The organism is Acinetobacter sp. LT1 (genome assembly GCF_059800965.1).
In genome coordinates, this window is record NZ_JBBAXE010000008.1 from 57672 (window position 1) to 115342 (window position 57671).

Genomic DNA, 57671 nt, shown 5'->3' on the forward strand with positions numbered 1-57671 from the left:
TCGCTATTATCTCGAAGGGAAATTTAACCCATGATTGAATTGATCAGGGCCGATCAATATACAAAAATGCTTTGGAAAAATGGTGCAGGTTTTACTTTAGAAATTGCCAGAAGCCAAGGTGAGGCTGATTTCGATTGGCGCATTTCGATGGCGGATGTGACCACTTCTGGGCCATTTTCGCTATTTCCCAATAAGCAGCGCATTATTAGCGTACTCGATGGACAGGGTATGGTATTGCATGTCGATGATCTTCCTGCCAAAACGCTGAACCAAGGTGATATTTTTGCTTTCCATGGCGAGAGTCAGGTCCAAAGTGAACTGTTCGACGGTGCAATTCGAGATTTAAATTTAATTTATGATCCTGCAAAGTTTCGTGCTCGTTTTCAGTGGTTGAATGATGCAGCGGAGCAGGCATTTATCAGTTCGGCAGACCTGATTTTCATTTTTAATCAGGGTAGTGAAACGGAAGTGAACGTTGATGATCATTCCGTTCAGCTTGCTGCTCAAGAAACACTAAAAATTGAGAAAAACGCTGGCTTGACATCGATTAGTTTTCCCAAAAAACAACTCAAAAGCTGCTATGTCATGGAGCTAATTCAACGATAAAACAATATAATTTACTACTTAAAAAGCACATGTCTTGTTAGAAGATATGTGCTTTTTTTATACCTGATATAAAAATAAATTAATTTAATTCATAAGCTTACTCAATTTTATTAAAAAAATATCAGTCACCCTCTTCACGCCAAAAAATATTTGTGTAGTATATAGATGTATATACAAGTTAATACATTACTATACAAATGCAGAAACAAGTGATGTTCTGCTGATGTAAGCTCAAAGGAAGGAGTCCGCCTGTGACAACAATGACAACAAAATTTCGTGATGTAGAAATTCGTGCGCCACGCGGCACTGAATTAACGGCTAAAAGTTGGTTAACTGAAGCTCCATTACGTATGTTGATGAATAACCTTGATCCGGACGTTGCAGAAAACCCGAAAGAGTTGGTTGTATACGGTGGTATTGGCCGTGCAGCACGAAACTGGGAATGTTTCGACAAAATTGTAGATACTTTAAAAAATCTTGAAACTGATGAAACGTTATTAGTTCAATCAGGTAAGCCAGTAGGTGTATTTAAAACTCATAAAGATGCACCTCGCGTTTTAATTGCAAACTCAAACCTTGTACCGCACTGGGCAAACTGGGAACACTTCAACGAGTTAGACGCAAAAGCACTTGCAATGTACGGTCAAATGACAGCAGGTTCATGGATCTACATTGGTAGCCAAGGTATTGTACAAGGTACTTATGAAACTTTCGTTGAAGCAGGCCGCCAACACTACAACGGTGATTTAAAAGGCCGTTGGGTTCTTACCGCAGGTTTAGGTGGTATGGGTGGCGCTCAGCCTTTAGCTGCAACACTTGCAGGTGCGTGTTCTTTAAACATCGAATGCCAACAAGCAAGTATCGATTTCCGTTTACGTACCCGTTATGTAGACGAACAAGCGACTGATTTAGACGACGCTTTAGCGCGTATTGACCGTTATACAAAAGAAGGTAAAGCAATTTCAATTGCGCTTCATGGTAACGCTGCTGAAATTTTACCTGAGCTGGTACGTCGTGGTGTACGTCCAGACATGGTGACTGACCAAACAAGTGCACACGATCCACTTAATGGCTACTTACCAGTAGGCTGGACTTGGGATGAATACCGTGCACGTGCGAAAACTGAACCGGAAGCTGTTGTAAAAGCTGCAAAACAGTCGATGGCGAAGCACGTACAAGCGATGCTTGATTTCCAAAAAATGGGTGTTCCAACATTTGACTATGGTAATAACATCCGTCAAATGGCGAAAGAAGAAGGTGTAGCAAACGCTTTTGATTTCCCAGGCTTCGTACCTGCATACATCCGTCCATTGTTCTGCCGTGGTATTGGTCCATTCCGTTGGGCAGCGCTTTCTGGTGATCCAGAAGACATTTATAAAACAGATGCCAAAGTTAAAGAGTTAATTCCTGATGATGAACATTTACATCACTGGTTAGACATGGCACGTGAACGTATTAGCTTTCAAGGCTTACCAGCGCGTATTTGTTGGGTTGGTCTAGGCTTGCGTGCAAAACTTGGTTTGGCATTTAACGAAATGGTTCGTAGCGGTGAATTGTCTGCACCAGTTGTGATTGGTCGTGACCATTTAGATTCAGGTTCGGTTGCGAGTCCAAACCGTGAAACTGAAGCAATGCAAGACGGTTCAGACGCAGTATCAGACTGGCCTTTATTAAACGCGTTGCTTAATACAGCAGGCGGCGCAACTTGGGTGTCTTTACATCACGGTGGTGGTGTAGGTATGGGCTTCTCTCAACACTCAGGCGTTGTGATTGTGTGTGATGGTACAGATGAAGCTGCTGCACGTATTGCTCGTGTACTGACCAATGACCCTGCAACAGGTGTTATGCGTCATGCCGATGCAGGTTATGAAATTGCAATTAACTGTGCGAAAGAGCAAGGCCTACACTTGCCAATGATCACGCAATAAAAATACACGGAAGAACTGGCGGTGCTTTTTGCAATTGTGAAAAGCACCGTCTCAGCAGAATATAGTGCAAAAAATTAGGAAGCCAACATGGAATTATTAATCCAACCGGGAAAACTAACCTTAGCCGATTTACGTCAAGCGTACCTCAACCCGATCAAAGTTAAATTAGATGAAAGTGCTTCATCTGCAATTAATGCAAGCGTGGCTTGCGTTGAGAAAATTGTAAATGAAGGACGTACAGCTTACGGCATTAATACAGGCTTTGGCTTACTTGCTTCAACCAAAATTGCTCCTGAAGATTTAGAAAAATTACAGCGTTCATTGGTTCTTTCGCATGCAGCAGGTGTAGGTGAAGCACTTGATGATGCAATGGTTCGTTTAATTATTCTATTGAAAGCAAATAGCTTGGCGCGTGGTTTCTCTGGTATTCGCCGTAAAGTGATTGATGCTTTGTTGGCTTTAATTAATGCCGAAGTTTACCCACACATTCCACTGAAAGGTTCAGTAGGCGCTTCAGGTGACTTGGCACCACTTGCACACATGTCTTTAGTGTTACTTGGTGAAGGTAAGGCGCGTTATAAAGGTGAATGGTTACCAGCAGTTGAAGCTTTAAAAGTTGCAGGTTTAGAACCAATTTCTTTAGCAGCTAAAGAAGGTTTAGCACTTTTAAATGGTACACAAGTTTCAACGGCTTATGCTTTACGCGGCTTATTTGAAGCGGAAGATTTATTTGCCGCTGCAACTGTTTGTGGTGGCTTAAGCGTTGAAGCAATGCTGGGTTCACGTGCACCATTTGATGCGCGTATTCATGAAGTACGTGGTCAACGTGGCCAAATTGATGTGGCTGCGGCTTATCGTGATCTATTAACAGACTCGAGTGAAATTGCACATTCACACGAAGACTGTAGCAAAGTTCAAGACCCATACTCTTTACGTTGCCAACCACAGGTGATGGGCGCATGTTTAACCCAAATCCGTCAGGCTGCTGAAGTATTAGAAATTGAAGCAAATGCTGTATCTGATAATCCGCTTGTTTTTGCTGAACAAGGTGACGTGATTTCTGGTGGTAACTTCCATGCAGAACCTGTTGCAATGGCGGCTGATAATTTAGCATTAGCAATTGCAGAAATTGGTTCATTGTCTGAACGTCGTATTTCAATGATGATGGACCGTCACATGTCGCAACTTCCACCGTTCTTGGTGGCAAATGGTGGTGTTAACTCGGGCTTTATGATTGCTCAGGTAACCGCTGCTGCTCTTGCAAGTGACAACAAAGCGCTTGCTCATCCAGCAAGTGTTGATAGCTTACCGACTTCTGCCAACCAAGAAGACCATGTATCAATGGCTCCGAATGCGGGTAAACGTCTTTGGTATATGGCTGACAACGTCCGTGGCATTTTAGCTGTTGAATGGTTAGGCGCTTGTCAGGGTCTAGACTTCCGTGAAGGCCTAAAAAGCTCGCCTAAACTTGAACAAGCTCGTAAAATCTTGCGCGCTCAAGTGCCTTACTACAGTGAAGACCGTTTCTTTGCTCCTGATATTGAGCAAGCAAGTGAATTACTCTCAAGCGGCTGCTTAAACGAGTTAATTATTCCAAAACTGCTCCCTAGTTTATCTGAAGTGTGATTGATAAAACGGTCACATGGAGTGGCCGAATCTAACTAAATATCCTCAAGGATTGGAGATTATAATGTCACAAAACTCCACACTACAGCGGGGTTTAAACACCCGCCACATTCGTTTCTTGGCATTGGGCTCAGCAATTGGAACTGGGCTTTTCTATGGTTCGGCAACTGCAATTAAAATGGCAGGGCCTTCAGTATTACTGGCGTATATCGTTGCAGGGATTGCAATTTATATCGTTATGCGCGCATTGGGTGAAATGGCTGTCCAAAACCCTGTCTCTGGTTCATTTAGCCACTATGCATCACAGTACATTGGTCCATTGGCTGGCTTTACGACAGGCTGGACTTATGTTTTTGAGATGATCATTGTGGCGTTGGCTGATGTCACTGCTTTTGGTATTTACATGGGGTTCTGGTATCCCGATGTACCACGGTGGATCTGGATTTTATCCCTGATTATGTTCTTGGGTGCAATTAACCTCATTCACGTTAAAGTCTTTGGCGAACTCGAGTTTTGGCTTTCTATTGTCAAGGTGAGCGCTATTGTTGCCATGATTTTAGGTGGAATCGGTTTAATGTTCTACGGCTTCCATGCTGACCATAGCAGTGTGGTACCGGGTATTCAAAACTTATGGATTTATGATGGCTTTATGCCGCATGGGATTGCAGGCTTAGTTGCATGTTTATCTGTGGTTGTATTTGCTTTCGGTGGTATCGAAATTATTGGTATTACAGCAGGTGAATCACAAGATCCGAAAACCACTTTACCAAAAGCAATTAATGCAGTTCCGGTTCGTATTTTACTGTTTTACGTATTAACCATTTTTGTACTGATGTCGATTTTCCCATGGAATCAAATTGGTAGCCAAGGTAGTCCATTTGTACAGATTTTTGAGAATTTAGGCATTCAATCAGCAGCTACAATTTTAAATATTGTTGTTATTACGGCAGCAGTTTCAGCGATTAATAGTGATGTATTTGGTGCTGGTCGTATGCTTTATGGCATGGCAAACCGTGGTCAAGCGCCTCGAGTTTTTCAGAAATTATCACGTAATGGTGTGCCATGGATGACTGTAGTGGTTATGGCTGGCGTGCTATTAATTGGTGTAGTGCTGAACTACCTGATTCCTGAAAATGTATTCATGATCATTGCCTCAATTGCAACTTTCGCAACCGTTTGGGTGTGGCTCATGATCTTGCTTTCGCAAGTCGCGATGCGCCGTAAGTTGTCTACTGCTGAAATTAAGGCATTGGATTTCCCCGTTATTGGTTGGCCGTATGCTCCTGCGTTTGCAATTGGTTTTATGGTATTCATTTTAGTCATGATGGGGTATTTCCCAGATTCACGCCCTGCAATTTATGTGGGAATCACATGGCTTGTTCTGTTAATGATCGCTTATCGTATTTGGGTCAAACCTCAGCAAAATTCGGGAAAGCAAAATAATTCAATTCCGCAAAATATCGAGATAGAAAGCTAACAAGTCAACTGCCCAATGGTTTAACTATTGGGCAGTTTTGAGGAAAGGCGAATGAAAAAACTTTGGCAAAATTGCCACATTGCGACCATGCAAAATGGGCAATATTCCTACATTGAAGATGCTGCAATCGTCACAGAAGGGCATCTCATTCATTGGATTGGAAAACAACAACAACTTCCTGCCGACACTTATTCCGAAACAGTTAACTTAAATGGCGCTTGGGTAACCCCAGGATTCATCGACTGTCATACGCATAGTGTTTTTGGTGGCAACCGTAGTGTTGAGTTTGAAAAACGCTTGCAAGGTGTGAGCTATGCTGAAATTGCAGCAAGCGGTGGTGGCATTGCCAGTACAGTACGTGCAACACGTGAAGCAAACGAAGAACAATTACTAAGCTCAGCACTTAAACGTATTCGCTGTATGCAAAAAGACGGCGTTACAACTATCGAGATTAAGTCTGGTTACGGACTCAATTATGAAAATGAACGCAAGATGCTGCGTGTGATTCGTCAAATTGGTGAAGCTTTACCGATGACGGTCAAAAGCACTTGCTTGGCTGCACATGCTTTACCGCCAGAGTACAAAGACCAAAGCGATGCTTATATCGAGCATATCTGTACAGAAATGCTGCCTAAACTGCATGCCGAAGGTTTAGTCGATGCAGTTGATGCGTTCTGTGAGCATTTGGCATTTTCACCAGCTGAGGTTGAACGTGTTTTTAAAACAGCACAGTCTTTAAATTTACCCGTTAAGCTTCATGCTGAGCAGCTCTCATCGCTAGGTGGCTCAAGTTTGGCAGCACGTTATCATGCTTTGTCGGCTGACCATTTAGAGTACATGACCGAAGATGATGTTAAAGCCATGGCAGAGTCGGGCACGGTTGCAGTGTTATTGCCGGGTGCGTTTTATTTATTACGTGAAACACAATATCCACCGATTGAAAGCCTCATTAAACATGGTGTGCGTATTGCGCTGTCGAGTGATTTAAATCCGGGTACATCTCCAGCACTTTCTTTACGTTTAATGCTCAACATGGGCAGCACACTTTTCCGCTTAACGCCTGAGCAAGCATTAGCGGGTGTCACCATTCATGCTGCACAAGCGCTCGGTTTAGAGCACACACACGGCAGTTTAGAGCAGGGTAAAGTCGCTGACTTTGTGGCTTGGGATATTGAGCATCCATCTGAAATTGTTTACTGGCTGGGCGGCGATTTGCCTAAGCGAGTCGTTCAGCATGGACAAGAAGTTATTTTTTAGACGATGGCACATGAATCACACATTTAAATGGCAAGGCCGCCATGATGGCGAAGGTGAAGCACACCAACGTATTCACCATATTATGAATAAAACCCAACCTGCTGAATTTGCCCTGATTGGTTTTAGCTCTGATGAAGGTGTGAAGCGTAACAAAGGCCGAGTTGGCGCTGCCGAAGCACCAGATGCAATCCGTACTCAACTGGCTAATTTACCGATTCATCGCCCAGTCAGTATTGTCGATTTGGGTACAGTGACCTGCGAATATGACAATTTAGAGCAAGCACAAACCGAGTTGGCAGAACAAGTCGCAAACAGCTTGCAAAATGGTTTAAAGCCGATTGTATTGGGCGGTGGACACGAAGTTGCATTTGGCAGCTTTAGCGGTCTGTTCCAATATGTACAAGCCCACGCGCCAGATAAAAAAATAGGCATTATTAATTTTGATGCCCATTTTGATTTGCGTGAAGCTGAACATGCCACCTCTGGAACACCATTTTTACAGGCAGCTCGACTTTCAGAACAGCATCAAAAACAATTTAATTATTTATGTATTGGGGTTGCCAACCATGCCAATACTAAAGTTTTGTTTGATACAGCCGATGCTCTAAATTGTTCATATTTACGTGACAATGAGGTTAATATTTTTAACCTAAACAATGTGCTCGCGGCGGTTGATGCTTTTATTGAAAAAGTAGACTGTTTGTACGTTACGATTGATTTAGATGTCTTCGCAGCCGCGGTTGCACCGGGGGTCAGTGCGCCAGCTGTGAAAGGAATTGATTTAGCCACTTTTGAAGCAATTTTTAAGCATATTCAAGAGACTGGCAAAATTAAACTTTTAGATATTGCTGAATGCAATCCAAAATTTGATTTAGACAATAGAACTGCAAAGTTGGCTGCCTATATTGTTTATCAATATTTGTTTTCTTGAGAAACAATTTTTAATGTAGAAATTCAAAAGTGCACTGAGATCGTTCATGTGCACTTTTTTAAGTTCTTGGTCTATTAAAGTCAGATGTGGAATATAGATAGTAACTATAAATAATATAATTAAAAAGAAAATTAATTTATAAAATCATTTAGTTAAAAAAATACTCGATTTTTACACCATTTTATATGCTGCTTGGCACGTAATTTGTTTTGTCTTTATTTTAACCTTTGTTAAATATTTCTGGATAATTAAATGAAAAACAGAACCTTACATTTTGCTTGTATCAGTGTTTTATTTTGGATGTCTCATTCTTCTAATGCTGCAACCTCCGAAATAAATACAAATACTATCGAAAAATCACAATCTAAACCAAATAGTCATGTCTCTGTTCGGGTGAAAGCTTTAAATCAGCTTTTACAAGAACAGTGGGAATATACTTTGAAAAATAGTCCTGAAACTGCAACCGTTTTAGGAGATTTACGCTACAATGATCGATGGACTGAGCTTTCAAAAAATCAGATCGAGAAAGATAAAAAAAGTACGCAAAATTTTTTAAATCGTTTTGAAGCAATTGATAGCACAGGGTTTTCAGCAACTGATCAATTAAATAAAGATTTAATGATTTATCAGTTGAAAGAAACACTTAAAAATTATGATTTGAAATTGTATGAGATGCCTTTTAATCAAATGTGGGGGCTACATTTACAATTTCCGGGATTTATTAGTTCGATTCCCTTTGATAATGCTAAACAATATCAAGACTATATTGCTCGTTTAAAACAAATTCCTCTTATTCTTGAGCAAGGTATTCAGTTAGCGAAACAAGGACAAAAAGATGGCTTGATGCCACCCAAATATTTAATTGAAAAGGTGGCAAAGCAGATTAATAGTATTGCAGTTCCCGCAGGGAAGGACAGTGTTTTTGCCTCTCCATTAAAGCAATTTCCAAAAAACATTTCGAAAGCAGAACAAGAGCGTTTAAGCCGTGAAATACTACAGGTCATAGACCAGAATGTTCGGCCTGCATATCAAAAACTTGGGGCATTTATTCAGAAAGATTACTTACCCTATGGACGACAACACGAGGGTATATGGAGCTTGCCAAACGGTGACGAGCTCTATCGCTTTTATGTAGAAAACAATACGACAACCTCGGAAAGCCCTGAAACTATTCATCAGCTCGGATTAAAAGAAGTTGCTCGTATTGAAGCGGAAATGCTGAAAATTGCCAAAGCACAAGGTTTTAACGATTTAAAAAGTTTCCAACAATCCTTAAAAACAAATCCAGCCGTTTTCCCAAAATCTCGTGAAGAAATTCTAGAGATTTATCGGAGGTATATTGCTCAAATGCAACCAGAGTTGCCGAAGCTATTTGGTTTATTACCCAAAAATAAAGTCGAAGTTTTACCTGTAGAGCAATATCGAGAAAAAGAAGCGGCAGGTGCGGAGTATCACCAAGGCACGCCTGATGGTTCACGCCCCGGACAGGTATATGTGAATACTGGCGACTTCTCTGAACGTTCCAAAATATCAATGGAAGCGACTGCTTACCATGAGGCGATTCCTGGGCACCATATGCAGATTGATATTGCCCAAAACCTGCCAAATTTGCCGATGTTCCGAAAGCAACCCAACCATACCGCTTATATTGAAGGATGGGCACTTTATGCAGAGCAATTGGGTAAAGATGTTGGTTTCTATAAAGACCCGCTTTCAGACTATGGAAGACTATCGAGTGAGTTGTTCCGTGCTTGTCGTCTAGTGGTTGACACTGGGGTACATTATAAAAAATGGACCCGTCAGCAAATGATTGATTTTATGCGTGAACACTCAGCTTTAGATGAACCAGATATTCAGGCAGAGACTGATCGATATATTGCTATTCCTGCCCAAGCATTAGCATATAAGATGGGCCAATTAAAAATCTTAGAGCTACGGGAGCTAGCCAAACAGGAGCTTGGAGACCGTTTTGACATCAAAGCATTCCATGACATGATTTTAAATGCAGGAACATTGCCTTTAAATATTCTGGATGCACGTATTAAAAATTGGATTAAGGAACAAAAAGCAGCAGCTTAAAGCAAAATTCGAAATTTAGGTCAGGTCCTCATTGGGCCTGATTTAAAAACCAATAGAAAACAGAATATAATTATAAAAAATATATTTTATTTCAGAACTTTAAAATGGAAAAATCTTTAAAAGAATACCAAGCTATTATTTTTGATATGGACGGTACTTTAGTCGACTCCTTTAGCTTTTTTTTAGGTGCTTTAAATCAGCTTGCCAAGAAATATAAATTTAAATCTGTAGAGCTACATGAAGTAGAGCAGTACAAACACCTTTCACCAAAAGAAATTATGAAAGAGATGAATGTTTCTAAGTGGAAACTACCTTGGATTGCCAAAGATTTTATTCGTTTAATGAAAGAAAGAGACCAAGACGTTTACATGTTTGAAGGCATGCGGGATCACTTAATTGAACTACATAATCGGGGATATACGCTCGCAATTATTACTTCAAACTCTAAAGAAAACTGTCAAAGTATTCTTGGTACAGAACTATGTGAACTTTTTAGCCATATTGATGGTGGCTCGTCTATATTTGGCAAAGCTCAACGAATTAAGCGTGTTCTCAACATTTTGAATTTAAATAAAAACCAAGCCATTTATGTCGGCGACCAAACGACTGATGGCGAAGCTGCACATAAAGCAGGCATTGATTTTGCTGCGGTAGGTTGGGGTTATACATCGGCTGAAAAATTAAAAACCATTCAGCCCAAAGTCGTGCTCAACGACTTGGCAACCATGAAAGAATTTTTCTAAATATATGAAATGCAGGACAAACCATGAATAACAATAACAACCCGATTGGAATGATTGATTCTGGTTTAGGTGGGTTGTCTCTTTTTAAGCATATTCGGCAGGCCCTTCCGAATGAAGACATTATCTATTTCGCTGACTCGAAATATGTCCCGTATGGAGACAAAGAAAGCGACTGGATTGTTTCACGAACCACGCATTTAATTTCAAACCTAGTTACTCAGGGCAAATGCAAAGCGATCGTAATTGCTTGTAATACCATGACGGCTGTAGCGATTGAAACGATTAGAGCGCAAATTAATGTGCCACTTATTGCGATAGAACCAGCCGTAAAACCTGCTGTAGCAATCACACAAACTAAGCATATTGCTGTCTTGGCAACTGCCACCACGGTAAAGGGCAAAAACTTAAAAAGTTTAATTGAAACGTATGCGCAACATATTAAAGTGTCTTTAGTGCCGTGTATTGGTTTGGCCGAAAAAATTGAAACGGGTAAAGCACATACAGTAGAAGTTAAAGATTATTTAAAAAATATTTTGGCGCCGTTGGTCGAACAAAAAGTCGATACGATTATTTTAGGATGCACACACTATCCATTTGTCTCAGACACGATTCAGGAAATTGTAGGCCGTGATATTCAAATCATTGAGCCTTCGGAAGCTGTAACTGCGCAATTAATACGTCAACTCAATCAATATGATTTAAGTTCTGAAAGTCCAAATGAGGGAAATCATATTATTTGGACTAGTTCAGACCCGTTGGAAGTTGCGGACGTTACTTTTTCTTTGTTAGGTACGCGATTACCCGTAAAAGCTATAGAAAAGTAAACTCTAGAAAAGATGATAAGAGGTATATGCTTATCATCTTATATATTTATATAAACTATTAAATTAGAATTAACGATTAATCTATTTTATTAACTAAAAATATATAACTTAAGTTTATATTTTAAATTTAATTAAAAGATGTAAATATAAAAATAAGGATAATATTATTTAAACATTAATTAAATTATTATATTTAAACTTTTTCATTAAAATAAATTGACGTTCTTTATTATACCGATTATTATCTCGTTGCTGGCCTACATTGCCAGACGGTTTTGACAGACCGTAAGTCCCCATAGCGGATTATAGTTCTACTATAAGTCGTTAGACCCTTGCGTCCCCTTTCTTTGCGGTAGGACGGAAGGGGGACGCCCCGTGCGTGCTGGTCTCTATGGGCACCAGTCTGTCAACCCTCTTTCGTTCTGCCACCCTAATCAATTGACGGTGATTTGGTGGTAGGACTCCATTTTAAGGAGTTGGCCATGCCACAATTTAAACTCATTTTCTTTCTCATTTAACTATTTTATTTATTTAAAATTTGGATTTTCTATGTCCTGATTTTTTAAATATATAAATTATTTTTATTTTATAATCTTAATTATTTTGTTTTCCTATTCTGGTGGGAGGATTAATTATTATTTAAAAAAATTATTTTAATATTTAAACGAATAATATTTTTATTTTATTTAAAGATATAAATAATCATGAGAATAATATGAAACTTCATAAATTTATATTGTTTTTAAACCTTGTGGTCGGTGCTTACAGTATTACAAATGATGATGCGAACGCTCAGCAGGAATTTAAAAGAATTTGTTTGTCAGGTGAACACATGCAAGCCAGTTGCGATTGTGTTTGCCAACAGCTCGCGCAACTGTATTCACCTCAAATCGTGCAACGTTTAAAACACACCAGTTTGCAAAGTCCTGTTCTCCCACAGGGCTTTGCCCCTAATTTGTTTAGCAGCATTCAACGCTGCGACAAAAATGAAATGAGCTAAGTATTTCGCTTAGCTCCTTTATCTCTGTGTCGCAATGATCTCTCAAACTTTAAATCAGCGCAAAAGTAAAAGTCCATTGTGACATAGGGTCCTAGATGGGGGTGTTCTCTACTATTAAACTAGATTTTCTTTCGTGGAAAAGCTTCTGTATATCTGTATGAAGGCAATAAAAAAGCCCGATATGCATTGAATACATATCGGGCTTAATCAATCAGTTATTAAAGCAAGTGATGCCTTAATAATGATCTTTTTGAATTACTCTACAGTTACTGACTTCGCCAAGTTACGTGGCTGGTCAACGTCTGTACCACGTAATACAGCAACGTGATAAGACAATAACTGAACTGGTACGCTATAAACGATAGGAGCTAGCCATTCGTTTACTGCTGGAATATGCACAACGTGTTGACGGTCTTTTTCACTGATTCCGCTATTTTCATCCGCGAAAACAAATAATTCACCACCACGTGCCTGAACTTCTTCCATATTTGATTTTAGCTTATCAAGCATTTCATCATTTGGAGCAAGAATCACGATCGGCATTTCATTATCAACAAGTGCTAATGGGCCGTGTTTTAACTCACCGGCTGCATAGCCTTCTGCATGAATATATGAAATTTCTTTTAGCTTTAATGCGCCTTCTAATGCGATTGGATAATTCGTACCACGGCCTAAGAATAAGCAGTGATTTTTTTCAACGAATAATTCAGACAAACGCAAAATTTCTGGATCATGTTTAAGCGTATCAAGAATAACTTTCGGGCTGTGCCATAACTCACGCGTAATTTCTTCAAGCAGAGCAGGGCTAATACGTTGTTTCACTTGACCAATTTTCAAGATTAACAACATAAGCGCAGCAAGCTGAGTCGTAAACGCTTTAGTTGAAGCAACACCAATTTCAGGACCAGCAAGCGTCAATAAGTGATGATCAGTTTCACGAACCATTGAAGACGTTGCAACGTTACAGATAGTCAAAGTCTGAATGTCGATATTGTTTGCTTTGGCACGCTTTTGAGTTTCACGTAGTGCAGCTAAAGTATCAGCAGTTTCACCTGACTGTGAAATACAAATATAAAGTGTATTTTCAACAATTACAGGGGTGCGATAACGGAATTCACTCGCAATTTCAACTTGGCAAGGCACGCCAATCAGTTGTTCAAACCAATATTTTGCAATCATTCCTGAGTGGTAACTTGTGCCACAAGCAATGATTTGTACGCTTTGAATTTTGTTGAAATCTGCATCAGCATTTTTCAAGAAATCATCACGTAAGCTATTGCCATCAAGCGCTTGAGAAATCGTTTGCTTGATTGCTTCTGGTTGCTCATAAATTTCTTTGAGCATGTAGTGTTTGTATTCACCTTTTGATGCACTACTTACGGTTGCATCAAGCTCTCGTACTGGACGCTCAACGCGTTCGCCATTTGCAAATACTTCAATTGAAGTACGAGTAAGACGTGCAATATCACCTTCTTCTAGGTACATAAAGCGGTTAGTTACAGGCAAAAGTGCAAGTTGGTCTGAACTAATAAAGTTTTCACCAATACCTACACCAATCACGAGTGGTGAACCTTCACGTACAGTAATGAGTTCATCTGGATAATCGCTGTGGATAATACCTAGCGCGTAAGCACCTTTAAGCTGAGGTACAACAGTTTCAACAGCTTCTAAAAGGCTATCTGTACTTTTTAATGCTTCAGCAACTAAGTGTGCAACAACTTCAGTATCTGTTTGAGAAGTAAAAACGTAACCTAAAGTTTGAAGGTCGTCTTTTAATTCTTGATAGTTTTCAATAATACCATTATGGACTACAGCGACCTTACCTGACATATGAGGGTGAGCATTGTTTTCAGTTGGTTTACCATGTGTTGCCCAACGGGTATGCGCAATCCCGATAGCCCCCGCAATTTGGTGTTCAGCGACAGCTTCTGCAAGATTGATAACTTTACCTACACGACGCTCACGTAAAATTTGTTGGTTATTCAGTAAAGCAACACCCGCAGAATCATAACCGCGGTATTCAAGACGTTTTAAACCTTCAAGTAAAATCTCGGTTACACAACGTTGTGCAACGCCTCCGACGATACCACACATACTTCAATCCTCTTATTTTTTAACCTTTTGGGGACGTTGATAATTTGCTTTTGAAATTTGTTGTGCACGTTCAAAGGAGAGACTTTGCTCGGCTACATCTTTCGTAATCACAGAACCAGCACCAACTGTTGCGCCACTCCCAATGGTCACCGGAGCAACCAGCGAGCTATTAGAACCGATAAAAACGGCATCACCAATAGTGGTTTTGTGTTTATTTGCACCGTCGTAATTACAAGTAATCGTACCTGCCCCAATATTCGATTCAGCACCAATTTCTGCATCACCTAAATAGGTGAAATGGTTAGCTTTACTACCCAATCCAATCGTTGTATTTTTAACTTCAACAAAGTTGCCGATATGTACTTCATTTGCCAATTTCGCGCCTGGGCGTAAGCGTGCAAATGGTCCAATTTGAGCATTTTCGCCTACAACTGCGCCATCAAAAATGCTATAGGCTTGAACTTTAGTTCCGGCTGCAATTTTGGTGTTCTTTAAAATACAACCAGCCCCGATTTCTACAAAATCGCCAAGTTCACAGTCACCTTCAATAATCACATTGACGTCAATACGAACGTCATGTCCAACTTTTACAGAACCGCGTAAGTCAAAGCGTGCAGGGTCTGCAAAAGTTACGCCTTGTTGCATAAGCTCTTTTGCTTGCTGTTGCTGGAACTCACGTTCAAGTGCAGCAAGTTGTAAGCGGTCATTGACGCCTTCAACTTCAAAAGCGAGTTCTGGTTGAATAGATGCGATTTCTAGACCATCTGCAACAGCCATTGCTACGATATCAGTTAGATAATATTCGCCTTGCGCATTTTCGTTTGAAAGTTTAGGCAACCACTCATGAAGTTTTGCATTGCTAACACAGTAAATACCTGTGTTGATTTCTTGAATCTGACGCTGAGCTTCTGTTGCATCTTTATGTTCAACAATCGCTTGAATCTTACCTTCTTGACGAACGATACGACCATAACCTGTTGGGTTGTCGACATGTAAAGTAATCATGCCAATGCCCGTTTTACTTGAAACTTCAACAAGTTGCTCTAACGTTGTTTGACGTACTAAAGGTACATCACCATAAAGAATTAATGAAATACCGTCTTTAGGGAGTACGGGTAAAGTCATTTGTACCGCATGACCTGTACCTAGTTGTTCTGCTTGTTCAACCCATTGAATCTTTTCTTGTGCAAAAGTTTGTTTGACGTGGTCACCACCATGTCCATAAATCGTAATAATATTTTCTGCGTGTATTTTTTTTGCTGTTTGAATGACATGTCCTAGTAGCGGGCGACAAGCTAAAGGTTGCAATACTTTAGGTAGTTGTGAACGCATTCGCGTTCCTTTGCCTGCAGCAAGGATAATGACGGTAGTTGACATGAGTAAACCTACTTAAATGGCGTTACGCCCCAGAAAGTAATAAATATGATGATACAGAGTGCCGCCCAAAGCCCTGCAATGATGTCGTCTAGCATGATCCCGAAACCACCAGCAACTTTCTGGTCGGCAACACGGATTGGCCAAGGTTTCCAAACATCAAATAGGCGGAATAAGCAAAAACCAATTAGTGCCCATTGTAACGACATTATATTAAAAAAGATTAAAGGCAGAAGAGTAATTGATTGTCCTGCAAATTCATCCCAAACAATTCGCCCATCATCATGAACATCAAGGACTTTTGCAGTTTGACCACAAATATAAATTCCTACCAAGGACATGATAAGGATAGCGATCAAGCTTAAGTTAAAGCCAAGTGATAACCAGATTGGAACGAAAAGTAGGGCAAAGGCAGAGCCAAAAGTACCGGGAGCTTTAGGTGCGAGACCAGATCCGAAACCAACTCCACAGAAAACGATGCAGCGGTTGAACCAAGACATGTCCTTAAAATGAATCGGTGGCTTATGCAAAGTGTTGGTATCCATGAATTTGCAATGGGTAATCTGAACCCAAATGCTCAAAAGTTAGTTGTGTTTGCTCAACGATCTCTCCGATCATTGTAATCTTAATGTCTAGTTGTTTTTGCAAAAGTTTTTCATAATTTTGCGGTGTTATTGTAAAACATAATTCGTAGTCATCGCCACCAGCTAGCGCATATTGCCAGCGCTGTTGTTCTGGTAGTGCTTGTAGTGTTGAGTCAATCGGTAACTTTTCTAAAAGTAATCGGGCACCGACCTTTGAAGCTTTTAAAATATGGCCTAAATCTTGGGCTAATCCATCAGAAATATCAATCATACTTGAAGCTAATCCCTTCAACTGTTGTCCAAGCTGACAACGTGGCGTCGGGTAGTCCAGTCTTTTTTGTAATGGATGACCTAGGTGCTGTAAACCATACGCGGCATCACCCACTTGACCGCTCACACAAACATAGTCACCGACTTTGGCACCTGAACGTAACACGGCTTGTCCGGTTTCAATCCAGCCCATGGCCGTAACAGTAATAGTGAGATGAGGGCCTTGAGTCGTATCTCCGCCAATAAGAGCAACGCCAAATTGATTACAGCAGTCATAAATTCCCTGGCTGAATCCTTCAAGCCATTCATGATCAATTGTAGGTAGGCTGAGCGCCAGTAAAATACTATGCGGTTTTGTCCCCATTGCTGCAATATCTGAAAGATTAACAGCTACGCTTTTCCAGCCAATTGCATGGGCAGAAGTATCAAGAGGAAAATGACGTCCAGCAACCAGTGTATCTGCACAGATCACCAATTGTTGGTTTGCGGGAGGGGTAATTAAGGCTGAGTCATCTCCAATACCCAAGGTGACATCTGTGTAAGATTGTCTGTTAAAGTATTGGTCAATAATAGAAAACTCAGCCATAGCAACTTCAAACCTATTAGTTTGCTTGTTGTTTTTCAGCACTACGTAGTGTTGAACTTAAACGATCTAGAACGCCATTAATGTATTTATGGCTATCTGCTCCACCAAAGTGTTTAGCGAGTTCAATAGCTTCATCTAGAACGACACGATAAGGTACTTCTAAATGATCACGTAACTCGTAAGCACCCAAGCGTAATGTTGCTAGCTCTACACCATCAAGTGCACTAAGTTCACGGTCAAGAACCGGAATAAGTAATGCATCAAGATCTTCGTGCTGTGCAATCACTTGTGTTAACAGTTCGTGATAGTAGTTTAAGTCTACCTTGTGCATTGCATTTTCCGCACGGGTACGTGCTTCGATTTCATGTACAGGGTTGTGACTCATTTGCCACTCATAAATACCTTGTACAGCAAAACGACGTGCTTTACGTTTTGCTGCATAAGCGGCTTGCAGTGTTTGAGACATGCTTTAAATTGCCTTTAATAAATTAACCATTTCAATAGCAGTCAATGCAGCTTCGCTACCTTTGTTTCCTGCTTTTGTACCTGAACGTTCGATGGCTTGCTCGATGCTATCAGTAGTTAAGACACCATTGATGACAGGCAAGCTGCTTTCTAACGCGACTACACCTAAACCTTTTGCACATTCACCGGCAACGAAGTCAAAGTGTGGTGTGCTACCACGAATCACTGCGCCAAGTGCGATAATGGCATCAAACTGGTTTGATGTAGCTAATTTTTTAGCAACAATCGGGAGTTCCCATGCGCCAGGAGCGTGAATAACAGTAATGTTATCTTCATTTACACCATGACGTTTTAATGTGTCGATTGCACCATCCAATAAGTGTTCAACAACAAAGCTGTTGAAACGACCCACTAAAATCGCATAACGACCTTCGCTTGCGAGATGTAATAAACCTTCAATACGGCGAATTGCCATAGCAACCTCGATTATTTCGTTGTGATTTGATCAGCAGTGACATATTCCACTACTTCTAAATTAAAGCCAGATAAGGCATTGAAACGTAATGGTGAGCTAAGAAGCTTCATTTTTTCAACACCTAAATCACGCAAAATTTGAGCACCGACACCAATGGTTTGATATTGATGTGAAAGTGCTGCATTGGATTTCACCGGTTTTGGCTTATTTAAATCATCCAACGCTGGTCCCAAGTCTTGCAAATGATCTTGTCCGATCCAGACTAAAACACCGCGATCACTCGCTGCAATCGTCTGTAGGGCACGGTCTAAATTCCAAGCAGGTTCACCATCAGCTTTATTCAGCTTAAGCAAATCGCGAATTGGACTAAAACCATGCACACGTACTGTTGTAACACCTTCTTTTGGCTCGCCTTTAACTAAAGCCAAATGAATGTCCGGGTTACCAATCTCACGATAACGATAAAGTTCAAATGAACCATATTCTGTTTGAATGGTTTTTTGATCCAGACGTTCAACCGTTTGCTCATTGGTCATGCGGTAGTGAATCAAGTCCGCAATTGTACCAATTTTTAAGCCATGCTTCTCAGCAAAAATTTCTAAATCTGCACGGCGTGCCATTGTGCCATCTTCATTGATGATCTCACAAATGACAGAAGCTGGTTCAAGCCCTGCTAAACGTGCTAAATCACAACCTGCTTCGGTATGGCCTGCACGATGTAAAACACCGCCTGGTTGTGCCATTAACGGGAAAATATGGCCCGGCTGTACGATATCAGTTGGTTTTGCATGCGCTGCGACAGCAGCTTGAATAGTATGTGCACGCTCTGCTGCTGAAATACCCGTGGTAATACCTTCAGCGGCTTCAATTGATAAGGTAAAGTTTGTACTGTGCTGAGCACCGTTTTGGTCAACCATCAACGGAAGGTTTAACTGTTTACAGCGCTCACGGCTTAGCGTTAGGCAAACTAGACCACGTGCATGGGTAATCATGAAGTTAATATCTTCAGGACGAACATGCGTTGCTGCAATGACAAGATCACCTTCATTTTCGCGATCTTCGTCATCCATCAAGATAACCATTTTGCCTGCACGAATATCGGCGACAAGATCTTCAACACGACTCAGCGGCATTCGCTTTCACCTTTTTTTGTCGTAAGACAATTTCTATTTAATAAATTTTGCATAGTTTACGCTGTTTAGAGAATTTTGCCTATGATTCTGATTTATCCAAATTTGTGACACTTAAGAATAGATCGAGATTTATTTATACAAATAAATCATAAGAAAATGGAGTGGTTTTAAATAAAAGCCATGAATTTAAATAAAAAAAACCTAGCCAAAAGGCTAGGTTCTGATGCGCGTAGTAATTTTTTATGAAGCTGCACTACTTGGACTATCATTTTGTGGGATTGATTTTTTCCCCATTAAAATTTCAGTCCGGATATTTTGAGCAAGTTCAGCACATTCTGCATTCATACCATTGATCATAAATGCATGACGTGTCATCACATTGCTTGGGTTTGGCATAGCAACAAGTTGGTAGCTGTCTTGAATTGCTTTAAGCTGTTCATTCTCAAGATATAAAGCAGATTCTTTAGCGTGAAGATGCTGTGCTAAACGTTGAGCGGCTTCTTTTGCATCGATTTGCATAGCTTCTACAGCATTACACGTTGCACTACGAGTTTGTAGCGCAAAGCGTTTATCTTCACGGTAACGTTTATATAAAACATCTGAAAGTAATTGGAATACGGTTCCAATCATAAGCAGACATTCTACGGCATGCGTATGAGAAGTTGAAATCGCAAGTGTCGCGCCTTCGGCATTAAACTCATCTACTACTTCAATATCTGTGAGCTTCAATTGATAATGCTTAACGCATAACTCAATACTCTTGTTTAAAAAGAGCTGGCAGAGTTTGAAATAAGGAACAGATACCGATTGGTTAACACTGCTTAATAACTGTTTAGGGTCATAAAACTGAATATTGAGTGCCAACGTATGTTGGTCAGCTGAATCTGAAGTTTTCTCGGCTTGTTGGCGAGTTGCTGGTTTCGCTTTAGCTTGTTGCTGAGCTTGTGCAACCAAGGTTACCGTATTTTGTTTTTCTAGAGCCAATGCTTGAGTTAACTGCTGAATTTCATGCTTCAAGCGGTTTTCTTCATTAATGCGTGCCAAATATTCGCTTCGTGTTGGACGAGCAATCGCGCGATAGGCAAGCCACAATAAAACATGCAAAAACAGAGAAGCTAAAATTGCAAGCCATTGAGTACGAAGAATTTCTCCAATACTTGGCTGAATCAACGTAACTTCGATAGATCCCACTTTCTTTTCATTTTGAAGGGCATCACGAGCAAAAATTTCGCCTTGGCGGGTTTTTGAAATTCCGCTTGTTGCTAGAACCTGTTTGTTCGCATCAAGAATGCGAATAGACGCAACACTTGGATTGGTCGCATAGCGATTGGCAATCAGAGCTAAAGACACCGTATTAGCAGGTTCAAGCTCAGATAAGCTGTCTGCAACGAGCTGACTGGTCATGAGCTGACCTTGACTCGCACGGTTTTCATTAAGCTGGTGTGTCGTTGCAATGACCAATAAAAAGGTATGCAATGCAAAACTAACGATCAGTAGGCTAGCAAATAGCCCTTGTCTAGGCGCAATCAAGTTAAACTTCCAAGGCAATTATATTGAAATTCGATTATGATTCTTACAATAGTTGTCACTCAGACTAGAGTCAATTCATGCGAGAAATCATTCTTATATCCTTTTTAGGACCGGACCAACCAAACCAGTTTACCCGATTAATGCAAGTACTATCCGTACATTCATTGCAAATACTGGATGTAGGTCAGGCTGTTATTCATAATCAACTTACATTAGGCATTGTGGTCGCTTCTGATAATGAAACTGCGACCGCATTGGCAATGAAAGAGATTCTGATTTTAGCACATGATATTGGCTTAACAGTGCGCTTTAAACCAATCACGGGCGCAGAATACGATCAATGGGTAAGTGAAGGTGGTCGGACTCGTTATATCGTCACGGCTTTAGCTCCAGAACTCACTGCGGCACACTTACAAGCAGTTACAAAAATTGTGTCTAGCCAAGGCTTTAACATCGAAACAGTAACGCGTTTATCAGGTCGTGTAGACTTTGAAAAGGATAGTGCATTCCCACGTCGTGCCTGTGTACAGTTTGGTCTAAGTAGCGGCCCAACTTTAGATGCACAAGCCATGCGTGCTGCATGTTTACTTCTTTCAAGCGAATTAAATATCGATGTCGCTGTTCAAGAAGATAACGCTTATCGCCGTAACCGCCGTTTAGTGTGTTTTGATATGGACTCAACCCTAATTGAACAAGAAGTAATTGATGAGTTGGCGATTGAAGCAGGGGTAGGCGCACAAGTTGCTGAAATTACTGAAAGAGCAATGCAAGGTGAGCTTGATTTCCAGCAAAGCTTCCGTGCACGTGTTGCATTATTAAAAGGACTTGATGCTGCTGTTTTACCTAAAATTGCAGAGCGTTTAACCATTACCGAAGGTGCAGAGCGTCTTATCTCGACTTTAAAAGCACTTGGCTATAAAACGGCAATTTTATCTGGTGGATTCCAGTATTTTGCTGAATATTTACAAGGCAAACTCGGTATTGATGAAGTTCACGCTAACATTTTAGATGTGCAAGACGGCTTCGTAACAGGCGAAGTAAAAGGTGCAATTGTTGATGGTGCCCGTAAAGCTGAGTTATTACGCGAACTTGCAAATAAGATGGGAATTTCTTTAGAGCAAGCGATGGCCGTAGGCGATGGTGCAAACGATTTACCGATGCTTGCGATTGCAGGTTTAGGCGTTGCTTATCGTGCAAAACCATTAGTACGCCAAAATGCAAATCAAGCGATTTCAAGTGTTGGTTTAGATGGTGTGCTTTATTTACTCGGTATGCATGATAAAGATTTAAATCGTGCTTAACCTATATAGATAAGCTTTAAGCGCTACTTCAGAGTAGCGCTTTTTTTATGCAGAATAGTCATAAAAACAAGCAAGTTATGACAAAATTTTGCACAGAAAAAAGGCAATAAAAAAATCTGAAAAAAACTTATTTTGGTCCTTAAAAACAGCATATTTTTTTGTAATGACACGCCAGAATTGATGCCATATAGGGAATCGAACTTTTTGAATTTTGCAAAAATGTAATGACAAAAGAATGTTGCGACAAAGTATGTCGCATTAAGAAAAAACGGGTCTTTTTTTCTAAAAAAAAACATCCATAATGCATCGTAAGCTTCAACACAAATCATGAATTAAAGTTGTTTTTGGAATGAGGTCGGGTATTAAAGACCGAATGTTTTTAGACGTTTTCATTAAGACGGAGGTTTCTATGGTAACAGCGAATTTTGCCGCTATCGCCGGATTCAGCTTAATTGCTGTCGCGCTTGTTGCTGTTTTCTTTTCTCCTTACCGTCGTTGGCTTGGTTTTATGCTTGCAGGGATGTTCTTTTGGGGGCTATTGGAAGTGGTCCGTTTTGGAGTTCAAGTCACTTTTGAAATGCCAGTCACATATAGTTATTTAACTGCATTAAGTCTAGCGATGGTAATGGTTACATTTATTTTGTTACGTGAGGATAAACAAGCACAAAAGGCATTGGCAAATCGCCAATATATAGAACACACGCCAGTATATGAAGATGATCAGCAGCAATGTTCTAGCCGATAATTAAATTGTTATCTAACGGTAAAAAGGTATGCACAGCATGCCTTTTTCATTTACGAAACGTGATTTTTATTATACAAAGCATTTATTAAAAAATAGCCAGTTATGCTACGATAGATGGGTCTGTTGACGTTTCATCTAGATTGCGTTGCCAGCTAAAAAATATCAATTGATGCATAAAACATAGGCAATGGTATGTCCTTGCTAAGTTTTGCTCTAAAGTTTTCATAAAAATACAATAGGCGTGAATGTTCATGAAACTTTCTTCCATACCTGTAGTCAAGTTACCTCTTGTTGATGTCAGTACAGACCCATTAGATTTGTTGGTAGCAGGTTTAGTGCTGCGTATGAAGCAGTTGGCGCGTACTAGCCCTAAGTTTATTGAACTGATTCATGACCGCGCATTCCGTATTCAGATCGGTACAGATTTAGGTGTTGCACGTCAGATCATTATTAATAACGGTCAGATTGATACCGTTGCAGGCGCACCTGAAAAAGCTGATTTTATTTTGCAATTTGCAGACAGTGAGCAAGGTGTAAAAACTTTGATCAAAGGTGACCCAACAGCATTTATGACGGGTATGCAAGATGGCAGCATTAAAATGGAAGGTGACTTCAGCTTGTTGGTATGGTTCAACCAGGTTGCTAAGCTCATTCCACCTAAGTTACCAAAACCAGTAAAAGATAAAGTACGTCAGGCACGTGCTTTTATTAAAGAGAAAACTGGACGTTAATATCCAGCTATAAAAAAACTCCCATTTTGGGAGTTTTTTTATATCTATGCTTCGACTTCTAGATTGAATGTCACCGGACCATTATTAATCAAATGAACTTTCATATCAGCAGCAAAAATTCCGGTTTGAACGTTTTCAAATTGAGAATGTGTATATTCAACCAATTGTTCGTATAACGCTTTTGCGTCGCTAGGTGGCATTGCTGGGCCAAAGTCTGGACGCAGACCTTTTTGTGTTTGTGCCATCAAGGTAAATTGTGACACAAGCAAGATTCCACCATTTGCTTGAGACACGTTCCAGCCCATTTTGCCTTGTTCATCATCAAAAATTCGATATTTCAAAATTTTATCAATAAGCTTTTGGCCAATAGTCAAAGTATCATCTCGGCCAATGCCTAAAAACACCAGTAGGCCGTGTTGGATTTCGCCTGTAGTTTCACCGTCTACAACCACTTTGGCTTCAAGAACTCGTTGTATTAAAGCGCGCATAATTAAAGCAAATTTCTATAATTAATTGAATTAACGTAGTTTAGCAGAATTTAAATTAAATGATTTTTAAAAGGAAATTTCATGGAACTGCAACAATGGTATAAAACCTCGTAATTCATCCATAAAAATATGCTTTAATGCTAAGAAGCAAGCGAATAATCATTGACTATGTCTCCAATTATCCATTCTTTACTAGATACAGACTTGTACAAATTTACGATGCTACAAGTGGTTCTACATAAATTCCCGCAAACACATAGTGTCTATCATTTTCGTTGCAGAAACTTAGAAGATACAGTCTATCCATTAGTGGATATTTTGGATGACTTAAACGAGCAACTCGACCATTTATGTAATCTCAAATATAAAGAAGACGAGCTACAATATTTAAGAAAATTACGATTTATTAAAAGCGACTTTGTCGATTACTTAGAATTATTCCAACTCAAACGTCGTTTTATTCAGGCTAGTATTGATGCAGAAGGCCGATTAGATATTCATATTGAAGGACCGATGGTTCAGGCGATGATGTTCGAGATTTTTGTCCTAGCCATTGTAAACGAGTTGTATTTTAGCCGTATCAAAACAGACCAAGTTTGGGCCGAAGGCGAACGCCGTTTACAAGCCAAACTCGATTTGATTCAGCAATATGAAAAATCTCAACAGCCGAATGATCCCCCGTTTTTAGTTTCTGATTTTGGTACACGCCGTCGTTATAGCTTTGCATGGCAAAAGCATGTCGTAGCGGCATTTCATAAAACTGTACCAAATGTGTTCCGTGGTACAAGTAATGTGTTGCTGGCTAAAGAGCTTAACATTACACCAATCGGGACCATGGCACATGAGTTCCTACAAGCTTTTCAGGCACTTGATGTACGTTTGCGTGATTTCCAAAAAGCTGCTCTGGAAACGTGGGTACAAGAGTACCGTGGAGATTTAGGAATTGCCCTAACCGATGTGGTAGGGATGGATGCTTTCTTACGCGACTTTGACCTGTATTTTGCCAAACTCTTTGATGGTTTACGTCATGACAGTGGCGACCCGTATGAGTGGGGCGATAAGGCGTATGCACATTACCGTAAATTAAAAATTGATACCAAAACCAAAATGCTGACCTTTAGCGATGGCCTTAATTTGCCAAAGGCATGGGAATTGCATCAATACTTTAAAGATCGTTTCCAGGTGAGTTTTGGCATTGGAACTAACCTAACCAACGACATGGGGCAAAAGCCGCTGAATATTGTGTTGAAACTGGTTGAGTGTAATGGTCAGTCAGTTGCGAAAATCTCAGATAGTCCGGGTAAAACCATGACTGACAACGATACTTTCTTGGCCTATTTACGTCAGGTTTTTGAAATCGAAGAACTTGAAGAAGCGGTTTAAGTAAAAAGTAGTCTCGCTATTTTTTATTTTTAAAAGTGAGAATGCTGATATCTGATTTTTTGCTAAAGCGTAGCAGAAAATCAGAGTTTGTTAGATATATGCTTATGCTAAGATTGAAAATAAGCTGGTATAAAAAGAAACCATGACGATGACACTCCCTGATTTTAAACTCGATTTATTAATAGAAGCAGAAGAATTAGTGCCTTATTTAGGCAATGAATATATTCGCATTATAGATTTGAGCCGTGCATCGGTTTATGAACAACTCCATATTCCACATGCCATTCATTTACAGCCTAAATGGTTAGTGGCTCAGCATGAAGAAGCAACTGGTGTTTTGCCGGATGAAGCGGGTTTACAAGCACTTATTGAAAAATTGAATATTTCACCTAATCATCATGTCGTAGTGTATGACGATGAAGGCGGGGCATGGGCTGGACGTTTAATCTGGAATTTGCATTGCCTAGGATTTACCCGTACCAGTTTAATTAACGGCGGTATCCATGCATGGTTAGGTGCAGGCTTACCCACTACAGCAGAAGTCGAAAAAGTTTCTCCTGTTGCAGACTTAATTCAAATTGATTTATCACATGCTGCGCAGTTCCGTGTGAACTATGAAGAGCTACGCAAACAAGTTGAACAAGAAAGTGTGCAACTGTGGGATTGCCGAACGAGTGATGAATATAGTGGTGTCCGTTTAGCAGCGCGACGCGGCGGTCACATTCCAAATGCTCTCCATTTTGAATGGAGTACTGCACTTAATCGTCAAAATCATCTAAAATTGCATCCGCTTGAACGCACGCGGCAGCGCCTTGAACAACTTGGGTTCGATTTACAACAACCTGTAGTCGTGTACTGCCAGTCACATCATCGTTCCGGTTTGGCCTATATTCTGGCTAGACTCTTGGGCTGGGAAGCAAAAGCCTATGATGGTGCGTGGAGTGAATGGGGCAATCGCCTCGATAGTCCTATTATTACTGGAGAATCACCCTCGTGAGTTTCACATCTCGATTAAAAAAAGAATTATTTATTAAGGCACAAAATCTTGTACCACAGCATCAATTGAGCCGTGTGGTAGGTAAAGTTGCTGCGAGTGAAAATCCAGTTGTGAAAAACGCTGTTATTCATGCATTTAAAGCTAAGTATGGGATTGATTTATCGATTGCTGAACAAGGCAATGCACTGAAATATAAATCTTTTAATGACTTTTTTACCCGTGCATTAAAAGAAGGTGTACGTCTGATTGATGAAAATGCAGATAGCATTGTGTCACCAGCGGACGGCGCAATTTCCCAAATTGGTAAAATTACTGCGGGTGAAGTCTTTCAAGCAAAAGGTCAAAGTTTCTCTGTAGAGAAATTAATTGGCGATCCACAACTTGCTCAGCCATTCCAAGATGGTGAGTTCGCGACAGTTTATTTATCACCACGCGATTACCACCGTGTTCATATGCCGTTTGCAGGTACTTTAACAGAAACGTTATATGTGCCAGGCGAGCTATTTTCGGTAAATCAGGTCACTGCTGAAAATGTACCGGGATTATTTGCTCGTAATGAACGTATGGTGTGTTTGTTTGATACTGAACTTGGCCGTATGGCTGTTGTTCTAGTGGGGGCAATGATTGTTGCTGGTATTGAAACTGTGGCAACAGGCAAGGTAAAACCTTCAGGTCGTATCGAATTACAGCATCATCAGTTAAAGCTAGAGAAAGGTGCTGAGCTTGGACGTTTTTATTTGGGTTCTACAGCCGTTATTTTATTTGAAAAAGATAAGATCGAATGGGAACAACGTTTTAAAGCTGAGTCTGTAGTTGTAATGGGCGAGCGCATGGGACATACAGTTTAGTAAACGATATAACCACTATAAAATAAGTAAACCCTGACTTTAATTATTCAGGGTTTATTTTTTTGATTTGAGCTATATAAAATTAAAATATATAACTATGTTTGGATTTATATTATATAGAAAAATAATTATTATTAAGTGATCTAAATGAGTACGTTATATAAGCTAGTCTATAAATATGTATCTGAAGAGAGCAAAAATATTAATATGATTAAAAATTAATAAATAAAAATAGAATGAAATATTTAAGTTAGACTTAAGTCGAGGTTTTAATTTTATTTGAAGATAAGTTGTTAAATCTAAAAAATTATTTATTTTTTTATAAGCAAGAGGCGCTTTTTAGATATTACACAACTTTAGCCTTGGCACAATGCTTGCTGACTATTCAGGACCTTACTGTAATTTTCATATTTTTTTAGGTTCTGAAATCATGTTAAAAGTTAAACGCCTGACAGCTTCGGTTTTATCTGTACTTTGTATTTCACTCAGCCATGCCAATGATTTTAAAGTTTTAAATCAAATTTCAAAACAGCCTACTCAACTTCAAACTGGGGAATATAAAGGTAATTATTATGTTCCATCTACTTTAAATACCATTACATGGGGCTATTTACCAAATCGAGATGCTAAACCCGTGCTTACTGTTCCGTCGGGTAGTGTTGTGACATTTGATACGGTTTCTCATGAAGGTTTGCTTGAAGACCAAGGGCGTAATGCTGAAAAGTTCTTTCAATCGAAAGGTGTCAAATCTAATGAAATCTTGGAAGATGCAAAAATAATTACGCAATCAAATTTAAAGCATGATTTTCATAAAGATGGGCCGCATATTGTGACAGGCCCTGTTGCAATTGAAGGCGCACAGCCTGGTGATATTCTGAAAGTTGAAGTACTTAAAGTTGAGCCACGTGTTCCTTACGGTGTGATTTCAAATCGACATGGTAAAGGTGCTTTAGTGGGGGAGTTTCCAAAAAAAGCAAAGCAAGAAAATGCATCGGCTGAGCATCCTGAACGCTATGGAAATGTCTCAATTTTCACACCAATTGAAAAAAATGCACAAGGTGAATACGAAGGTGTATTAAAAACAGAATCTGGTAAATCAATACGTTTTCCGCTGTATCCTTTTATGGGAATTATGGGAGTAGCAGCCAATACGTCTGAGCCTGTTCACTCTGTACCACCTGCAATGTATGGCGGAAATATTGATATTAATGAACTAGGTGCAGGTTCAACTGCGTATTATCCTGTTCAGGTTAAAGGTGCATTATTCTATACGGGTGATAGTCATTTCGCGCAAGGCGATGGAGAGGTGGCATTAACGGCACTAGAAGCTTCAGCCCGCGCCACGCTGAAATTTACCTTACTCAAAGCAGGTAAGGACAAAACACCGGGCAAAGATTTAAAACAACCTTTAGCTGAAAATGCTGAGTTTTGGATTACACCGGGACTTGATGAAGATCTTGATGAAGCGATGAAGAAATCTACACGTGAAGCCATTCGTTTCTTAAACCAAGAATACGGTATTGATGAAGCGACAGCGTATGCCTATTTAAGCGCAGCAACTGATTTTGAAGTTTCACAAGTAGTAGATAAAACTAAAGGGATCCATGCAAAAATCAGAAAAGCTGATTTTAAAGAGTTTGAGAGTAAATAATTGAGATGACCCGAGCTTGGTATTTAAAATATTAAATACCAAGTTAATTTTATTTTAACTATTTATAAGTTTTATATATTTTATAATTAAGTATAATAAATCTCACATATATTGATTAGTATAAAATCTAATGCAATCACTTCCTAACGTTCTACTATATCTTGCTGCACTATTAACATTCTGTGCTGCATTACTTCATTTTGTTTGTGTGTTCTGGGGAGCAAATGGTTTTCGGTTTTTAGGGGCTGGTAAAAGTATTGTCCAGATGGCCGAAAGAGGGCATTGGTATCCGAATTTTATGGCAATTTCGGTTGGTTTTATTCTTTGTATTTTTTCTTTTTATGCTTTTTGTGCAGCAAGTAGCTTTATCAGTTTGCCAGTTGAAAAAATTATTATTTCTCTCGTTGCCATCATATTTATTTTGCGTGGTTTGGCATTTCCGTGGTTAAAGGCTAGATTTAGTGGGAATAGTGATCTATTTTGGTATATAAGTTCTTTCATTTGCCTCTTGTTGGGTTCGTTATATGCAATAGGGGCATATTTTTTATAAGTTCAATTTGAAATGATTAGAAAGTAGAGGAGTAATCCCTTGATTAAAAAAAGTAATTCTTTTTTAAAAATTTTATTTAGCAGTATTTGTTTGGCATCTGGTTCTGCTATGGCTGCTCCAATTACAGATTTGGGTAAGCAAATTGTGAGCGAAAAACCGGGTTCAATATTGTCGCTAGAACAGCAAACTGTGACGGATTTGTTTCCTCATGCAGATCAGCGTTTGTTGGTCAATTATCGTAGTCGAGGTATTCAGGGCGAACCTATTGTTGCATCGGCTTTTATTTTATTACCAAAAGGAACACCGCCAAAAAATGGCTGGCCGATACTGGCTTGGGCACATGGTACGACTGGAGTTGCTGATACTTGTGCACCTTCGGGCGACTATGTGGGTGGGCCAGTTCATTCATATCAAGAAGTTGCTTCCAAAGCTTTAGATGGTTGGCTTGCACGTGGCTATGCAGTTGTCGCGCCTGACTATCAAGGCTTAGGCACATTAGGCGCACATCCCTATATGAATGCAAAGAGCCAACTGCATACGGTGGTCGATGCAGTGCGGGCATTACATTTGCTTAAGCCCAAGAGCTTTAATAAACAGTGGTTGGTGATGGGACATAGTCAAGGCGGGGCTGCAGCAATTGCAGTGTCTGCCTATGGTCAAAAAGATGCTCCCGAATTAGATTTAAAAGGGGCAATCGCTCTTGCGCCAGGCGGCTATCAATATGAAGGCATCGCAGAATATGTGCAGAGTAATCCAAACCCAGAACCAAGTGTGGCAGCTTTCTTCCCGATTGTATTATTGGGTGCGCAAGCAGCAGATCCAAGCATCATTCCTGAAAAGCTGGTAAGTCCTGAAATGAACACTGTGCTGACTCAAGCACGTAGTCGCTGTTTATCTGAACTTCAATCTGATTTGAAGAAGTCTCCTTCTAGCATATTTCGCCCTAACGCAGACTTAAAACCTCTTTTGGCTTATCTTAAAAAGCAGTCCATTGAAAATATGGTGCCGACTGTGCCGTTAATGATTGTTCAAGGCTCTAAAGATCATTTAGTCGACCCTAGAGGGACATCTGCTTATTACCAACAGCTATGTAAATTAAAAAAACCAACTATTTATCAAACGATTGATGGTGGCGATCACCGTGATGCACTGCGTCAAAGTAATACTTTTGCCACTCACTTTTTAAATGTCATAGAGAAAAATCAGACAAAATCGTATTGCTCGAATTCTAAGTAAATTGGTTTAAATAATACAAAAAAGCCGACTTTTCATGAGTCGGCTTTTTAAATGTGAGAGGGCAACTTTAGGTCATGTTATATAGTCTTTCTTTTGGAAAAACTGCGGTAAATGTTGATCCTTCGTTTTCTTTAGACTGCACATCTAAATAAGCGCCGTGTTGCATCAGCACATGTTTTACAATCGCTAAGCCTAAACCTGTACCACCTGTTTGACGACTACGGTCGCTATCAACACGATAGAAGCGTTCAGTCAGTCGTGGCAAATGTTTAGGGTTAATTCCGATGCCTGTGTCTTGCACACTAAAGTATGCATGTTCGCCATCATCATGCCAGCCAATGGTAATGGTTCCACCTTTTGGCGTGTACTTGATAGCATTCGTAATTAAATTACTAAATGCGCTGGCAATTTCCATGTCAGAACCAATTAGGTCACAGTGGCTATCAATATGTAAATTGAGCGTGTGTCCATAATCAGCATTGTAGGCCTGAGCATCATCAAACAATTGATTCATTAAGCTCGGCATTTCAATAATCTGGTTTTTTGCGATTTTCTTATTATTTTCTAAATTTGATAACAGTAGTAAATCATTGACCAACGCATTCATACGTTTGGTTTGTGATTGCATCTGGTCAAATGCACGTTTCCAGCGTGGGCTAATATCTTCCTGATCGGTAAAGGTTTCGATATAACCACTGAGCACGGTTAATGGGGTACGAAGTTCATGCGAAATATTGTCGACAAAGTCTTTACGCATTTGCTCAAGGTTGTGCATACGCGTCACATCGTAAGCCACCAATAAACGACTTTCTCCACCAAATCGAGTGAGCTTAACCTGTACATAACGGTCATCATCAAAATTGGAATGCAGCTTAATCCCATCAGGTGCCTGATCAATATTGTTAAAATATTCAATAAAAGTAGGCTGACGTAAAATGGTTAATAAGTTGCGGCCACGGTCGAGAGGACTGATTCCTAACAAACGTTCGGCAGCAGGGTTCCACCACTCGATTTGATGTTGGTCATCAATGAGTACAACCGCTTCAGCAAGAGCAACTAATGAAGACTGAGCCCGGTCAATTAAACCGACCATTTCGGCCTGAACAATTCGTTCCTGACGCTGAGCACGGTAAACATTAAATAACAATGCCCCCCAAATCCCGTTAAGGTTTGGAGGAACGTCATAAGGTTTATTCGCAATCCAGTCATTGACCAGATATAAAGAACGCAACTGGAGTGTAAAAAACACCACGAAGGCGATAAAAATACAGCTCCAGAAATACCCAATACCGAAACCGACTAAACCGGCAATAATTAGAAAAAATAATAAAAGCCGTAAATCTTGTTTGGCAAACGTCCATAAACTACTGTAGCGAGAAAGCTTTTGTTCACGTACCTGTTCAGGGACGGGGTAGGGTTCATACATAAATCTTGGTTAACCTGCGGCTAAATCTGCACGTGTTGAGAAACGGTAGCCAGTTCCACGTACAGTCTGAACAAATCGGTCAACACCAAAAGGTTCTAACACTTTACGTAAACGACGGATATGCACATCGATAGTGCGGTCTTCAATATATACATTACCGCCCCATACCTGATCGAGCAACTGGGCACGCGTATAGGCACGTTCTGGATGGGTCATAAAAAACGCAAGTAAGCGATATTCAGTTGGGCCCATATCTAAAATACTGTTACCAAAGCTAACACGCTGGCTTACAGGATCAAGAATTAAACCATTGGCATCAATTGTTTTTTCACCACTTAATGCATTCGCGCGGCGCAGAACTGCCTTAATACGTGAAACCAGTTCACGTGTTGAGAAAGGCTTCGTCATGTAATCATCTGCACCCGCATCAAGACCTTGTACTTTATGGTCTTCTTCTCCGCGAGCGGTCAGCATAATCACTGGAATTTCTGCTAAATTCTCATCGCGTTTTAAGCGGCGACATAAATCGACACCACTTACACCTCCAGGTAACATCCAATCAAGCAAGATAAGCGCCGGACGTTGGTCGACGATAATTTGATGAGCCTGTTTGGCATCTTCTGCCTGTAAACACTGAAAACCTGCCATGTCCAAAGAAGTATGGATCATTTCACGAATAGGAAGCTCATCATCGACAATTAAAATATAGTCATCTTTCACAACGCAATATCCTATAGATTTAACGGTGAACCGTTTTGTAGTTATGACAGGCTTATTACAAAGATTAATTATGACAATTTCATTGCAGAAAAGTCTATAAAAATGAATTTAGCAATAATTTGTGACAAAACTAAGGCAAAGGTATGACCAAATTATGACATCTAAGCCTCAAACTTTCTAAAATCATTCAATAGGTTATCACCTTAATTGCTTAGCTATTTTTTCACATTTTGGCTGTCAAAAAACTTTAATATTATTTTGAAACTTGAGCTAATAAAGATAAGAAAACGATACGGCACGCAGTTAAAACCTGCTCAAGAGACTGCTCAAACCCTCCCATCACCCATCGAATTGCAATTTGAGTGACATATCCATTTAAACCCGTTGCGATTAAAGAGAGCTCATTTTCATGGTGTTGAATTTGGGGCATGGTCAGCATAACGAAGGCTTGAATCATGCGATCAAATTGCGCAAGTGTTTCTTGAATGGTGGCCTGATTATGTAATTCTTGCACCAGAACTGCATCGACATAGACAATACGAGCTAATCTCGGGTCATCTTTTAATGTTGTCAGCAGCGCTCTCAAACCCGCATCGACCATTTTTTCTGGATCGGGTGCAGCTTTAATCACGGCTTGCATCAGATTTTGCTGTAATTCTTCAATCATTTTTAAAAAGATGGTTTGGAATAAATCTTCACTCTTTTTAAATGATTCATAAAAATAACGTTCGGTGAGTTTAGCTTCTTGGCAGACATCTTTTACCGTCACTGAAAAAAAACCAAGGGTTCCGTAGGTTGCAATACCCGCTTCAATCAGTTTTTCGCGGCGTGCTTCTTTACGTTCAGATAGAGATAACCCTTTGAACTGACGTTCTTTACTCACACTTTTTGTTTTCTTTTTACTGGTTGAGTCGTTAGTCGCCATAAATAAATTTTTTCCTAAAGAATGGTTTCCTAATTTATAGGTTTTGGCCAAATATGCTCACTATGATAAAGCCCTCAGCAGAATTGTGCCATTCTATCTGAAATTACAGTGTACTATATTGACAATGTGTATTGTCAAAATTATATTGAAGGTGTCTAAAGTGCACATGCAATGAACCGATTGTGCAAATCGAAAAACAAAGGATGGACAATGAAAAATTTTAAAAACAAAGTCGCTGCAATTACGGGCGCGGGTTCTGGCATTGGGCAACAGTTAGCAATTCTTTTGGCAAAACAGGGTTGCCATCTTTCGTTGAGTGATATTAATGAAAAAGGATTACAACAAACTGTCGAGCTTTTAAAGCCTTACAGCAATATTACTGTTACCACTAAAAAGCTTGATGTGTCTGACCGTGAAGCGGTAAAGCAGTGGGCGCAAGAAACAGTACAAGATCACGGTTCTGTTAACCTGATTTTTAACAATGCTGGCGTTGCGTTAGGTTCGACTGTCGAAGGCGCGACCTATGAAGATTTAGAGTGGATTGTTGGGATTAATTTCTGGGGCGTCGTATACGGTACTAAAGAATTTTTACCGTTCATTAAGCAAACTCAAGATGGACACATTATTAACATCTCGAGCTTATTTGGTCTGACTGCCCAACCTACACAGTCTGGCTATAATGCAACCAAATTTGCTGTGCGTGGCTTTACCGAATCATTACGCCAAGAGTTAGATATTGAAAAAAGTGGCGTGAGTTCTTTGTGCGTACATCCAGGGGGAATTCGCACCAATATTGCTAAAGCTGCAAAAATGAGTGATAGCTTGAGTACTTTAGGTATGGACCCAGCTAAATCGATTCAAAACTTTGATAAGTTCTTACGTACCCCACCAGAAGAAGCGGCTCGTCAAATCTTGGATGCCGTTTTGAAAAATAAACGCCGTTTATTGATTGGTAGTGATGCAAAATTTCTTGATGCATTACAGCGTTTGTTCCCAACAGGATATCAACGCGCTTCAACCGTTGTGACCAAATGGATGAAATAAGATTTAAATTAAAAAAAGCCATCAAATGATGGCTTTTTTTATGTGGCTTGGATGGTTCTAAATAAGAACTTTGATCGTCTTTTTCTTCCAGATAAATTGATAATACAAGCCTTGAATAATACATAAACTCACAAATGCCAAGGCATAGGCAACCCAAATGCCTTTAAGTCCCCACATTGAGCTAAACCAGTAAGCGCATGGAATTTCAATAAATAAAATGGCAGAGATATTAATCAGCATTGGAACAGTCACGGTGCCGCTCGCACGCATGATAGAGGCAAAAATGGCACCTGCGCCAAAGAATAAAATCGCCCAAAGTACAATAAATAAAAGCTGTTGACCTAACACCACCACAGTTGGGTCGGTAATAAACAAAGCCATTAAATATTTTGAAAATAGATAACCAAGTGCAATTAAGGCACCTGTAAATAAAAAGTTCATTCCCAGAGCCGTACGGGTTACTCGCGCTAATAGATCTGATTTACCCGCACCAATCGCTTGCGCTGCAAAAATTGAGGCTGCTATGGAGATCGAAATCGCTGGAAACTGAATGTAGTTGAGTACCTGATTCACTGCACCATACGCTGCTGTAGCATGTGAACCATAATGGTTAACCAACCCAACAATAACTAAACCCGCCATTGAGGTCGTAATCATTTGAATACCCGTTGGGACGCCTAAGCGTAAAATAATTTTGCTTAGTTCTGGATTATGACGGATATGTTGCAGAAGTTGACGATTCGGCCGAAGTGAATGATTTTTCTTGTTAAGATAAATCGCGAGAAAAATTAATATTGCGATATAACTAATAATTGATGCTATAGCAGGAGCAATAATCCCTAGGGCAGGAAAGCCAAAATAACCTTTGAGAAGAATTGGTGTAATAATTACACCGATGACACTGGTTAAAGCTAGAGCCAGTAAAGGGGTCGTACTGTCTCCCACACCACGTAAAATTGAGGTATAGATAATATAAACGAACAGAAGTGGACTACCCGCCAACATCCATTGTACATAAGGCAAAGCAAGATGCATTACCTTGGGATCTGTACCTAAAAGCTCCAAAATATCATGGGCGAAAAACACACCAAGAATCGCGGTAATAATTCCACCAATGATGGTCATAAACAGGGTAGAACCGACCACACTTTGGACTTTCTCTATATTTTGCGCACCCCATGCTTGCCCTACTAAAACAGTAGTACCCGTTGAAATCCCAATAATAAAAGCGAGTAGCAAAAATAAGATAGGGAAATATACAGAAACTGCCGCAATTGCATCTACTCCCATCATTTGACCAACAAAGATGGTGTTAATAGTTCCCGACAAGTTCTGCAAAATATTGGTTGCAATCAAGGGTAGCAAGAAAACAAAAAATGTTTTCCATAGATTTTGCTGTTGAATTAAGGACTGTCTTGGTGGCATGTATTCTCCATCGCCCATCTCTTTGTTGAGTTGGGCGGATATTCAACTTAGCATATTTGGAGTGAATGACTTGTAGTATTTTTACAGTGCTAAGTGGCTAAATTTATTAACATTGATTCAGAATTTCTCCTGCTTTTTGCAGAGTCTCATCATTTTTAGCAAAGCAGAATCGAATCAAGCGTAAAGACTCAGGCGCTTGCTGGTAGAAAACCGAAACTGGAATTGCCACAATCTTGTGTTGCTCGGCAAGAAACTGGCACATTTCCACATCGTTTAAGTCGGGACGAATTTGACTATAATCAAGATTTTGGAAATAAGTACCTTGAGAAGGTTTAAGTAAAAAACGACTATTGAGAATTGCCTGATTAAATCGATCTCTTTTCGTTTGGTAAAACTGAGAAAGCTCTTGAATATGTTCTGGATGTTGCTCCATATATTGCGCTAGAGCAATCTGACAAGGGGTCGTACCACAGAAATTCGCATATTGATAAATCTGGCGGAATAAACGCATCAGCTCAGGTGAAGCGACGCAGTAACCCGTTTTCCATCCCGTCACATGAAAGGTTTTTCCAAAAGAACCAATCACAAAACTACGCTCTCTGAGCTCTGGAAAATGCAATGCGCTAAAGTGTTGTTGACCATCAAAAACTAAGTGTTCATAGACCTCATCGGATAAAACCAGAATATTTTTATCTTGAATCAGTTCAATGAGTTCTAACCAGTCTTGTTTTGCCCAGATCGTACCGGTTGGATTATGGGGCGTATTCACCACAATCATACGGGTTTTGTCATTAATCAAATCTTTAACTTGTTGCCAGTTCACCTTAAAGTCAGGTGCTTGCAGGGCAATATGAACCGCTTTGCCGCCTGCTAACTCGACAGAAGGGCCATAGCTATCATAACTTGGGTCAAAAATAATGACTTCATCACCTGCATTGATGCAGGCTTGTATGGCACAAAAAATTGCAATGGTTGCGCCAGGAGTAATCGTGATTTGAGTAACCGGATCAAGTTGAATTTGATCACGTTGCTGAAATTGTAAAGCGAGTTGCTCCCGTAAACCGAGAATACCATCGCCAGGCGGGTACTGATTATGTCCAGCTAAAGTCGCTTGAGATAAGGCTTCAAGTAAGGCTTGTGGCGCCGGAAAATCTGGAAATCCTTGTGACAGGTTGAGTGCACCTAGACGATGTGCCAGTGCCGTCATGGTACTAAAAATAGTCACGCCTTGAGTGGCCAATTTTGACTGTAGCTGAAGCATATTGTTCTCTTATTAAAAATATTTAAAGTTATAAAATTGATTCAATCACTGCCCGAATTACACCAAGTGTCAAACCAATAAATGCACCCACTACAACACCATTTACTCGGATCATGTGCAAGTCGCCACCGACTTCATTTTCAATTTTCCCGATCATTTCACGTGAATCCCATTCATGAATGCGTTCACTCACATAGCGTATGATTTTATGGCTATATTGATCCGTAAAATTCATGGCAAGTCCTGTCATTTCTTTGTTGAGAACTTCACGTACTTTTACATTTTGAACGAGATTTTCACCCAACTGCTGAATCGCAGCTCGCAGGTTCATTGCAATGCCAGAGTCTTCTTTCATTAAATCTTCTTTAATGGCATCACACAAAATAGTGACAGCACCACTAATAAAATTTAGAACTTGAGGACTATCAAGGAGAGCATCTTTACCGCTGTTAAGGCGTTGACTGGCAACACTATCGGGTTTCGCTAGCTCTAGCATGAGTGAATGTGCAATTGTTTCAATTTCTTGTCGCCATGGGTGTTCATGGTCGGCCAGCATTGATTCTACTTTTTCAACCAATGAGTCGATGGTACGTTGTTGAACATCAATTCCAATCCAGCTTGCGCCTCTTGCAAGTGACCAGACACCCAGTGCTTTAAACATTTTTCGGGTTAATTCACGGGTTTTATCTGGGTTTTGTACCACCCACTCATGGGCAATATCTAGACCACGTTGTAAAACATCTTGGTGGAAATCATTTTCCAAGACTGCACGTAGCATTTCACTGGCGAGTTTGTTGACTTGGGTATTACGTACCCATTGCACGCTGTTGTTTTGCACGAAATTAGCAATTTGCTCTTGGCTCACAAATTCAAAAATTTTCGGTACAGTTTGCTGAATGAGCTGCACCACTTGCGTATTGTTTTGCGGACTTGCCAACCATTGACCAATTGCGAGGCTTAAGTCTGTTTTTTCTAAGCTTTTTTCGACCACTTGAGGCGAAAGAAAATTTTCCTGTACAAAACGGCCCATCGACTCTGCAATCCGTGCCTTGTTACGCGGAATAATCTCGGTATGGTCACGTAAAAACTTAGGAATTGGTAACTTACCAAAAGGGTTCCGAAACAGAACTGTAATCGCGTACCAATCGGCTAGACCACCAACTACGCCGGCTTCGGCCCCTAGCATCAAAATATGAATAAAACCTGTGTATTCTGGCAGAAAACGGTCGGCTACCATCAGTGCAATCCACAGCACAACGACGATGATCAGCGCTAGGGTAGCAAAATATTTACTACGTTTAAGACTGGGCACGTGGTGAACTTCTTCTGCCATGCTCATAAATTTATCCTATTCATTTTTGTTTTACTGGAGGCTCGGGTGGTGGCAACAGCGCTCCTGTCGGACTCAATCCATATTTTTGTCCGATTGATTTCAAGATCAAGGTTGCATCAAAAGCGTCTTGAGGAGCTTGCTTTTGATCCCGATAACATTCAATAGTATACGACACTTGAACAGGGTCGATATTGACCACTTGTGGGAAATCATAGAACGGATCATGCCAGAAACCCGGATAGCGACGACCATAGCCATAAGGATAAAAGCTTGGAGCAGATGGATAAACCACAGCCTGACGTGGTGGTTTCTGACTTTGGTTACTTGGGTCATTCAGTACTTTAAAAAAGCGGAAACCTTTTTGTACGGTCGTTTGCGCTGATTTTACCAAAGTGATTTCTTCAGCTGCACCGTAACTCATATTCGGATCGGCTTGAAAACTAATACGAAACGTTTGCGCATTTAAAGGGTATGCGGAAAACTGGCCAAGTTGATCAAAGGTTTTTGGTTTACTTGGAGTCGTTGCACAAGCAGTTAAGGTTAAGGCAGCGCCTAAGGCTAAACAAAGAGAGAGATATTTCATGGTGAACTCCCAGCTGAGCATTAAAACAAAGATGACTCAGCATTAAAAATTAAGAAGCTTTAAAAACTACTGTTCGGTTCTAATAAAAATTCGGTTTCCTCTGGAGTAGAAACACGTCCGAGAATGGTATTGCGATGAGGATAGCGTCCAAAGCGATCAATAATGACTTTATGCTTTTTCTCAAAGCTTAAGTTAATTTCATTGCCAAGACGTTGAAATAATTTTAAGGCAAATTCATGGATCAATTTTGATTCACTATGCATAAACGGCATATATAAAAAAGAGCGTTGCTCTGGATTAAGCTGTGCATCGAGTTGCAAACTAATTGCTTCTTGTGCCAAAGCTAATGCCAAGCTGTCATAGGCAAAAGATTGGGGCTGATCACGATAGATGTTGCGAGAAAACTGGTCTAGTACAATAATCTCTGCCAAACGACCTTCTGCTGTTTTTCGCCAAGACCAGAGTTCTGCTTGAGTTGCCTGTCGATGAACATCAGAAAAATTTTCACGGATTTTTTTGTCAAAATCATCACTTTTTGCAAACCAAAGTGAACGGTGTTCAGGAGAAAACCAGAAGTTTAAAATGTCTTGTTCGTTCATGATATTGACAACTCTTTAGCAATTATTCTTCAATAAAATCACAATTCTTTCGTGTCTTAAATAACAAGATTGTGATAAAAATTGCCAAACTGGAATGATGTGATTATATAAGTAACCGTATCATCTCACGATTTTGTATATAGTGATCTTTAATAAGCGAGCAAATGCATGAGTCAACCCACTACACCATCTCAATCAGTTATTCCTGCTTGGGTGGATTCGTCGCTACTACAAGGCATGTTACGTGGAATAGAGCGTGAAAGCCTACGTATGCAAAGTAATGGGTTCTTATCACAAGAGTTACATCCGAAGGCACTAGGTTCGGCGTTAACACATCCAAAAATTACGACTGATTATTCAGAAGCGTTGATGGAGTTTATTACCTCACCTAAGCCAACGATTGAAGAAGCTCTGCATGAGCTCACCGATATTCATGCGGTTGTGCATCGTCATTTAGAAAATGGTGAAAAACTCTGGCCGCTGTCTATGCCATGTATGTTAGACGACAATGAAGAACGCATTCGTCTAGCGCAATATGGCACTTCTAATATTGGCCGTTTTAAAACACTATATCGCCGTGGGTTAGGAATTCGATATGGTCGTCGTATGCAGACCATTTCAGGGGTGCATTACAACTTATCTTTCCCAGATACACTTTTTGCTGAGCTGCAAGCTCATGAAACTGACGAACAATTAAAATCATTAAGTTTGCAGGATTACCGTAGCCATCGTTATTTTGGCCTTATTCGTAATTTTATTCGTTTAACACCATTGGTCATGTTCTTGGTGGGCGCGAGTCCAACGGTATGTCGTTGTTTCTTGACCGGACACAAACATCATTTGTTGCCTTTAATCAAAGGTTCATACTATTTACCGTATGCTACAGCACTCCGTATGGGGCGATTGGGCTATCAAAACTCAGCACAAAAAAGCTTAGGTATTCATTACAACAATTTGTCTGGCTATCTGGATGGTTTACAAAAAGCCGTTCATTCTCCTTACCCACCATTTAGCCGTTTAGGGTTAAATGATGCATCTGGTGAGCCGTTGCAAATTAATGATCATGTTTTGCAGATCGAGAATGAATATTACAGTCTAGTACGTCCAAAACAGGTGCCTCAAGCAGGTGAAACACCGTCTCAAGCTTTAAAAAATCGAGGCGTTGGTTATGTGGAGTTACGTGCTGTAGATGTAAATCCATACTCGGCAATTGGTGTTGATGAAACGACAGCAGGCTTTCTTGAAGTGTTAGCACTTTATTGTCTGTTAAGTGATAGCCCAGACTTATTATGTCCTGAGCAAGACTTGGTTGAGAAAAATCAGACAGAGGTGGTCAACCGAGGTCGAGCGCCAAACGCAACCATTACAGATTTAACTGGGTCGTATCACATCGAAGATTGGGCACGTTTATATATTGCAAAAATGCAAGATTGTGCACAATTACTCGATCAGACGTATGCAACCGACTTGTATGGTTCAGCTTTGGCGGTTATGCAAGCACGAATTGATGAAGTTGATGAAACTTTATCTGCCCATGTCATTGACGATACGTTAAAGCATGGTGGAACTTGGAGTTTTGGTAGCCACATGGCTCAGTTACATGCTGAAAGTTATGAACAGCATGAGCTTAGTGTGGAAACTTTGAAACATTTTGAACAGTTGGCTGCGCAATCTTTACAGCAGCAAGAAAAACTTGAGCAAGATACCAAGATCAGTTTTGATCAATATCTTGAACAATATCGATAATAAAACGAGGTTTTACATGCGATTAAGTTACCGTTTGGTGAGTGGACTACTTGTTTTAGCAAGTATAGTCGGCATGTCTTTTGCGTTGTATCTGGAACATGTAAAAGGTTTAGAGCCATGTCCGCTCTGTATTTTTCAACGTGTTGGCTTAATGGCGATGGGCCTTGTAGCACTCATAGCCTTTTTGCATAACCCAGTTTCCAATGCGGTTAAACGTTTTTATGCATTTTTAGCAGGCATCGCAATTTTATGGTCAGTGGGTGTAGCAGGACGTCATGTCTGGTTGCAACATTTACCACCAGATCAAGTACCAAGCTGTGGCCCGGGTTTAAATTATCTAATTGATGCCTTACCAATGAAAACGGTTTTACAAGAAGTATTGTCGGGTTCAGGTGAATGTGCAGCAATTGATTGGACCTTTTTAGGTCAATCTTTACCAGTTTGGTCATTGGTCTATTTCCTCTTACTATTACTGGTCTGTTTATGGCAGTTATTCCGTTTTTATCCAGTATTTAAGACAACCAAAAAAAGAGCTTAAAGCTCTATCAAAAAGCCCAACACTATGTTGGGCTTTTTATTGCTTGGGAATAGGTCAAAATATAAAAAAACGAATTAAAAAAAAGCATAATCATGTAGACAGATAGTTCTGTTTTTTATAAAGTGCAGCCGTTTATATATCCTTATGATTATAAAAAAATGCTTTTTAATATCTTTAATGTTTTGGAAAAAATAGGGTTAAGTGCGCAGAAACGTGCCGTCCATGTGCAATTTTCTAATGAACTACTCAATAGCCAAGTTTTTTTACAACGTATAGAAGGCCAACATCAGCTAAATGGGGGATTGGAAGCTGAGTTGATCTGCCTTTCAACGAGTGCCCAAATTGCATTGAAGCAGTTTATAGGTGTGCAAGTTGCCGTTGATCAGGTCACTGATTCTGGACAATTGTTCCGAACTACAGGAATTGTGACAGAAGCGAGTTATGGCCAGAGTGACGGTGCTTTAACGCTTTATAAACTCACCTTAAAAGACGCGACAAACTTATGGCACAAGCGCCGTAATAGTCGTGTTTTTATGAATAAAAGCATTATTGAAGTCACGGAAGTTCTATTTAAAGAATGGCAAGAAAGAAGTCCACTTTTTGCGACAAGTTTAAGTCTCGACCTCAGTGGGTTAAGCCAGAGTTATGATATTCGCCCATTTATCATGCAGCACAATGAATCTGATTATGACTTTCTTACACGCTTATGGCGAAGTGAAGGCGTTAGCTGGCTAATTGATGAAGCAGAGCTTTTTGTTCCTCACTTTACTGCACCTATACAACCTCAAAAACTAAGACTCATTGATGATAATAGCCAGTACCAAGCTTTAGCACGTCGTAGTATTCGCTATCACAGAAGTAGTGCAACAGAATATCAAGATAGCATTACTGGTTTTGTTGCAGTGCGGACTTTACAGCCGACTGCTGTACATGTGCAGCGTTGGCAACCTGATGCTCTAGCACATGAAGAAGGTGTAGGTTCAGTTATCACTACACACCTACATTCTGAGCAGTTTGATTCAGCGAGTTTGAGTCTTGAAGAAGCATGGCATCTTAGTCCTGCTTGGATGCAAGATTTGAAAGGGGAAGATCAGGCCACTGCTTCAAGTAGTAATCAGCTAGAGAAATTAAATCAGCACTTCACTGACATGTATGCGAGTCAGGCCAAATACTTTAAGGCCTATAGTAGTGTCCGTGATAGCCAAGTTGGTTATTGGTTTAACCTACAGGAGCATCCTGAAATTGATCAGCATGAAGGGGCTGATCAAGAGTTCCTCATCATTGCTAAAAATTTTTATAACCAAAATAACTTACCAAAAGATTTACATCAGCAAGTTAGCCAGTTGTTAACCCAAAGTCGTTGGGATAAACATGGTTATGATGATATTGAGCGCCAAGGTAATGAGCTGACCCTAATACGCCGTCAGATCAAGACGGCACCTGAATATAATCCAGAACAGCATCGCCCAATTGCTTACCCGCAAAGAGCCAAAGTCGTGGGGCCAGAGGGAGAGACTATTCATGTTGATGAATGGGGGCGCATTAAGGTGCGTTTTCTATTTACCCGTAGTGATGATCATGGGCATGACGGTGGCGCGGGTAGCAATGACAATGATACCGACTCAGCTTGGGTGGATGTACTGACTCCTTGGGCAGGCGAAGGCTATGGAGCACGTTTCTTACCACGTATTGGTGAAGTGGTGGTCATTGACTTCTTTGATGGCAATATTGACCGTCCATTTGTGACTGGACGCATTCATGAAGCACAGCGCTCACCAACCAAGTTCGATGTGAAAGGGCAGCTTCCTGATACTAAAAAACTAAGCGGAATTCGCAGTCAGGAAATCAGTGGTAGTGGTTTTAACCAATTACGCTTTGATGACACAACGGGACAAATTAGTACCCAATTACAAAGTAGTCATGCAGCAACACAGCTGAATTTGGGTAATTTAAGCCATCCGAAAGAACAAGCGACGAGTCAGGGTCGTGGAGAAGGCTTTGAGCTAAGAACAGATGCTTGGGGAGCTGTGCGTGCAGGTAAAGGCATGCTCATTAGTACCTATGCACAAGAGCAAGCTCAAGGACTTCACCTTGATGCGAATGAATCCAAACAGCAGCTTGAAGGCGGGTTAAACAACAGCAAAGCTCTAAGTGAACTTGCAAAAAATCAGCAAACAGATCCATTGGAAGTTCTTGATCATTTAAAAACCTTTTTAGATCAGATTGAACAGCGAGACAGAGATAAAGCTGCTGCATTTAAACAAGCGATTATGGTGTTAAGTGCACCAAATAGTATGGCCCTTACTAGTAATGAAAATATCCATCTGAGTGCAGATGGACATATTAGCCAAACTGCTGGTGATAGTATTAACCTGAGTACTCAAAAGAATTTTATTGCTCATGCCCAGAATAAGATAAGTTTTTTTGCAGCTCAAAATGGAGCAAGAATGTATGCAGGTAAGGGCAGAATTGAGTTACAAGCACAAAGTGATGGTACAGATATCATTGCACGAAAAGGGATACAGATTATTTCAACAGAAGATAGAATCGAAATAACTAGCCCAAAAGAAATTATACTCACTGCGGACGGTTCACAACTCAAGATTAATAGTTCGGGTATTTTCCCTGTAACTGGGGGCAAGCTTGAGGTTAAAGCAGGTCAGCATTTATTTATGAGCGGTGCAAATATTGTTGTTCCCAAGATAAGCTTACCTACTATAAAAACACCTTATAGTAATAAAATTAACTATAATTGGAATATAAATTCGGAAGATAAAAAAGAACTATTTATTATAAATAAAAAGAACAATAGCCTTATAAAAACCCATAAAAATAAGCTTGATAAGAATAATAATTTAAGTTCATTACGGTTTTATACACCAGAAGAAGCAGACTTTACTGCAATGATTTTTAATTCAGATTATATTCAGTTAAAGCAAAATATGCCTGATAGTGAAAATATTGATGAGCTTTTAGAGGAAACACTTTTGTATGACGAAGAAAATGATGACGTCTATACAGAAGAGGAGTTTTGATTAATGAGTAAATTAGTCACTATTACTTCTAAGTTTTATGATAAGTCTGGAAAGCAGATTATTAACTTAAATGTACAATCTAGATATAAAGATTCATTAAATGCTAATAGCCAAAAAACTGATAAACTCGGTCTTTTTGTATTTCAGGCTTCACCAAATAGAACTGTTGAGATATTAGCAAAGCCTCCTAATCAAAAAGATTATACAGTATTTAAAACGATAAACTCTTCTATTCATTCCTCAGAAAAAAATCCTATTAAAGTTCAGTTGCCAAAAACAATTGATGAATATAAACAAGTAAAGCAATCCAGCTCAACCAAAGGAATCGTAAGTACTTTTTTTAAAATTGTTGATATGAATGGAAAAGTTATGAAAAACTTTCCTATTCAATCACGACCAAAAGGTAAAGGAAATTCGCCCGATAAATATACAAATGATGAAGGCATAGTAGAAGTACGCTCATCACCTAATAGAGACATAGAGGTCTTAGTATTAACATCAAATGATACATTTTTTTTAAAAAGTTCAATAAATTCTGCTAATGGCAGTTCACAACCAATTTTTATTAAATTAGATGAGCCTTATGAAAAATTTAAAAGTGCATCTACGATTAAAATTTTAGATCGAGATGGAAGTGACTACATTGTAGAAAAAACTAATGTGGAAATGTTAGTTGTTGAAAATGGTAAAAAACAGCTTTTTAGTATTTCGAATGGAAAATTACCATTACAAAGCATGGTAGGGCAGAAACTAGAATTTACGGTGTATAAGCCTGATGGTAAGCCTTTAAAGACACAAACCTATATGGCAACGCGAGTCAAAAACAACCCTGTTGAGTTTCATCTGGATGTAGATATAACAAAAGGCAGTACGGCACAGAATGATCCAGAGATTAATAAGAATGTTAAAGTTGATATATTAATTACAATGGACCAAATGAAAAAAATGTGGCCAAAAGCTTCAGCTACAAAAATTCAACCAATTTTAGATGAATTAAATAGCGATTTAACTGGCTACAAATTGGATACTAGATTGAGACAAGCCCATTTCATGGCTCAAGTTAGGCAAGAAGTTGGTAGCTCTTTTTCACTGAGAGAACAAGTGGAATATATGGGGCCAACGGCATTGAAACAAATTGGCTATTATAGAACTCATCATAAACAAGCAGATATTGATGGATATAAAAGAGGCCAAGGACCAGCAAATGGAGAAGTAATTGCTAATCGCATGTACGATGATAATTATCGTAGCGCTAAATATAAATTAGGTAATACTTCTCCTGGTGATGGTTGGAGGTATTTAGGCCGAGGACTAAAACAATTAACAGGAAAGAATAATTATCAAGATTTAACTAATATGTACTCAACTATATGGCCTGGAGAGAAAGTCGATTTTGTAAAGAATCCTGAATTAATTGAACAACCAAAATATGCGGTTAGATCTGCCATTAGATTCTGGTTGAAATTTAAGCTTTATGATGTTGCTGATAAGGGTGCTAATGGAGAACAGGTAGATGCCATAACAAAAGTAATTAATGAAGCTACAAATTCATATGCTGATCGACGAGCACATTTTGTTCAGGCAAGAAAGATTTTTATTTAATATAGTGTTTATGAAATGAAAAAATATTTTACTAGTATTCTGTTTATTATATCATCTCTAATATATTCTCAGAATTTATTTGCAAAGGATCAATGTAATATTGACCAACAAGTAAACTTAAATATATTTAAGAAAAATGATTATAAATTCTATAATTATATATGTGAATCTTCGGAAGGTTCATATCTTAAAGGTTATGTAGGAGATCAAGAAAAAAAAATATTTGTTGGTGATTATTCTGATTTTGCAGCTAAGGAAAGTCCTAAACTTTTAGCTGTCAGTATTTATAAATCAAATAAAAGAAAACCTCCTATATTAATTACCCTTAACTCATCATATTACTGTTGTACTCCACAAATTGAAGGTGAAATTTATCAAGTTAACCTATATCAAATTAGTAAAAATAAGACTTTAAATCTGAAAAATATAACAAATATATTAGGTAGTAATGCAGAGGGTTTTGAAGGGATTGCAGAAGGGAAAGTCTATTATAAATATAAAAATATTTCTGAGATTAAAAAATGGTTAGATAAAAATTATTAATAGATTTATGATTTTTAGAATAATTTAAAAAAACCCAACATAAGTTGGGCTTTTTTTACGTCTCTACAATTCCTTCTAAATCTTCGAGCTTATAGTTCGGCATATCAATAATATGAGTTTGAATACCTTCTTGGACGTAATCATTAATATGAGGATATAACCAACGAGTAATCTGTTCCGCAACACTTGAGTGATACTGAATTTCAAAGTGATTTAAGCCATAAAACACGGCTTTATGTGAATCTGGAACTTTAAGCTGAAAACGTGGATTAGGGTGTTCGCCTAGCGCGCTTTTTACACTCACTAAGTAGTCGCCAATTACGGTCAACGCTTTATTGCGCACCTTTTCAAATTCTAAGGTCCCTGCCACTAAAAAGGTGTTGATATGGGAAGGTAGCGGAGCAGGGGCGCGGTTATCATCCATCATACCAATACGGGCATCCATATGTTCCCAATCATCATCACGAACGCTACCGTGGCGTAAGTCTAAAATACCATTACTCCGAATATTAACCAGTTGACCGAGTAAGCCGACAAAAGGGAAAGCCCCAAGTTTATCTTGTATGGTAAAGCCAAAGCGCTCTAAAACTGCCCCATGATGTGGAGAGCCAATACAGACTAGATTCTCGACCATATGGATCCATTGATACATATTTTGTTTGCCATAAAACAAGGCACTACGGGAAACCAGTCCGCCCATACTATGGCCAATGATATCGATGCTGGTAATTCTTGGATTACGTTGGACCAAGTCTTCTAATAAGTTTGAAAAACTGCGTCCATTAGCTGAAATGCGTCGACCTGTGTTGTAATTTAAATACAACATGGTGTTATGGTCACGCTGCGCTAACAGGCGCTCACCAATGCCGCCATAGTGTGCATTTGACCAAGTCAGATGGTTCATACATAAACCATGAGCTAAAATCACGATACGGCCTGCAAGTTCCCCTTGTTGTATTGCACCGTAGTGATCATATAGCACCATGGGTAAAGCGAGGGGGCTATGCTGTTTCAGTAGATAATCCCCAAAAATCCCATTCAAAATACCGACTAAAAAATGTAGGCTTGGGGTGAGTGGTTTTTCGTGAAGTGTAGGATATTTTTCAATAATGTGACGTAAGCTTGGCGCTAAAAAACAACTCCCATATTTTTGTAAAGCACCATAAGAAAATTGATATGCCTTTTGCACAAATGGTCGTTTTTGAAAGTTTTTAGCATTTTGTGTACTCACACCAAAAGCATTTTTTAATACTTCAATATTAATAACTTGAATTAATTCATGTACACCATTTAAGCTGGTACTGAACAGTTGAGCTAAACCTTCTAATACGTCTGCCTGACTAGGTGGCGTACGATCCCATTTACAATAAGTTTCATGTAGTGGTGTTAAGCTCGGCATATCTTTTCCCCATATACGTTATAACCGACGTTTTAAGCTGTACTTTTTATCAACGGCAGTAAACGTTTCCATCTTAGTAGTTTAAATAACACATGTTTTTAAAATACTGATGAATGGTTAGTTGAGTGGTTTTTCTTGTCTGACAATAGTGTTTTTATATACAAACTGAGAACAAAAATGTGAGTTTATTCTCAATTTAGAGGGAAAATATATGAATATTATCTACCTCCATGGCTTTAATAGTAGCTCTCTTTCAATTAAAGGGCTGAGCCTTAAGCAGTATTGTAGCGAATTGGGCATAAATGTGCATTTGCCAGACTTAAACAGATCTCCTGATCTAGTGGTTGAGCAAGTTTCAGAGCTGATAGAGTCTTTAGATGATGTAGCCTTAGTCGGTAGTAGCCTTGGCGGGTTTTTTGCGACATATTTTGTCGCGAAATATAATGTTCCAGCTGTACTGATTAACCCTGCTATGCAACCATGGAAGCTGTTTGATGAGTTATTTCAAGTTGAAAGTATGCCCTATGTGGTGAATGATCAATGGTCAATTGACCATGTCCAGTTAAGGCAGTTACAACAACTGGAACTGAAACAACCTGAAAATGCCGACAAAATACTCGTCTTATTGCAACAAGGCGACGAAATTTTGGATTATCGTCAAGCACAACGCTATTATAGTGCTGCAACGCCATCCTCATTGATTTTGACGGATGCTCATGGCAATCATGCTATGGAAGATTTTGAAGAAAAATTACCGTTAGTGATCGAATTCTTTGCGCACACCATCAAATAAGGAAAACGTACAACGTGACACAATATACGGCTCAATCGCTTGAAGTTCTTTCCGGTTTAGACCCTGTTCGTCGTCGTCCAGGGATGTATACCGATACGACTCGACCTAACCATTTAGCCCAAGAAGTTATTGATAATGCTGTTGATGAAGCATTAGCTGGTCATGCCGACAAAATATGTGTTACGGTTTATAAAGATGGTTCGTTGTCGGTTGAAGATAATGGCCGTGGTATGCCGGTCGATATTCATCCTGAATATGGCCAAAGTGGTATTGAAATTATTCTGACCAAGCTCCACGCAGGCGGTAAGTTCAGCACCGATAACTACCAGTTTTCAGGTGGTTTGCATGGTGTGGGGATTTCCGTTGTAAATGCTTTATCAACACGAGTTGAGGTCGAAGTTCAACGTCAGGGTAACCTATACCAGATGGCCTTTGAGCAAGGTGAACCAGTAGCACCTTTAGCAGTGCTAGAAGGCAAAGCACCAAAACGTGCGACAGGTACAACGGTACATTTTTGGCCAGAAGCGAAATATTTCGATAGTCCAAAATTTGCGTTAAAAGCACTGAAACACAATTTAAAAGCCAAAGCTGTTTTAGCTGCTGGTTTAAAAATTATCTATATCGATCAAATTAACGATGAAAAAATCGAATGGCAATTTGAAAATGGCCTCGTCGATTATTTGATGGATGAATTGCAAGACCGCGAAATTTTGCCAAATCCTGCATTTGTGAGCAGCGGTCAGGCAGATCGTGCGGCATGTGAATTTGCGATTTGTTGGAATGTGGAAGGTGGTGAACAGGTTCAAGAAAGTTACGTCAACTTAATTCCAACTGCACAAGGCGGTACTCATGTGAACGGTTTGCGCTCTGGGGTTACCGAAGCATTGCGCGAGTTCTGTGAATTGCGTAATTTGCTACCACGAAACCTCAAACTTTCGGCGGAAGATGTTTGGGATGGTGTGAACTATATCTTGTCGCTCAAGTTCCAAGAGCCTCAGTTTTCAGGTCAAACCAAAGAGCGTCTTTCGAGTCGAGAAGCATCAAATATTGTTTTAAATATTGCTAAAGATGCTTTCGCACTCTGGCTCAACCAACATGCTGAAATTGCCATGCAGCTGGCAGAAATGGCAATTTCTAAAGCAGGTCGTCGTTTAAAAGCAGCAAAGAAAGTCGAGCGTAAAAAAATTGTTTCCGGCCCTGCATTGCCGGGTAAGTTGGCAGATTGTGTTGGTCAAACACGTGAAGACAGTGAGTTATTTATTGTCGAGGGCGACTCTGCGGGCGGTAGTGCCAAGCAAGCGCGTGATAAAAACTTTCAGGCCATCATGCCAATTCGTGGAAAAATCTTAAACACATGGGAAGTTTCTTCAGATGAAGTACTCGCTTCTCAAGAGGTTCACGACATTGCGATTGCCATCGGGGTAGACCCGGGCAGTGATGATTTATCTGAACTGCGTTATGGCAAAATCTGTATTTTGGCCGATGCTGACTCGGACGGTTTACACATTGCGACTTTGCTTTGTGCTTTATTCGTTAAACACTTCCCAGCATTGGTTGAAGAAGGACATTTGTATGTGGCAATGCCACCATTGTTCCGTATCGACATTGGTAAAGATGTTCATTACGCGCTTGATGATGATGAACTTGAAACTATTTTGAAAAATATTAAAGGCAATCGTAATCCGCAAATTACCCGATTCAAAGGATTGGGTGAGATGAACGCGATTCAATTACGTGAAACGACTATGGACCCGAACACGCGTCGTTTAGTTCAGCTCGATCTAGATGATGTGCATCTAACGGCAGGTTTACTCGACAAGTTACTTGCGAAAAAGCGTTCGGCAGATCGTAAGCAGTGGCTTGAGCAGAAGGGTAACTTAGCTGATATCACTGTCTAAAAAGGCGTAAAAAATCCCCGCTCAATTAGCGGGGGTTTTTTTTATGTAAATCTAAATTGTTGGAAATCACCACAACGGGTTCTGCCATTCATTAAAGTAAAAATATACAGATCTGTATATTTTAATTTAGGCGGTAATTTTTATAGCCTGTGGAAATTGAAAAACATCACAATTCGCTCCACCTCCAATTCGATCTACCACCGCAAAATCACTGGGTGCTTCAAAGGTAAGCAAAGGATGATGCCATATGCCTGCCCGATAATTGATACTTTGCTTCCCATTTGAAACAAATGCACATAACTTTGAAATATCAGGAGTATTTTCATCCAAAGCGGGTGCAACAATAATTAAAAACTTTTGTTGCTGTAATGGAATAAATGCTTGAGAGCCTTTCGGATGGCGCTCTAACATTGAAATCTCTAAAGGCAGCACACTGGCCTTAATATTACGGAATATACTGATTCCTGCCTTTGCTTCACCCTCAACTTCAGTTTCAACGAGCGCATGGTAGCGCTCGGTGTGGGCATCGTTAATATGAAAAAAGTAATGCCCGTCGCAACAGATGACTTCTCCGAAGGGCTGGAAATTTTCAATTGTTAAGGGCTGAATTTGAACATTCTTCATTATCATGACTTGGCAATTTTCCCCCATAAACGGACACGGCTAATACCACCATCTGGAATCATGTTAATACGAATATGCGAGATTTTTTCATGTTGTAAAATCTCATTCACATATTCATGAATATGATCCATTTGCATCGGTTGGGCTTCTAGTAAGTAAGACCAGAACATACTTTGAGGAATTAACTGTGCATCGGTTGCGTTTTCAAGGTAAACCGCCTGAATAGATACTTGGGCAGGGAAATTCCCTTTAAAATGAGCCGTATCAATTTCAAGTTTCTCAATTTTTCCGCTCTTACCCAACGCAAGAATACACCAGTCATAACCCGGTGCACGGCGGCGTTTAGTTTCCCATCCATCGCCCATGTTGACTCCACGGCCTGGGTTAATCAAATTACGAGGATGGCCAAAATGCGCATCGCTATAGGCAACTACGCGGCCACCATTTTCGAGAGCCAATAAATCGAGAGTTTGTTCGCTGTCAGTTACCTGAATATGAACATCACCATAGACACGTAAACGGGCAATACCGCCATCTGGGAAAATATTAAGGCGTATATGAGTGAAAAGTGCATCATTATTGACCATAAAAATATGATGCTGGCTCGGGCCTAGTTCAGTATTTCCTAAAACATTCTCCCATTTTGCCCCTGTCAGGTCCCCATTTGGTGCATAACATGCTTCTAATGATGCAGAGGCAGGGTAATTTCCTGTAAAAAAGCTGGTATCAATATCAAGAGCAGTGATTTTTCCACTTACACCAAGCTTCACGATACACCAATCATAACCTGCGTGACGTTTACGGCGCGTCTCCCATCCGTCCATCCATTTGCCGTTATCATCAAATTTATCTTCAACAAAAATAGGCGCATCAAATTGCAGCATACGCTTTGCTTCTGCAAAGAAATCATCTGAACACTCAATGACTTGTGCACCAATTCGGGCATCTGCCAAATTGGTCTTAGTATTCAAAATCTCAGGAAGTTCAAAAGCTGGAGCGTGCAATGTTGCCATAATGGAGTATCCGTATTTCTTGTTAAAAACATGATTTTTCATTTAAAACTGCGCTAACACGGAGCGTGCCAAGTCGAGTTTTACACGTAAATATATAAGCATGGTGCATGCCAGTTTTGTGGAAAAGCTAAATAAATTTTGAACGATGGCATGTTTTTAGCATAAGCACCCTATAGGTGAATATCTATAGGAGAGTGTTATGAATGTGGTGATTATTGGTGCAGGAATGGGAGGTCTAACCACAGGCATTGCATTAAAGAAATTTGGTCACCAAGTTCGAATTTTTGAGCAAACTGAAAAAATTCTTCCTGTCGGCGCGGCAATTTCGCTGTGGTCGAATGGTGTGAAATGTCTGAACTATCTGGGATTAACTGACAAAATCGCCAAACTTGGTGGACAAATGGATGATTTGGCCTATGTGGACGGTTTAACTGGAGATGTGATGACACAATTCAGTTTACTACCATTAATTGAAGAAGTAGGCCAAAGACCTTATCCAGTTGCACGTGCCGATTTACAAAATATGCTGATGGATGAGTTTGGACGAGACCAAATTTATCTAGGCAAAAAAATGGTGAGCCTTGAAGACAAGACCGATTCTGTCGAGGTGCATTTTGCAGATGGTAGTTCAACGCAGGCTGACTTATTGATTGGGGCGGATGGTACTCACTCACTAACCCGTACCTATGTGTTAGGTCAGCAAGTACAGCGCCGTTATGCGGGTTATGTGAACTGGAATGGCTTGGTTGAGATCTCTGAAGATTTGGCTCCGGCCCAGCAATGGACGACTTATGTGGGCGAAGGCAAGCGTGCTTCTTTAATGCCAGTTGCAGATGGAAAGTTCTATTTCTTTTTAGATGTGCCTTTACCAGCAGGATTAGATAATAATCGAGATGAATATAAAAAAATTTTAAAACAATATTTTGTTGATTGGTGCCAACCCGTACAGCAGCTTATTGAACGCTTAGACCCGCAAAAGACCAATCGGGTAGAAATACATGATATTGAACCGTTCACTCAATTTTATAAAGGTCGCGTGGTGATTTTGGGTGATGCTGCACACAGCACGACACCTGATATTGGGCAAGGCGGTTGCCAAGCCATGGAAGACGCGATTTATTTAGCGCGTTCTCTGCAAATTAATACTTTGGGGCTAGAGGATGCTTTACGTCGCTATCAAAACAAGCGCAATGAACGTGCTAATGAATTGGTACTTCGTGCGCGCAAACGTTGTGATGTGACACATATGAAAGATGAAGCCGTTACACAAGCATGGTATGAAGAATTACGCCGTGAACAAGGTGGACATATTATGCAGGGAATTATTAGCAATATTGTGGGTAATCCACTTGATTAAAAACAAAAACAGCAAGGAATTTTCCTTGCTGTTTTATCTTCTAAATTTAGATTTTAGAAGTGGTATTTAACCAATGCACTAACGTTATTTTCGTCGGCACCTTTAATACCAAATTTGTTATTCCACACTGAGTGCTCGATACCTAGGTATAGGCGTGTATCAGGAGAAATGTGTTTACCCACATTCCATTTCCACTGAGTTGTCCAGTTCAACTCGCTCGCATGGTCGCCTTCAGCAGTTGACCAGTCAAGGAAACCATCTACCAAGAAATCTTCAGATCCTAATTTTAATGGAATACCATAAACGAATGTCATTTGATAATCGTCGTCAGTGTTCTCATTGTTTGCACGGTAGAAGTTTAAATTTGCATATTGGAAATATGGGATATCTAAATCAACTGCAAAACCATAAAGGAAATTGTCGAAGTTGTTGCCGTCTTCACTGTTACCTTCCCAAGTAGTACTAATGAGTACATCTTTGATTGGGCCATACGACAGTTTTTTACCAGACACTTCGCCTAAACTTAGACGTGGTGATAACTCAAAGTAAGTACTCTTGTGGTCATTTTCACCACGCATGCGGTCCATAAAGAAAAACACATCAGCGTATTTAACTTTTGCTGCATATTCCAAAGTAATCGTGGTTTCTTTGTCATCTACAACTTCATAGTTTTCACCATAAAGTCCAGTCACACTAAAATCTTGCCAAATTGGTTTTGCCTGAACCATGGCAGTTGCAGATAACAAGGCACAAGTCGCCGCAAGTTGCTTTAATTGCATTTAAATGATCTCCCCCCAAATAAAGCACGCTAAGGATACAGGGTCTTAAGCAAAAATGAAGCCAAATTTGATCAACGGTTAAAAAAAAGCCCACCGAAGTGGGGCGCTAAAAACTAAATCTTTAATGAGTATTTCTTGTGTTTATTGTTTGGCTTAAATGTGGGGTGCGCGAGCTACGAAATGAAGGTAAATGATTAAATAATAAATTCAACAAGATAGCAAAGAGACAAGTTGAACTAATGCCCGAATGGAACAAAGTTTGTACCCAAACTGGGAAATGAGCATAAAACTCATGGTTAATAATTGGGATCATCCCAGCTGATAAAGCGGTTGCGACAATAATTAAATTTTTCTGATCGTTATAATCTATTTTTGCCAAAGTGCGAATTCCACTCGCTGCAACTGATCCAAACAAGACCAAACCTGCACCACCAAGTACGGGCATTGGAATCGCTGCAATCAAACGACCCATAATAGGTAGTAGTCCTAAAATAATTAGAATTACACCGCCTGCTGCGACTACAAAGCGGCTTTTGATGCCTGTAATCGCAACCAGTCCAACATTTTGGGCAAAAGCACTTTGCATGAAAGAACCAAAAATAGGCGCAAAAGCACTTGAGAACATATCTGCACGAACACCATTGGCGATACGTTTTGAATCGACTTCAGTTCCTACAATGTCTCCGACAGCAATAATATCGGCTGTGGTTTCAGTCATAATGACCAAGGTCACAATCAACATCGATAAGATAGCGCTGAGCTCGAAAGTCGGTAAACCAAATGCAAATAAGTGTGGAAATTGGAGCCATGCGCCTGAACTCACCTGACTAAAATCACCAAAACCCATCAGGTAGGCGAGGGTAGTACCAGCCACAATAGCCAACAAAATTGATAAACGACGAATGCTTGCTTGCGGCAGCATATTTAGAACGATCACAATGCCTAAGGTCAGCAGTGCCAAAGAGATATTTTCTACGCTACCCCAGTCAGGCGCTTTGTTGTTGCCGCCCATCATCCAGCGAATCGCAACGGGTAACAAAGATAGACCAATAATCGTGATAACGCATCCCGTCACAACAGGTGGGAAAAAACGAATAATTTTTGAAAAGTAAGGTGCAAGGCATAGCCCAATTAAAGAGGCTGCAATGACCGCGCCGTAGACAGCAGGTAAACCACCGCCTGTAGTGATAATGGCGACCATGGTGGCCACACCCGCAAAAGATACACCCTGTACCAGAGGTAATTTTGCCCCTAGATATTTAGTTCCGATGGTTTGGATCAGGGTTGCCAATCCACCTACAAATAGGGCCGCTGCAATTAACATTCCGATTTGTGCTGAGCTTAAGCCAGCTGCCGTTCCAATAATCAAAGGCGGGGCTACAATGCCACCATACATGGTCAGCACATGCTGTAAGCCGTAAGCAAAACTTTTGGAAATTCCTAAATATTCATGCTCTGGAGAAATTGCATTTTTTTGCTGATGATTCATATTTTTCTCCTATTTATAATTGAGTTAGCTACCGCGATAAGTGGAGTAAGCAAATGGGCTAATCAGTAATGGAATGTGATAATGCTGATTGATGTCTTCTATAAAAAATTGGATACAAACACGTGGGAAAAAAGTTTTGACTTGCTGCGATGAAAAATAAGGGGCAATTTCAAATTCAAGTTGATAAGCACCTTCTGCAAAGTCTGTTATTCCAAAATCACTCACTCGACCATCTTGATTAGTGGTGGCTGTCGCTATCAGCTCATGGGTTGCTGCATGAAACAACTTCACTTCTACGTCTGCAGCTGGTTTACCTAAATTCGTATCTAAAATATGAGTGCTGATCATGCTTGTATTTCCTGAGATAGACGTAATAGGGCAATCGCTGCAAGTTGCTCATGTACAATTGTTTTTTCGATAGCTAAGTCGTTTTGTAGTCGTTCATGTAGTTTTTTTAAAATTTCATCGCTACTGAGGCCTGCCGCTTTAATTAAAAAAATAAAGCCAAACTTTTGTTCATAATCCATGTTGCCTTGTAGCAGAGCTTGTTGTGTTAGTTCATCTAAAGAAATGCCAGCTTGTTCTTTAGATGAAAAATCTTGCTCTTTTGCATTGAGTTGTTTTTTA

General features: G+C 39.9%; 54 protein-coding genes (2 of these 54 cut by a window edge). 29 read left to right on the top strand and 25 right to left on the bottom strand.

Going from position 1 to position 57671, the window contains the following annotated elements; all coding sequences use genetic code 11:
• The 11 genes from hutC to WBW42_RS09710 all read left to right on the top strand — a co-directional run.
• On the top strand, positions 1-34 hold the final stretch of the coding sequence (gene hutC, locus WBW42_RS09660; RefSeq protein WP_002119291.1) for a histidine utilization transcriptional repressor HutC. The gene continues 719 nt to the left of window position 1, outside the view; 34 of the gene's 753 nt are visible here — the last part of the coding sequence; its start codon lies beyond the left edge, outside the window; its stop codon occupies positions 32-34.
• A complete protein-coding gene (locus WBW42_RS09665; protein ID WP_005804355.1) occupies positions 31-606 on the top strand; it encodes a HutD/Ves family protein in 576 nt (191 codons plus the stop codon). Before hutC ends, WBW42_RS09665 begins: the two co-directional genes overlap by 4 nt.
• A 260-nt stretch (positions 607-866) precedes the next feature.
• A complete protein-coding gene (gene hutU / locus WBW42_RS09670; RefSeq protein WP_014207979.1) occupies positions 867-2534 on the top strand; it encodes a urocanate hydratase in 1668 nt (555 codons plus the stop codon).
• Between the two features lie 87 nt (positions 2535-2621).
• Positions 2622-4160 (top strand): histidine ammonia-lyase, encoded by a 1539-nt coding sequence (hutH, locus tag WBW42_RS09675; protein ID WP_000421598.1) that lies wholly within the window; start codon positions 2622-2624, stop codon positions 4158-4160.
• A 64-nt stretch (positions 4161-4224) separates the two neighbouring features.
• Positions 4225-5637, top strand: coding sequence for an amino acid permease (locus WBW42_RS09680; RefSeq protein WP_005804358.1), 1413 nt, complete (start codon positions 4225-4227; stop codon positions 5635-5637).
• A gap of 51 nt (positions 5638-5688) precedes the next feature.
• Positions 5689-6894 (top strand): imidazolonepropionase, encoded by a 1206-nt coding sequence (hutI, locus tag WBW42_RS09685; RefSeq protein WP_032057128.1) that lies wholly within the window; start codon positions 5689-5691, stop codon positions 6892-6894.
• Positions 6895-6904: 10 nt separating this feature from the next.
• On the top strand, positions 6905-7825 hold the full coding sequence (hutG, locus tag WBW42_RS09690; protein ID WP_032057126.1) for a formimidoylglutamase: 921 nt from the start codon (positions 6905-6907) through the stop codon (positions 7823-7825).
• A 252-nt stretch (positions 7826-8077) separates the two neighbouring features.
• Positions 8078-9904, top strand: coding sequence for a DUF885 domain-containing protein (locus WBW42_RS09695; protein WP_032057124.1), 1827 nt, complete (start codon positions 8078-8080; stop codon positions 9902-9904).
• 104 nt (positions 9905-10008) lie between these two features.
• Positions 10009-10647 carry an HAD family hydrolase gene (locus WBW42_RS09700; RefSeq protein WP_032070470.1) on the top strand — a complete coding sequence of 213 codons (639 nt, stop codon included), beginning with the start codon at positions 10009-10011 and terminating at the stop codon, positions 10645-10647.
• A gap of 23 nt (positions 10648-10670) precedes the next feature.
• Complete coding sequence (gene murI, locus WBW42_RS09705) at positions 10671-11471, top strand: glutamate racemase (RefSeq protein ID WP_032057122.1); 801 nt, start codon at positions 10671-10673, stop codon at positions 11469-11471.
• A 715-nt stretch (positions 11472-12186) separates the two neighbouring features.
• Positions 12187-12471, top strand: a complete 285-nt coding sequence (locus WBW42_RS09710) for a hypothetical protein (protein ID WP_032057121.1) — start codon at positions 12187-12189, stop codon at positions 12469-12471.
• Positions 12472-12726: 255 nt separating this feature from the next.
• Here WBW42_RS09710 and glmS read toward each other — a convergent pair whose 3' ends face one another.
• From glmS to WBW42_RS09750, 8 genes are all read right to left on the bottom strand, one after another.
• Positions 12727-14565: a glutamine--fructose-6-phosphate transaminase (isomerizing) gene (gene glmS, locus WBW42_RS09715; protein WP_032057119.1), complete on the bottom strand. Its 1839-nt coding sequence runs from the start codon at positions 14563-14565 to the stop codon at positions 12727-12729.
• Between the two features lie 12 nt (positions 14566-14577).
• Complete coding sequence (glmU, locus tag WBW42_RS09720; protein ID WP_005804369.1) at positions 14578-15942, bottom strand: bifunctional UDP-N-acetylglucosamine diphosphorylase/glucosamine-1-phosphate N-acetyltransferase GlmU; 1365 nt, start codon at positions 15940-15942, stop codon at positions 14578-14580.
• A gap of 8 nt (positions 15943-15950) precedes the next feature.
• Positions 15951-16484 carry a phosphatidylglycerophosphatase A family protein gene (locus WBW42_RS09725; RefSeq protein ID WP_005804370.1) on the bottom strand — a complete coding sequence of 178 codons (534 nt, stop codon included), beginning with the start codon at positions 16482-16484 and terminating at the stop codon, positions 15951-15953.
• The gene (gene thiL, locus WBW42_RS09730; RefSeq protein ID WP_005804371.1) at positions 16462-17379 is read right to left on the bottom strand and encodes a thiamine-phosphate kinase; all 918 of its coding nucleotides are present in this window, start codon (positions 17377-17379) and stop codon (positions 16462-16464) included. The genes WBW42_RS09725 and thiL overlap by 23 nt, the downstream gene beginning before the upstream one ends.
• A 16-nt stretch (positions 17380-17395) precedes the next feature.
• Positions 17396-17845 (bottom strand): transcription antitermination factor NusB, encoded by a 450-nt coding sequence (gene nusB, locus WBW42_RS09735; RefSeq protein ID WP_002119137.1) that lies wholly within the window; start codon positions 17843-17845, stop codon positions 17396-17398.
• A gap of 3 nt (positions 17846-17848) precedes the next feature.
• Positions 17849-18319 (bottom strand): 6,7-dimethyl-8-ribityllumazine synthase, encoded by a 471-nt coding sequence (gene ribH / locus WBW42_RS09740; RefSeq protein WP_002119264.1) that lies wholly within the window; start codon positions 18317-18319, stop codon positions 17849-17851.
• An 11-nt stretch (positions 18320-18330) separates the two neighbouring features.
• Positions 18331-19452 carry a bifunctional 3,4-dihydroxy-2-butanone-4-phosphate synthase/GTP cyclohydrolase II gene (gene ribBA / locus WBW42_RS09745; RefSeq protein WP_002119278.1) on the bottom strand — a complete coding sequence of 374 codons (1122 nt, stop codon included), beginning with the start codon at positions 19450-19452 and terminating at the stop codon, positions 18331-18333.
• Between the two features lie 240 nt (positions 19453-19692).
• Complete coding sequence (locus WBW42_RS09750; RefSeq protein ID WP_080776792.1) at positions 19693-21000, bottom strand: hypothetical protein; 1308 nt, start codon at positions 20998-21000, stop codon at positions 19693-19695.
• A gap of 59 nt (positions 21001-21059) precedes the next feature.
• Here WBW42_RS09750 and serB point away from each other — a divergent pair, with 59 nt between their 5' ends.
• Positions 21060-22283: a phosphoserine phosphatase SerB gene (gene serB, locus WBW42_RS09755; protein ID WP_005804373.1), complete on the top strand. Its 1224-nt coding sequence runs from the start codon at positions 21060-21062 to the stop codon at positions 22281-22283.
• Between the two features lie 23 nt (positions 22284-22306).
• On the opposite strand, the gene WBW42_RS09760 is transcribed toward serB, so the two are convergent.
• Positions 22307-22579 (bottom strand): hypothetical protein, encoded by a 273-nt coding sequence (locus tag WBW42_RS09760; RefSeq protein WP_016803107.1) that lies wholly within the window; start codon positions 22577-22579, stop codon positions 22307-22309.
• 113 nt (positions 22580-22692) lie between these two features.
• On the opposite strand from WBW42_RS09760, the gene aciT reads away from it, so the two are divergent.
• Both aciT and WBW42_RS09770 read left to right on the top strand, forming a co-directional pair.
• Positions 22693-23028, top strand: coding sequence for a ciprofloxacin tolerance protein AciT (aciT, locus tag WBW42_RS09765; protein ID WP_002119105.1), 336 nt, complete (start codon positions 22693-22695; stop codon positions 23026-23028).
• A gap of 251 nt (positions 23029-23279) precedes the next feature.
• Positions 23280-23759 (top strand): hypothetical protein, encoded by a 480-nt coding sequence (locus WBW42_RS09770; RefSeq protein WP_002119134.1) that lies wholly within the window; start codon positions 23280-23282, stop codon positions 23757-23759.
• Between the two features lie 44 nt (positions 23760-23803).
• Here WBW42_RS09770 and dtd read toward each other — a convergent pair whose 3' ends face one another.
• Positions 23804-24247, bottom strand: coding sequence for a D-aminoacyl-tRNA deacylase (gene dtd, locus WBW42_RS09775; protein WP_032057114.1), 444 nt, complete (start codon positions 24245-24247; stop codon positions 23804-23806).
• 168 nt (positions 24248-24415) lie between these two features.
• On the opposite strand from dtd, the gene pncB reads away from it, so the two are divergent.
• From pncB to WBW42_RS09805, 6 genes are all read left to right on the top strand, one after another.
• On the top strand, positions 24416-25630 hold the full coding sequence (gene pncB / locus WBW42_RS09780; RefSeq protein ID WP_017398994.1) for a nicotinate phosphoribosyltransferase: 1215 nt from the start codon (positions 24416-24418) through the stop codon (positions 25628-25630).
• Positions 25631-25778: 148 nt separating this feature from the next.
• Positions 25779-26627, top strand: coding sequence for a sulfurtransferase (locus WBW42_RS09785; protein WP_025464157.1), 849 nt, complete (start codon positions 25779-25781; stop codon positions 26625-26627).
• Positions 26624-27475 carry an archaetidylserine decarboxylase gene (gene asd / locus WBW42_RS09790; RefSeq protein WP_014207963.1) on the top strand — a complete coding sequence of 284 codons (852 nt, stop codon included), beginning with the start codon at positions 26624-26626 and terminating at the stop codon, positions 27473-27475. The genes WBW42_RS09785 and asd overlap by 4 nt, the downstream gene beginning before the upstream one ends.
• Before the next feature lie 430 nt (positions 27476-27905).
• A complete protein-coding gene (locus WBW42_RS09795; protein ID WP_032013283.1) occupies positions 27906-29126 on the top strand; it encodes an acetamidase/formamidase family protein in 1221 nt (406 codons plus the stop codon).
• Positions 29127-29256: 130 nt separating this feature from the next.
• Positions 29257-29676 (top strand): hypothetical protein, encoded by a 420-nt coding sequence (locus tag WBW42_RS09800; RefSeq protein ID WP_032013092.1) that lies wholly within the window; start codon positions 29257-29259, stop codon positions 29674-29676.
• A 39-nt stretch (positions 29677-29715) separates the two neighbouring features.
• A complete protein-coding gene (locus tag WBW42_RS09805; RefSeq protein ID WP_032013091.1) occupies positions 29716-30912 on the top strand; it encodes an alpha/beta fold hydrolase in 1197 nt (398 codons plus the stop codon).
• Between the two features lie 67 nt (positions 30913-30979).
• On the opposite strand, the gene phoR is transcribed toward WBW42_RS09805, so the two are convergent.
• From phoR to WBW42_RS09820, 3 genes are all read right to left on the bottom strand, one after another.
• A complete protein-coding gene (gene phoR, locus WBW42_RS09810; RefSeq protein WP_002121907.1) occupies positions 30980-32338 on the bottom strand; it encodes a phosphate regulon sensor histidine kinase PhoR in 1359 nt (452 codons plus the stop codon).
• Positions 32339-32347: 9 nt separating this feature from the next.
• Positions 32348-33058, bottom strand: coding sequence for a phosphate regulon transcriptional regulator PhoB (phoB, locus tag WBW42_RS09815; RefSeq protein WP_000650776.1), 711 nt, complete (start codon positions 33056-33058; stop codon positions 32348-32350).
• A gap of 253 nt (positions 33059-33311) precedes the next feature.
• A complete protein-coding gene (locus tag WBW42_RS09820) occupies positions 33312-33983 on the bottom strand; it encodes a TetR/AcrR family transcriptional regulator (protein WP_000224580.1) in 672 nt (223 codons plus the stop codon).
• 210 nt (positions 33984-34193) lie between these two features.
• Here WBW42_RS09820 and WBW42_RS09825 point away from each other — a divergent pair, with 210 nt between their 5' ends.
• Positions 34194-35027 (top strand): SDR family NAD(P)-dependent oxidoreductase, encoded by an 834-nt coding sequence (locus tag WBW42_RS09825; RefSeq protein ID WP_002121857.1) that lies wholly within the window; start codon positions 34194-34196, stop codon positions 35025-35027.
• Positions 35028-35084: 57 nt separating this feature from the next.
• On the opposite strand, the gene WBW42_RS09830 is transcribed toward WBW42_RS09825, so the two are convergent.
• From WBW42_RS09830 to WBW42_RS09850, 5 genes are all read right to left on the bottom strand, one after another.
• Complete coding sequence (locus WBW42_RS09830) at positions 35085-36452, bottom strand: MATE family efflux transporter (protein ID WP_017387596.1); 1368 nt, start codon at positions 36450-36452, stop codon at positions 35085-35087.
• Between the two features lie 106 nt (positions 36453-36558).
• Positions 36559-37713: a pyridoxal phosphate-dependent aminotransferase gene (locus WBW42_RS09835; protein WP_032013090.1), complete on the bottom strand. Its 1155-nt coding sequence runs from the start codon at positions 37711-37713 to the stop codon at positions 36559-36561.
• A 28-nt stretch (positions 37714-37741) separates the two neighbouring features.
• A complete protein-coding gene (locus tag WBW42_RS09840) occupies positions 37742-39052 on the bottom strand; it encodes a DUF445 domain-containing protein (protein ID WP_017387594.1) in 1311 nt (436 codons plus the stop codon).
• Positions 39053-39065: 13 nt separating this feature from the next.
• Positions 39066-39629 carry a CC0125/CC1285 family lipoprotein gene (locus WBW42_RS09845; RefSeq protein WP_005066722.1) on the bottom strand — a complete coding sequence of 188 codons (564 nt, stop codon included), beginning with the start codon at positions 39627-39629 and terminating at the stop codon, positions 39066-39068.
• Between the two features lie 59 nt (positions 39630-39688).
• Positions 39689-40228 (bottom strand): DUF924 family protein, encoded by a 540-nt coding sequence (locus WBW42_RS09850; protein WP_002121850.1) that lies wholly within the window; start codon positions 40226-40228, stop codon positions 39689-39691.
• Between the two features lie 168 nt (positions 40229-40396).
• On the opposite strand from WBW42_RS09850, the gene gshA reads away from it, so the two are divergent.
• The 5 genes from gshA to WBW42_RS09875 all read left to right on the top strand — a co-directional run bounded on the left by gshA (position 40397) and on the right by WBW42_RS09875 (position 47692).
• Positions 40397-41974: a glutamate--cysteine ligase gene (gshA, locus tag WBW42_RS09855; protein ID WP_005066727.1), complete on the top strand. Its 1578-nt coding sequence runs from the start codon at positions 40397-40399 to the stop codon at positions 41972-41974.
• Positions 41975-41990: 16 nt separating this feature from the next.
• Complete coding sequence (locus WBW42_RS09860; protein ID WP_002121896.1) at positions 41991-42512, top strand: disulfide bond formation protein B; 522 nt, start codon at positions 41991-41993, stop codon at positions 42510-42512.
• A gap of 158 nt (positions 42513-42670) precedes the next feature.
• A complete protein-coding gene (locus WBW42_RS09865) occupies positions 42671-45547 on the top strand; it encodes a type VI secretion system Vgr family protein (RefSeq protein WP_032057111.1) in 2877 nt (958 codons plus the stop codon).
• A 3-nt stretch (positions 45548-45550) separates the two neighbouring features.
• A complete protein-coding gene (locus WBW42_RS09870) occupies positions 45551-47149 on the top strand; it encodes a glycoside hydrolase family 19 protein (protein WP_032057109.1) in 1599 nt (532 codons plus the stop codon).
• Between the two features lie 15 nt (positions 47150-47164).
• Positions 47165-47692, top strand: a complete 528-nt coding sequence (locus WBW42_RS09875; RefSeq protein WP_032062531.1) for a hypothetical protein — start codon at positions 47165-47167, stop codon at positions 47690-47692.
• 55 nt (positions 47693-47747) lie between these two features.
• Here WBW42_RS09875 and WBW42_RS09880 read toward each other — a convergent pair whose 3' ends face one another.
• Positions 47748-49091 carry a PGAP1-like alpha/beta domain-containing protein gene (locus WBW42_RS09880; protein ID WP_032057108.1) on the bottom strand — a complete coding sequence of 448 codons (1344 nt, stop codon included), beginning with the start codon at positions 49089-49091 and terminating at the stop codon, positions 47748-47750.
• A gap of 211 nt (positions 49092-49302) precedes the next feature.
• Between WBW42_RS09880 and WBW42_RS09885 the strand changes: the two genes are divergently transcribed.
• Both WBW42_RS09885 and parE read left to right on the top strand, forming a co-directional pair.
• Positions 49303-49884 (top strand): YqiA/YcfP family alpha/beta fold hydrolase, encoded by a 582-nt coding sequence (locus WBW42_RS09885; protein ID WP_032070466.1) that lies wholly within the window; start codon positions 49303-49305, stop codon positions 49882-49884.
• Between the two features lie 14 nt (positions 49885-49898).
• Complete coding sequence (parE, locus tag WBW42_RS09890) at positions 49899-51782, top strand: DNA topoisomerase IV subunit B (RefSeq protein ID WP_002122026.1); 1884 nt, start codon at positions 49899-49901, stop codon at positions 51780-51782.
• 126 nt (positions 51783-51908) lie between these two features.
• Here parE and WBW42_RS09895 read toward each other — a convergent pair whose 3' ends face one another.
• Positions 51909-52412, bottom strand: coding sequence for an ureidoglycolate lyase (locus tag WBW42_RS09895; RefSeq protein ID WP_032057106.1), 504 nt, complete (start codon positions 52410-52412; stop codon positions 51909-51911).
• Positions 52409-53419 (bottom strand): allantoicase, encoded by a 1011-nt coding sequence (gene alc, locus WBW42_RS09900; protein ID WP_002121874.1) that lies wholly within the window; start codon positions 53417-53419, stop codon positions 52409-52411. The genes WBW42_RS09895 and alc overlap by 4 nt, the downstream gene beginning before the upstream one ends.
• Before the next feature lie 199 nt (positions 53420-53618).
• Between alc and hpxO the strand changes: the two genes are divergently transcribed.
• Positions 53619-54776 carry an FAD-dependent urate hydroxylase HpxO gene (gene hpxO / locus WBW42_RS09905; protein WP_032057105.1) on the top strand — a complete coding sequence of 386 codons (1158 nt, stop codon included), beginning with the start codon at positions 53619-53621 and terminating at the stop codon, positions 54774-54776.
• A 53-nt stretch (positions 54777-54829) separates the two neighbouring features.
• Here hpxO and WBW42_RS09910 read toward each other — a convergent pair whose 3' ends face one another.
• The 4 genes from WBW42_RS09910 to uraD all read right to left on the bottom strand — a co-directional run.
• Complete coding sequence (locus WBW42_RS09910; protein WP_032005006.1) at positions 54830-55555, bottom strand: outer membrane protein OmpK; 726 nt, start codon at positions 55553-55555, stop codon at positions 54830-54832.
• 121 nt (positions 55556-55676) lie between these two features.
• Complete coding sequence (locus tag WBW42_RS09915) at positions 55677-57044, bottom strand: nucleobase:cation symporter-2 family protein (RefSeq protein ID WP_032057103.1); 1368 nt, start codon at positions 57042-57044, stop codon at positions 55677-55679.
• Positions 57045-57068: 24 nt separating this feature from the next.
• On the bottom strand, positions 57069-57392 hold the full coding sequence (gene uraH / locus WBW42_RS09920) for a hydroxyisourate hydrolase (RefSeq protein ID WP_005066767.1): 324 nt from the start codon (positions 57390-57392) through the stop codon (positions 57069-57071).
• Positions 57389-57671: the 3' portion of a 2-oxo-4-hydroxy-4-carboxy-5-ureidoimidazoline decarboxylase gene (gene uraD, locus WBW42_RS09925; RefSeq protein WP_014207943.1), read on the bottom strand. Its footprint extends 221 nt past the window's final position; only the last 283 of its 504 coding nucleotides appear in the window; its start codon lies off the right edge, out of view — the gene reads right to left on this strand; its stop codon occupies positions 57389-57391. The genes uraH and uraD overlap by 4 nt, the downstream gene beginning before the upstream one ends.

Excerpts from the sequence above, each read along its gene's own strand:
- WBW42_RS09760 (WP_016803107.1), bottom strand. The coding sequence starts at position 22,579 with ATGTTTTTTTTTAGAAAAAAAGACCCGTTTTTTCTTAATGCGACATAC.
- WBW42_RS09845 (WP_005066722.1), bottom strand. The coding sequence starts at position 39,629 with ATGAAATATCTCTCTCTTTGTTTAGCCTTAGGCGCTGCCTTAACCTTA.
- WBW42_RS09820 (WP_000224580.1), bottom strand. The coding sequence starts at position 33,983 with ATGGCGACTAACGACTCAACCAGTAAAAAGAAAACAAAAAGTGTGAGT.
- WBW42_RS09680 (WP_005804358.1), top strand. The coding sequence starts at position 4,225 with ATGTCACAAAACTCCACACTACAGCGGGGTTTAAACACCCGCCACATT.
- WBW42_RS09695 (WP_032057124.1), top strand. The coding sequence starts at position 8,078 with ATGAAAAACAGAACCTTACATTTTGCTTGTATCAGTGTTTTATTTTGG.
- WBW42_RS09800 (WP_032013092.1), top strand. The coding sequence starts at position 29,257 with ATGCAATCACTTCCTAACGTTCTACTATATCTTGCTGCACTATTAACA.
- hpxO (WP_032057105.1), top strand. The coding sequence starts at position 53,619 with ATGAATGTGGTGATTATTGGTGCAGGAATGGGAGGTCTAACCACAGGC.
- hutH (WP_000421598.1), top strand. The coding sequence starts at position 2,622 with ATGGAATTATTAATCCAACCGGGAAAACTAACCTTAGCCGATTTACGT.
- WBW42_RS09840 (WP_017387594.1), bottom strand. The coding sequence starts at position 39,052 with ATGAGCATGGCAGAAGAAGTTCACCACGTGCCCAGTCTTAAACGTAGT.
- gshA (WP_005066727.1), top strand. The coding sequence starts at position 40,397 with ATGAGTCAACCCACTACACCATCTCAATCAGTTATTCCTGCTTGGGTG.
- WBW42_RS09850 (WP_002121850.1), bottom strand. The coding sequence starts at position 40,228 with ATGAACGAACAAGACATTTTAAACTTCTGGTTTTCTCCTGAACACCGT.
- serB (WP_005804373.1), top strand. The coding sequence starts at position 21,060 with ATGCGAGAAATCATTCTTATATCCTTTTTAGGACCGGACCAACCAAAC.
- glmS (WP_032057119.1), bottom strand. The coding sequence starts at position 14,565 with ATGTGTGGTATCGTCGGAGGCGTTGCACAACGTTGTGTAACCGAGATT.
- hutG (WP_032057126.1), top strand. The coding sequence starts at position 6,905 with ATGAATCACACATTTAAATGGCAAGGCCGCCATGATGGCGAAGGTGAA.
- WBW42_RS09880 (WP_032057108.1), bottom strand. The coding sequence starts at position 49,091 with ATGCCGAGCTTAACACCACTACATGAAACTTATTGTAAATGGGATCGT.
- WBW42_RS09870 (WP_032057109.1), top strand. The coding sequence starts at position 45,551 with ATGAGTAAATTAGTCACTATTACTTCTAAGTTTTATGATAAGTCTGGA.
- WBW42_RS09885 (WP_032070466.1), top strand. The coding sequence starts at position 49,303 with ATGAATATTATCTACCTCCATGGCTTTAATAGTAGCTCTCTTTCAATT.
- WBW42_RS09710 (WP_032057121.1), top strand. The coding sequence starts at position 12,187 with ATGAAACTTCATAAATTTATATTGTTTTTAAACCTTGTGGTCGGTGCT.
- thiL (WP_005804371.1), bottom strand. The coding sequence starts at position 17,379 with ATGGCTGAGTTTTCTATTATTGACCAATACTTTAACAGACAATCTTAC.
- WBW42_RS09665 (WP_005804355.1), top strand. The coding sequence starts at position 31 with ATGATTGAATTGATCAGGGCCGATCAATATACAAAAATGCTTTGGAAA.
- hutU (WP_014207979.1), top strand. The coding sequence starts at position 867 with ATGACAACAAAATTTCGTGATGTAGAAATTCGTGCGCCACGCGGCACT.
- WBW42_RS09770 (WP_002119134.1), top strand. The coding sequence starts at position 23,280 with ATGAAACTTTCTTCCATACCTGTAGTCAAGTTACCTCTTGTTGATGTC.
- phoR (WP_002121907.1), bottom strand. The coding sequence starts at position 32,338 with ATGTATGAACCCTACCCCGTCCCTGAACAGGTACGTGAACAAAAGCTT.
- WBW42_RS09825 (WP_002121857.1), top strand. The coding sequence starts at position 34,194 with ATGAAAAATTTTAAAAACAAAGTCGCTGCAATTACGGGCGCGGGTTCT.
- WBW42_RS09865 (WP_032057111.1), top strand. The coding sequence starts at position 42,671 with ATGCTTTTTAATATCTTTAATGTTTTGGAAAAAATAGGGTTAAGTGCG.
- alc (WP_002121874.1), bottom strand. The coding sequence starts at position 53,419 with ATGGCAACATTGCACGCTCCAGCTTTTGAACTTCCTGAGATTTTGAAT.
- WBW42_RS09785 (WP_025464157.1), top strand. The coding sequence starts at position 25,779 with ATGACACTCCCTGATTTTAAACTCGATTTATTAATAGAAGCAGAAGAA.
- WBW42_RS09700 (WP_032070470.1), top strand. The coding sequence starts at position 10,009 with ATGGAAAAATCTTTAAAAGAATACCAAGCTATTATTTTTGATATGGAC.
- WBW42_RS09795 (WP_032013283.1), top strand. The coding sequence starts at position 27,906 with ATGTTAAAAGTTAAACGCCTGACAGCTTCGGTTTTATCTGTACTTTGT.
- WBW42_RS09830 (WP_017387596.1), bottom strand. The coding sequence starts at position 36,452 with ATGCCACCAAGACAGTCCTTAATTCAACAGCAAAATCTATGGAAAACA.
- ribH (WP_002119264.1), bottom strand. The coding sequence starts at position 18,319 with ATGGCAATTCGCCGTATTGAAGGTTTATTACATCTCGCAAGCGAAGGT.
- dtd (WP_032057114.1), bottom strand. The coding sequence starts at position 24,247 with ATGCGCGCTTTAATACAACGAGTTCTTGAAGCCAAAGTGGTTGTAGAC.
- WBW42_RS09725 (WP_005804370.1), bottom strand. The coding sequence starts at position 16,484 with ATGGATACCAACACTTTGCATAAGCCACCGATTCATTTTAAGGACATG.
- WBW42_RS09860 (WP_002121896.1), top strand. The coding sequence starts at position 41,991 with ATGCGATTAAGTTACCGTTTGGTGAGTGGACTACTTGTTTTAGCAAGT.
- nusB (WP_002119137.1), bottom strand. The coding sequence starts at position 17,845 with ATGTCTCAAACACTGCAAGCCGCTTATGCAGCAAAACGTAAAGCACGT.
- ribBA (WP_002119278.1), bottom strand. The coding sequence starts at position 19,452 with ATGCCGCTGAGTCGTGTTGAAGATCTTGTCGCCGATATTCGTGCAGGC.
- WBW42_RS09915 (WP_032057103.1), bottom strand. The coding sequence starts at position 57,044 with ATGAATCATCAGCAAAAAAATGCAATTTCTCCAGAGCATGAATATTTA.
- WBW42_RS09875 (WP_032062531.1), top strand. The coding sequence starts at position 47,165 with ATGAAAAAATATTTTACTAGTATTCTGTTTATTATATCATCTCTAATA.
- hutI (WP_032057128.1), top strand. The coding sequence starts at position 5,689 with ATGAAAAAACTTTGGCAAAATTGCCACATTGCGACCATGCAAAATGGG.
- WBW42_RS09835 (WP_032013090.1), bottom strand. The coding sequence starts at position 37,713 with ATGCTTCAGCTACAGTCAAAATTGGCCACTCAAGGCGTGACTATTTTT.
- pncB (WP_017398994.1), top strand. The coding sequence starts at position 24,416 with ATGTCTCCAATTATCCATTCTTTACTAGATACAGACTTGTACAAATTT.
- aciT (WP_002119105.1), top strand. The coding sequence starts at position 22,693 with ATGGTAACAGCGAATTTTGCCGCTATCGCCGGATTCAGCTTAATTGCT.
- glmU (WP_005804369.1), bottom strand. The coding sequence starts at position 15,942 with ATGTCAACTACCGTCATTATCCTTGCTGCAGGCAAAGGAACGCGAATG.
- WBW42_RS09910 (WP_032005006.1), bottom strand. The coding sequence starts at position 55,555 with ATGCAATTAAAGCAACTTGCGGCGACTTGTGCCTTGTTATCTGCAACT.
- uraH (WP_005066767.1), bottom strand. The coding sequence starts at position 57,392 with ATGATCAGCACTCATATTTTAGATACGAATTTAGGTAAACCAGCTGCA.
- WBW42_RS09895 (WP_032057106.1), bottom strand. The coding sequence starts at position 52,412 with ATGATAATGAAGAATGTTCAAATTCAGCCCTTAACAATTGAAAATTTC.
- murI (WP_032057122.1), top strand. The coding sequence starts at position 10,671 with ATGAATAACAATAACAACCCGATTGGAATGATTGATTCTGGTTTAGGT.